Origin of the sequence: Morganella sp. TYF_1 (assembly GCF_043105645.1) — a bacterium.
Classification (GTDB): domain Bacteria; phylum Pseudomonadota; class Gammaproteobacteria; order Enterobacterales; family Enterobacteriaceae; genus Morganella; species Morganella morganii_B.
Window position 1 is genome coordinate 57,672 of record NZ_JBICLU010000026.1, and the last position, 57,671, is coordinate 115,342.

Genomic DNA, 57,671 nt, shown 5'->3' on the forward strand with positions numbered 1-57,671 from the left:
GCGCCCGGACACCGGAAGAGAAAGCGGTTATTGCCCGTGATCTGGCCCATAAAGTCTGGCCGCTGTTGCGGGCAGGAAAGGTCAAACCGCTGGTCAACTATACCTTTAATCTGGCGGATGCGGCAAAAGCCCACCAGCTGATGGAATCCGGCGATTTAACCGGAAAAATTGTTCTGATTAATCCTGACTTCTGATTTTCGTCCTTTATACCTGCACTGTCAGTGTGTTTCGCACCATTTGCTGATAGTGCAGGTCACTTCCTGCTATACTGCGATAGTGATAATCATTCCCGTTAAAAGACAAATCGTGCTATTTTAGATATATCTAATTTGATCTTTTTATTCCGGGAGGCTATAGTCGTTCCTGAGGGCAAAACAGATATATCTAAAAACTGATTTTGCGGATTTTCACTCTATATCACAAAAGGAATTTACTATGTTTCTTCATGCATTACGCCATCGTGCCTGTGACTCACAGGAAGGGCGTCAGCGCCGCGGCGGCCATGGCGGCCGTCACGGGGAACGCCACGGACAAGACGGGCACTGTTGTCACGGTGAACATCATGGTCACGGCGAACACCGCAGTCATTGCTGCCATGGGGACCACCATGGACACGGCGAACATCACGAACACGGCTGTCACGGCGATCATCATGAGCACCACGAAGGCCACGGTTGTCACGAAGGCCGCGAACACGGTCGTCACCGCGGTCGCGGGAAAGGCTTGCGCCGTCTGCTTGATCATGGTGACCTGCGTATTATGATGCTGGCAAATCTTAACCAGAAACCGAGCCACGGTTATGAGTTAATCAAATCCATCGGTCAGCTGACTTCCGGCCTCTATACACCGAGTCCGGGCGTGATTTACCCGACACTGACCCTGCTTGAAGATCAGCAGCTGATTGTCGCGGAAAACACCGGTAACGGCCGTAAAAGTTACAGCCTGACACCGGAAGGTAAAATGCATCTGGAAGAGAACACCGATGTTCTGGAACAGATTGCACAACGCCTGCAGGAAACCAAATCTTTCCGCCGCGGTTCACTGTTATCCGATGAAATCGAACAGGCGCTGGGGAATTTACGGGCACTGTTGCGCCATAAACTGGTCACCAGTGAACTGGACGAAACCAAGCTCGGGCAGATCGCGGATATTCTTAATGATGCCGTCCGGAAAATAGAAGCGGTTAACGACGCACTCAGCAAAGAAGGGGAATAATATGGCGGAAAACACCACCTCCGGGAAGATCCCGCCGGAAAAACCGGCTCAGGATGAAAAACAGGAAGCGGTGAACACCGGCAGACCCGCAGATAAGTCGTGTCCCAGCTTACCGTTTTCCTATTTACGCCGCGCCTTGCGCAATAAGGTCGGCAAACACGAATAACCGGGGCGCATAATGCGCCCGGGTCGTGCAAAACATCAGCGTGATTTCAGCGCGTGAATTAATTTATCCATGCCTGCGGCGAGTTTATCACGCGGGCATCCGGCATTGAGACGCAAAAATCCGCGACCTTCCTCTCCGTAGGTATATCCCGGCATGATCGCCACTTTTTCCCGTGTGATAAGATCATGTTGCAGGGCATTATCGTCAATATTCAGCGGATTCAGATCTATCCACGCCAGATAGGTGGATTCCGGTACCTGCCAGTTCAGCTGTGGAAATTCCGCATCCAGCCGCTGCTTTATATAATCCAGATTAGCAAAGAGATAATCACGCAGCTCATCCAGCCACGGCGCACCTTCCCGGTAGGCCGCGATATGGGCGATAACCGCCAGCACGGCGGGGGAAGAGAGCCCGTCACAGGCTTTCAGCTGATGAAAATAGGCTTCACGGGAGGCGGTATCTGAAATCAGCCCGTAAGCGCCGGTCAGTGCCGGGATATTGAAGGATTTGGATGCTGAGGTGAATAACGCCCATTCCCCGCGCCCGGTTTCAGACCACGGTGTGTGCTGATGCGGTGCACGGCACAGATCCATATGAATTTCATCACTGATCACCCGCACATTATGCCGCTCGCACAATTCTGCCATGGTGGTCAGTTCTTCGCGGGTCCAGACTTTCCCGGTCGGATTATGCGGACTGCACAGCAGCAGAATCCGCGTCTCCGGTTTCGCAAGCAGGGATCCCAGCGCATCCATATCGCACCACCAGCCGTCTGTTGTTTTTTGCAGCGGGCAGGGAACGACGGTGCGCTGATTGCCGGTGATCGTTTTATAAAATGCGTCATACGCCGGGGTATGCACCACCACACCGTCACCGGGCTGTGACCACAGGCGGATCATCTGACTGACCATGTAAATTACCGACGGCCCGTACACCAGCGCCTGAGTATCAATCTGCGCCTGAAAACGGGATGAAAACCAGTGTGCAACAGCGCTGAGAAAATCGTGGTGCTGCCAGCGGCTGTAGCCGAACACGCCGTGTGCGGTGCGCTCTGAAATCGCTTTCAGGATCACCGGCGCGGTGACGAAATCCATATCTGAGATAGTAAAAGGCAGTAAATCCGCCTGACCAAAGCGATCCTGCACATAATCCCATTGCGTACAGTAAGTGCCGTGGCGGTCAACAGGGACAGAAAAAAGAGAGGACATAGTTTCTCCGGAAAGAAAAACCGCACTGTCAGGCAGTGCGGTGTGGGTTATCAGGCGTTTTGAGGTTCCGGCTGAGTGGAATCAGGCGCGGATTTCATCAGCTTTTCCAGTTCATCTTTGACAGACTGAACCTGCGGGCCGATAACCACCTGTAAGTTATGTTCATTCAGATGGACAACCCCGATCGCCCGCAATGCTTTGAGCTGCGCGTCATCCACTTTGCTCATGTCCTGCACGGACATCCGCAGACGGGTGATACAGTTATCCAGTGAAATAATGTTTTCTTTACCGCCCAGCGCCGCCAGAATAGCCGGAACATCATAGCCGGATTTCCCTGCTGAACTGCCGGTTGCCGGTGCGCTTTCTTTGGTGTCTGTATCGCGGCCCGGCGTTTTGATATTGAAGCGGGTAATGGCGAAACGGAAAATCGCATAGTAAGAAGCGAACCAGATAAAGGCCACCACCGGTACCATATACCACTTGGTCTGGATGCCGTGGAGGATCCCGAAGACCACAAAGTCAATCAGGTTACCATCGGTGTTACCGATAGTGACACCGGTAATCGCCATCACGGTAAAGCCCAGCCCGGTCAGAATTGCGTGGATCAGATACAGGAACGGTGCGACAAACAGGAACAGGAATTCCAGCGGTTCTGTTGTGCCGCCGATAACACAGGCAACCACACCGGAAATCAGTAATCCCTTAATTTTATGACGATTTTCAGGGTGAGCACAGTGATACATCGCTAATGCCGCCCCCGGCAGGCCGCCGAGAAACGCCGGCATTTTACCCTGAGACAGGAACTGAGTCGCGCTGGCTGAAAACCCCTGCGTTTCCGGGCAGGAAAGTTGTGCCTGGAAAATGGTCAGTGCGCCGTTAACGGTATTACCGCACACTTCCATGGTACCGCCCGCTTCAGTAAAACGGATCAGCGCCACCAGGATGTGGTGCAGACCAAACGGCAGTAACAGCCGTTCACCGGAGCCGAAAATCATCGGTCCGAAAGCACCGGCGCTCTGAATCAGCTTACCTAATCCGTTGATACCCATAGCAAACCACGGCCAGATCAGCGGAACCAGCAGGCCGCACAGGCCAAGTACCAGAGTCGTGATAATCGGTACAAAACGGGTACCGCCGAAGAACGCCAGGGCATCCGGCAGGCGGATGGTATTAAAACGTTCATGCAGCATATACACAATAATACCGACGATAACCGCACCGAGGATCCCGCTGTCGATAGACTGAATTCCCAGCACATCACGGATGTTATGAGCCTTCAGAATCGCCGGGTCCGTGGTCGGTAAAATATCGGCGGCAGTGAGGTAGAAGTTAGTGGCGAGGTTAAACACCGCAAAGCCGACAAACCCGGCAAATGCAGCCACGCCTTTGTTTTCACGCGCCAGCCCCAGCGGAATGGCGATAGCAAACATGACCGGCAGGAAACTGAAGGCAAATGAGCCGATTTTGCTCATCCAGGTGAACAGTAACTGGAAAGCGGTGTGATCCAGAAACGGCAGCAGTGTCAGTACGTCGCGGCTGCTGAGGGAACTGCCGATGCCGAGGATGATCCCGCAGAACGAGAGCAGCGCGACAGGCAGCATAAAGGTTTTGCCCAGTCCCTGGAAAAACTCCCAGAGCGTGACTTTTTGTTTTGGTTGGCTACTCATACGGTATCCTGTAAATGTCAGTGTGGTGTTGTGAAGGTAAAATAAGATAAAACGTTTTACCAAATTATAATAGTTGCCCGATCACAAAAAATAAACATGACGCAGTAACCATATTTCAGAAATAGATAAAACGTTTTATCGGATTTTGTGTAAAATCCCGTGCAGTATCCTGAGCATAAGGAAGTATCCGGCGTTATGAATCTCAGAAAAGTCACGATAGTTGATGTGGCGCAGCAGGCAGGGGTATCCGTGACCACGGTATCACTGGTACTCAGCGGAAAAGGGCGGATCTCGCGGAAAACCGCGGATAAAGTCAACGCGGCAATTGAAGAACTGGGGTATGTCCGTAATCAGCAGGCTGCCACATTGCGGGATAATATCTCCAATGTGATTGGCCTGATTGTCAAGGATATTACCGAACCGTTTTATGCGGAAGTCGCCGCCGGTGTCAGTGAATATGCGGAAACACAGGGCAAGCAGGTTTTTCTGACCCAGTGCGGCAATTCCGCTGCCGGATTTGCCCGCTCGCTGGACAGCCTGATCCGCTACGGCGTGGACGGTGTGATTGTCGGCGGCGGAAAATTTCTCACCAATGACGTGGTTGAGCGGGTAAATCATTATCAGATCCCGATGGTGTGCGCGGCCCGGGCCAGTGAGTTCTCCGGTATTGATGTTGTCCGCCCGGACAATGCCTCTGCCGCCAGAATGGCAACGGAATACCTGATCAAAAACGGTCACCGCCAGATTGCCTATTTCGGCGGGGAAAGTGACTCTCTCACCCGCGCTGAACGGGTCGGTGGTTACTGCTCGACACTGGTGCAGTACGGGTTACCGTTCCGCACCGAATGGATAGTGGAAACGGATAACAAGCAGCAGAATATCATCCGCCGGGTATCTGAATTTATGTATCAGTATCCCAAAGTCAGTGCGATTGTCTGCCACAACACCGGCACGGCGCTGGGCGCGTATTTTGCCGCCCTGAGTACCGGTAACACGGTCAGACAGGGAGATAACGAAAGTTATTTCACCCAGGAAATCGCCCTCGTGGGGTTTGATGATATCGGCAGTGAAGCACTGTATGACATCCCGGTGGCCTTTATCACCCAGCCGTCTCGGGATGTCGGCCGCAGTGCTGCAACCCGCCTGCTGCGGCGCATCGGTGGTGATAGTTCTCCGCCTGCAAGCGTGACACTGTCACCCGGTTTCTCACAGCTTAACGGATAATGATATCGCTGCGGACTAACATATAACCCCGGCAAAGCGTAGCGCGTTTTATGCGCTGCGGCAGGTAAAATGTAAAAACGCGATCAGCAATACAAATCCGGCACTGGTGCTCGCGTAACCCGTTGTTCCTGTTATGATGCGGGAATCCCTTTTCCTGCCGGATTTCCGCTGATGTTCGCAATTCTGATGACATTATGGCCGCTGTTTGCACTGATTCTGCTCGGTTGCATTCTGAAGCGGCGGCCGGTTTTCGATGCCGGGTTCTGGAACGGCGCGGAAAAGCTGAATTACTATATCTTATTTCCGGCGCTGCTTATCAACAGCCTTGCCGTTGCTCCGCTGGATAACCCGCAACTGCCGAAACTGGCTGCGGCACTGGTGATTATGCTCGGGCTGTCCACCGCCGCATTTGCAGTGGTAAAGCGTCTGCGCGGAATACCAACGGCAGAATTCGGCGTACTGCTGCAGGGGGCGATCCGCTTTAATACCTATCTCGGGTTATCCATCGTCAATGATTTTTATGGCCCGTCCGGTGTGGCAGTGGCTGCGGTGATCCTCGCGGTACTGGTTCCGCTGTGTAATATCATTTCCGTGGTTGCGTTATCTGAATTTCAGCAGTTATCGCTGCGCCGCCTGTTGCTGCCTATCCTGACAAACCCGCTGATTATCTCCTGTATTATCGGGATGTTTCTGAATGTCACCGGTACGGGGCTGCCGTATAACACCGACCAGTTTGCCAGACTGCTGGCCGGTGCCAGTCTGCCGCTGGGGCTGCTGTGTGTCGGGGCGGCATTACAAGTGGCGACCATCCGCTATTCCGCACTGAAAATCAGCCTTAACAGCCTTGTCCGCCTGTGTGTTATGCCATTACTGGCGATTGCGGTAGCGACTGTGATGGGGTTAACACAACTGGAATATCAACTGTTTGTGATCTTTTTTGCCATTCCGACCGCGCCGACCGCCTATATTTTATCGCGTCAGCTTGGCGGTGACAGCCAGCTGATGGCCGGGATTATCACGTTTCAGACCATGGTGGCGATACTGACACTGCCGGTAGTTCTGACGATGATCACCTGAATAACCTGAGAAAAAATAATGACATCTGTTATCAAACATTTTACTGCCTCCGGCCTGATCAGTGACAGCCAGGGTCGTTTTCTGCTCCATCGCCATCCGAAGCTCGGCATCTGGCTGCCGCCCGGCGGGCATATTGAAGAAAATGAAGAACCGCAGGATGCCGTACTGCGTGAAATTCACGAAGAAACCGGGCTGGAATGCCGGATTATCAGCTGGGATACACAGGCGCAACAATTTATCACACCACTGCCGGAGGCTGGTGTGTTGCCATTGCCGATGGCGATCCTGAAAGAATTTATCCCGGACAAGAAAACCGGCGATCACTGGCATATTGATATGGTGTATTGGTGTCATCCAATAGATGAAACAGCCGTACCACATCCTGACTTTCAGTGGATGACGCCGGAGGCGATCCTGAAAACGGACAATGTTCCGCAGGATGTCTGTGGCCTGATTGCTATGGTGCAGGCGCGCCGCTGAACAAAGCTTTCACCCGGCTGTCTTTTTTTTCTGATTCAGGGCAAATGCCCTGGAGACCTCCGCAACCTCCGGTTACTGTGGCTCATCCCGTGATAAAAGACGTATGCAGGAGTTACCATGGTTACCAGTATTTATAAAGATCTCTCCTTAGCACCACAGGGTGAGCAAAAAATCGCCTGGGTTCGTGCCCATATGCCGCTGCTGCGCGCACTGGAACAGCGTTTCACACAAGAACATCCGTTTGCCGGAAAACGCATTGCGCTCTCTATTCACCTGGAAGCCAAAACCGCCTATCTGGCACGGGTTCTGGCCGCAGGCGGGGCGGAAGTGTCCGTCACCGGCAGCAACCCGATGTCCACCAAAGACGATATTGTAGCGGCACTGGTTGTCAGCGGCATCCATACATTTGCCATTCACGGCGCGGATGCGGAAGCCTACCGCAATTTTGTAAAACAGACTCTGGCCTGTGAACCGCACATTGTTATTGATGACGGCGGGGATCTGGTGCATGAACTGCACAGTTTGTATCCGGAATATGCAAAACACACGATCGGAGCCTGCGAAGAGACCACCACCGGTGTTCTGCGCGCAGTTGCCCGTGAAAAAAGCGGCGCACTGAATTTTCCTGTTTTATCGATTAACGGCGCGCAATCCAAACATCTGTTTGATAACCGCTACGGCACCGGACAATCCACCTTTGACGGCATTATGCGTACCACCAACCTGGTTATTGCCGGGAAAACCGTGGTCGTCGCCGGTTACGGCTGGTGCGGCAAAGGCTGTGCCATGCGGGCGAAAGGATTGGGTGCGGAAGTGATTGTCACGGAAGTGGATCCGATAAAAGCCCTGGAAGCGAAAATGGACGGCTTTGCGGTCATGACCATGTCTGCAGCAGCACCGCTGGGTGATATCTTTATCACCGCCACCGGCTGCTGTGACGTGCTGACATCCGGACATTTCAGTCTGATGAAAGAGGGTGCCATTATCAGTAATACCGGGCATTTTGAGGATGAAATCAATCTGACCGATCTTCAGCAGCTAAGTGACAACGTCACAATTGCCCGTGAGAATATCGAAGGTTATACCCTGAAAAATGGCCGCACGCTTTATCTGCTGGGCCGTGGTGCACTGGTTAATATTGCCTGTGCGGACGGGCATCCGGCAGAAATTATGGACATGAGTTTTGCCCTCCAGGCACTCAGCGCCGAGTATCTGCTTAGCCATGATCTGGAAGCGAAAGTCTATGATGTCAGTGATGAAATTGACCGTGACGTGGCGGCACTGAAATTACAGGATATGGGCGTTTCACTTGATAATCTGACCACGAAACAGCAGCAGTATCTGAACGGCTACGAGCTGAAGTAACCCGACTGACGGGCTACCGGTAATCCGCAGCCCGTCAAAACAGGCATTTGCCGGTTCAAACCTGTTGCTAACCATGCTAACGTTTACACACTGATTATCCCGTCCTGACAGATACCGCCACATGCAAAATACAACCCCGTTTCGTGAACTATGGCTGAAATTCAGCGAAGAAGAGCTGCTGCCGGAGGCAGACGACCTGCTCCGTGATGCGCCGGATGTTGTCAGAAACAGTGTAACCACACTGCATATCTATAACGGACAAAATCTGATTTGCCAGGGCGACCCGGCTCAGGCGGTCTATATCATTCTGGACGGCGAGTTTATTGTTAATAAGCAGGCGGAGAATGGTAAACAGGTCGGACTGACATTCTGTTACCGGGGTGAATTCCTCGGGGAGATGGAGGCGATTTGCCGGCAGGCATACCGTTATGATGTGATTGCGCTGTCAGACTGCCGTGTACTGAGAATGCCGGCGGCAACATTTCTGTCCTGGCTGTCACAGGATCACCGCCTGTCTCTGCTGCTTAACCGCCAGCTGGCAAAACGCTGCCTTATCAACGGTGAACAGCGGCTGATGAATGCGGTTGATTCTATCGAAAACAATCTGCTCTATATGCTGACACAAATCAGCGGCCATCAGATCCATCTTCCCCGGGATATGCTGGCCAGCATTCTCGGTACTTCCCGGCGTCATACCGATAAAGTTCTGCTGCGCCTGAAAACACAGGGGAAAATTACCCTCAGTGAAGGTGTGATCGGGCTGGTAAAACCGGACTGAACTGCGATCAGTACCATTGTGCGCCGGTAAGTATCAGCATAGTATTACTGCACACTATCGGAGGAGCATATGTACCGTTTTCAGAATGACTATAATGAAGTTGCACATCCGGCTGTTTTAAAAGCCATTACTGACACAGCAGGCCACCGCCACGACGGTTACGGCACGGATACGTTATGCGGTGATGCCGCAGCGCTGATTAAACAGCGGATTGGTCAGCCGCAGGCTGATATCCATTTCTTTAACGGCGGTACTATCACCAACCTGACGGCGATTTCCCATTTCTTACGTCCGCATCAGGCGGTGATCTCCGTCAGTACCGGCCATATTGCCACCCATGAAACCGGGGCAATTGAAGCGACCGGACACAAAGTCATCACCGTATTTTCCCCGGATGGCAAACTGACACCCGATCATCTTAAACCGGTCATTGCCGAACATAATGATGAGCACTGGGTACAACCGAAACTGGTCTATATCACCAATTCCACTGAGATCGGCACGGTTTACCGCAAGGCAGAATTACAGGCACTGCGCCGTTTCTGTGATGAGCACGGGTTATGGCTCTATCTTGACGGTGCCCGTCTGGCATCCGGATTAATGTCCGCACAAAGTGATCTGACAATTGAAGATATAGCGGCACTGACAGATGCATTCTATATCGGCGGTACCAAAATCGGTGCGATCGCGGCGGAAGCTCTGGTGATCAATAATCCGGCGCTGAAAGATGATTTCCGGTTCAGCATCAAACAGAAGGGCGCACTTCAGGCAAAAGGCTGGCTGCTGGGTGCGCAGTTCCTGGCGTTGTTTACCGGCGATCTCTATTTCTCATTAGGCAAACATCTCAACAGCATGGCCGGACAACTGGCGGCGTTCTTTACGGAGCAGGGTTTTACCTTCCTGGCACCGCCGGAATCCAACCAGGTCTTTGTTATTCTGCCTTCCGCACTGGCGGAAAAACTGAAAAAGCGGTTTGTTTTCCATGAAACCCTGTTGCAGGAACCGGAAAAATCCTGTCTGCGTCTGTGCACCTCGTGGGCAACCACACAGCATGATATCGATGATTTTAAACAAACATTTTTGTCATTGATCTGAATAGCGGGATAATTTCGGTATTGATAGAACCACGCGGTGAAGACACCGCGTGGTTTTTTATAGTCTAATATTATGGCAATTATTTATTTGATTATTATTTCTGCTTATTTTCGTGATATTGATTCAGAAAAATAACACAGGCTAAAAAAAGTGTTTTTTTATCGCTATTTTTATTTTAGGGTTTAAATGCAATCTGAGTGTACAGTACATCCATTCCTGTAACCTGTTATTAATAAGGAAATGAAATAATGAAAAAATTAGATAGAAGCAAACTACTGAAAATAAAATCACCATTATCAGGATGGTCGTTCAGTAAATAATAAACCCGTTAACTAATTGATAAACCATGTCTGTCAATCCGGACATGGTTTATCTGTCTGCCCGGAAGCTGTTATATGATAAATCTGACTTTTCCTGATTATAAACATCAGCAAGCTTATCAGTATTTCTCTGGGGAAATCTATGAATCACTTAATTATTTATTATCTTATTATTGCTTGCCAGAAATAAACACCGGGGTTCCGTTGTCGTGGCAAAATTGTGCCATTCATTATATTGCCGGAAAATATGCGGAAGATGATGAACATGCAGATGCGGTCACTTACCTCAATCAGCTGATGCGAAAGAGAACGCCGTTACCACTGACAATTTCGCCGCTGACATCCGCCGATCATTCTCCTGCAAAACAAATGATTCTTAAAATTATCCGCGACGATAAACAACTTGGTTTCGGCTATTGTGATGATCCGGTACTGGCAGCAGCGGAAACGGAGAAAATAACACAGGCGTTATCCGTTATTCGTCGCTGTGCGCCGGACACCGGCAATGAAATTGACCGGTTTATCCATCAGATATACCTGACTCAGGAAACGGCAGACGGCTCTCGCTTTATGCGTTCCGGTACTAACTTCTATATGTGGGGAATGATGTTTGCCTATGTGCATCCATCGCATTCGGTCGCGTATTATATTGATATTCTGGCGCATGAATGCGGTCATACTGCACTGAATATCCTCAATGCCGGTGATCCGCTGGTACTTAACCCGGCGGATGAGGTCTTTGCTGCGCCACTGCGTGATGATGACCGGCCGATGATCGGTATTTTTCATGCCTTATTTGTGTTATCCCGCATCTGCTATGTATTTTCTGAAATTATCCGTAACAGCAACGATATACCGGATCCGGAATATTATGACCGGCTGAGCAGTAATCTGGAAAAACTCCGTGATACTGCGGATATTGTCAGGCAGCATGCCATACTGACAGAAACCGGGAGTGATATTTTCACAACCATCTGCCGGCGCTGGAATCTCCGTTGATGCAGATTTACCGGGCTGTTTTTGAGCGGAAAAGCAGGGCGATTAATATCTGCTTTTTCTTTAATGCACTGGGCTCCGGGTTACTGATGCCGCTGGCATTACTCTATTTTGCCGGAAAAACACTCAGTGAAAAAGAAATCCTGTATCTCGGCACGATTAAATTCTGGTCATTCTCATTGGCCTATTTTTTTATTATTCCGCTGATAAGCCGGTTTAACAGCAAAAAAACCCTTGTTTTTTCACTGTTGCTTAAATTGCTGTCACTGTCATTTTTGTTTATCGGACAAACATTTTACCTGTGTACTATGGTGATGCTGGCAAACGGTCTTGCCACCTCCGTATTTTCTGTGGCAGCAAAATACTATATTAAAGCCACCTCAGAAAATATCAGCGAAAGCTTTTCAGTGCGAATGACACTGAATAATACCGGCGCGGCGGTTGCACCGGTGCTGATTACGCTGTGTGTCTTTTTTTCACTGCCTTTTCCATATGCATTATTTATTCTGACCGGGATTTTCATGGCGGGTATTCTCTTTTCAGTAAAACTGCGTTCTTGCCCCGGTAAAGCAGAAAACCGCTTTTATTACCTGCATTTTTCTGATCTTACCGGCAGAGATACCATGCTGATCTCTGTAGTCAGCATTATTTTTGCCATGCTGTATTACAGTTTTGAGGTGATTGTACCGCTGGAATTGATCCGAGCCGGGGATGACTATCTGATAGGTCCGGTTTTGTTGTTTAACACATTGATGATTATTGTCGGCCAACTTCCTGTATACCGTTACTTCACTGAAAAATGGGGCATTATTACCGCACTGATGATTGCGACAGGGCTATGTATTCTTCTTTTTGTTCCGTGGTTCTCCGGTATTGCAGAACTTCCCGGTCTGTTACTGATTGTACTGGGCGTCACACTGCTGGAAATGTTTTACGGGGCGGGCACCGACACACTGATCACATCGGCGGATTCGCCCCGTAAAATTGCCGTACTCGACGGCATTTCAGGTATTTCTCTGGCAATTGGTGCGGCAATGACAGCGGCAGTTTACAGTGATTCGATACTGTTTTTACCGCTGGTTATTGCGCTGTATCTGGTTGTCGCCGGTATAATTGTATCGCGAAAATAATCAGCCCGGAAAATACCGGGCACAACACTATTTTCTCTCACCGGGAAAACCGCTTTGAACCGGCAACACAAGCGATCACACCACAGGTTGATGCTATCATCACTGAACTGACCGTTTCATCCAGTAACCACGCAGAAAGCACCAGCCCAAAAAACGGTTGTAACAGCTGTAACTGACTGACGCCGGTAATACCGCCTTCTGCCAGTCCCCGGTACCAGAAGAAAAACCCGATCAACATACTGAACAAGGAAACGTAAATCAGCCCGCCCCAGGCTTGTACCGGTATTCCGCTGAATGTCACCGGCAGAAAAACAATGCTCAGAATCAGCATCAGCGGCAAAGAAAGAACCAGCGCCCAGCAGATCACCTGCCAACTGCCGAGAGGCCCGGAAAGGCGGGCACCTTCCGCATAACCCAATCCGCACAGCAACACGGCTGCAACCATATACAAATCACCGGTCAGTGTGCTTTCACCGCCCTGAAACAATGCAAATCCCATCACGAACAGGCTGCCGAAGACAGAAAAAAACCAGAACGCGGGACGCGGACGTTCATTGCTGCGCAGCACTCCAAACAGTGCTGTCGCCAGTGGTAATAACCCCAGATACACAATCGAGTGTGCCGAACTGACATGCTGAAGAGCCAAGGCTGTCAGTAACGGAAACCCGACGACGACTCCCGCCGCAACAATAATCAGCGACAGCAGGTACTTCGCGGCAGGCAAACGCTGGCGCAGAATAACCAGAATGAGCAGAGCGGCAATACCGGCAATCGCCGCGCGGGCGGTTGTCAGAAAATCCGGAGAAAACCCGGTAATACCTGCTTTGGTGGCGGGCAGGGAGCCACTGAAAATCAGCACGCCGATAAACCCGCTGATCCAGCCGCGTGTTGAGCGGGAAACCGTTGTCATTGCATTATCCATCCTATACCCCGTTAATGACGTCTTGTTATCACGGAGAGTAATGCGGATAATAATGACAATCAAAAAATTGTCATGGATACATTCGGTATGGCAACACCGCGTTATAAACAATACGTCGATACCCTTGCAGCCCGTATCCGCAGCGGTGAGCTGGCAGCCGGAACACAATTGCCGACTCACCGTGCTTTTGCTGCACAGGAAGGGTTATCATTAGTGACAGCGTCACGGGTGTATCAAGAGCTGATTAAACAGGGGCTTGTCAGTGGGGAAACCGGGCGGGGAACATTTGTCAGGGATATCAGCTTATTACCGGTTACTGGTATTGAATGTGATGTCACTCCGGCAATGTATGACCTTAACTTTATCTACCCGGAAGTCACGGAACAGACCACATTACTACGCGGCACCCTGCGCCGGTTATCCATGAGCGGCGATCTGGAAAGTCTGTTGCATTATCTGCCTCACGCCGGGCGGCATCAGGAGAGGGTTATTGTTGCTGATCACCTGAAGTTGCGCGGATTTTCTGCCGTTGACCCGGACACGGTCGTCATGGTCAGTGGTGCCCAGCACGGGCTGGCCTCTGTTGTTCTGAGTATGTTCAGTCCCGGTGATGTGATTGCAACGGATGCACTGACGTATCCCGGCTTTAAAGCACTGGCACAAACCTGTCATATCGAATTGATTCCGGTACCGGTTACCCCGGAAGGCCCGGATTTGGTGGCGTTGGCACAATTGTGCTGTCAGCGGAAAATCCGCGGCTATTTCACCATGCCGACACTGCATAATCCGCTCGGCTGGGTAATGGATCTGACATCCCGCAGGAAGCTGATAAGCCTTGCCCGGGAAAACCGTTTTTTTCTGATAGAAGACGGCTCCTACGCTTTTCTGCAGAAACCGGCACCGGCGCCACTGGCAGAACTGGCACCGGATATCACATTTTATGTCACCGGATTTTCCAAGAACATCGCCACCGGCCTGCGGGTCGGGTTGGTGGTTGCGCCTCCGGGATATGTTGCTGAGCTGGAAAAAATCATCCGCATCACCACCTGGAACACGCCGGCACTGATGACCGGTATTGTCCGTGAATGGCTGGAGCAGGGCGAAGTCGAAAAACTGGAGCGGAAAAAGCGCCGTGATGCCAAAGCCCGGCAAAAAATTGTCAGCAGTATTTTTGCTGATTTACCTCACATTGCACATCCGGCCGGGTATTTTTTGTGGATCCCGTTACCGGAAAATGTGCGCTGTGATGCGGTTATCAGTCGTCTGAGAGCAGCCAATATTGTCGTCAGCCCGGCGGAATCTTATGTCGTGACCCGAGATATCCCGCAAGCTATCCGTGTGGCTGTCAGCACACTGCCATACGATGATCTGGGATCCGCACTGATGACAGTCAGAGACACCATTTTATATCTGATGGATTTATAATTTTACTTTGTGATTTTACCGGAATATACTCCATGTGTTTATTTTTTGCGGAGAACACATCATTGGACAGTCATAGATTATTTATCAAAATATATTGAACCTGCCGGTAATACTGTTTTCCTTTGACTGCCGGCAGTAATACTGCGGCAGTACCTCTCTTCGTAAATGGTACTTCCTTATTTAATTTCACTTATCTTTTACAGGATAAGCCCGAAAGGACGGATTTATCATGAATCTCTATATGCTGGCGTTATTCCCTCCTAACTGATTGTTTTTTTCAGTTAATTCAATTTAAATTGCCGTGCTTGCACACCGTATCCTGTTATTCCGTTTATTCAGAACGGAAGAGGCATGGCTTTTTATTAAAAAATCCACAGTACGTATTCATTTATGAATAAGCGTACAGGCTACCTTTTGCTGATAAGGAATATATGGACATACCACCCGGGCCCGGAAATATACCACTTCCCGGACTGTCCGTTATCATGACAGTTATTTAAATTAACTGTTAAATCAGGCAGTCCGGTGAAAAATAAATGACTCAGTTTATCTGAGGAAATAAAAGGAATCGTACCATGACTGTCAACGTTAACCGTACCGTCACACCGGCTGTGCGCGATAATAATACTTTCCCTGCGGCGGTCTATGCCGCAAAAACACCAGACGAAACATTAGCAGAATTACATTCTGATATGCTGGGGCTGGATGAAATTGATGCCCTTGACCGCCTGATAGAACATCAGGAAAACGTAGTGGCACATGACAAAGCACCGTCCGCATTTATTCAGTTTATTTCCGCGTTTCATAATCCGTTTATTTATGTGCTGCTGGCGCTCGCTGTTATCAGCTTTATGACGGACTACCTGATCCCCCTGCAACAAGGCGAAGAGACGGACCTCACCGGTGTACTGATCATCGGAACGATGGTTTTTCTGAGTGTGGTACTGCGCTTCTGGCAGGAATACCGGACCAACAAAGCGGCAGAAGCCCTGAAGTCGCTGGTAAAAACCACTGCCACCGTACTCCGGCGTAAAAAAGGACGATCTGTCCGGACTGAGCTGCCGGTGAAATGCCTGGTTCCGGGAGATATTGTGGTTTTGAGTGCCGGAGATATGATACCGGCGGACTTGCGGCTGCTTCGTTCCCGCGATCTTTTTATCAGCCAGGCCATTCTGACCGGAGAATCGGTTCCGGTGGAAAAATATGATACTCAGGGCGATATCCATCAGAAAGACGCGGCAACGATAACGGAAAATGGTCAGTCACTGACGGAATCGGGCAATATCTGCCTGATGGGCACCAATGTGGCCAGCGGCACCGCACTGGGTGTTGTGGTGGCAACCGGTGACAAAACTTACTTTGGCTCACTGGCGAAATCTATCGTCGGCACACGCTCACAGACGTCATTCGATCGCGGGGTGAATAGTGTCAGTATCCTGCTGATCCGCTTTATGTTAGTGATGGTGCCGGTTGTCCTGCTGATTAACGGGTTTACCAAAGGTGACTGGTTTGATGCCACACTCTTTGCGCTTGCCGTCGCAGTCGGATTAACCCCGGAAATGCTGCCGATGATTGTCAGCTCTAACCTGGCAAAAGGCGCAATTGCAATGTCACGGCGAAAAGTTATCGTTAAACGGCTGAATGCAATACAAAACTTTGGTGCAATGGATATCCTGTGTACAGATAAAACAGGGACGCTGACACAGGATAATATTATCCTCGAGCATCATCTCGATACCGGGGGTAATACTGATGAAGCCATACTGGGACTGGCGTGGCTGAACAGTTTTCACCAGAGCGGCACACGTAACCTGATGGATCAGGCGATCATCCGTTTCGGGCGCGGCAAAGCCGAAACAGAGTCTCTGCACAATTATCAGAAAATTGACGAACTGCCGTTTGATTTTGTCCGCAGACGTCTGTCTGTGTCAGTAAGAAAACCGGATGGTACCGCCTTGCTTATCTGTAAAGGCGCGGCGGAAGAGATGCTGTCGTGCTGTTCTCTGATCCGGACCGGCAATCATATTTCTCCTGCGGATGATGTGAAAAAACAGGCCATTATGGCGCTGGTCAATCATTATAATGAGACAGGATTCAGAGTGCTGCTGCTCGCCGAACGGGTTCTGGACAGTAAAGAGCAGGGGCTGCCGCTCTCTGCCGACAGTGAACAGAATATGATTTTATGCGGAATTCTGACCTTCCTTGACCCGCCGAAAGACAGTGCGGCAAAAGCCATCAAAGCACTGAAACATAATGGGGTAACGGTAAAAGTACTGACCGGGGACAATGCGGTTGTCACAGCAAAAATCTGTCGTGAAGTCGGGCTGGATGCTTCAATGAGTATCAGTGGTGACCAACTGACGCTCCTCAGTGATGAAGAGCTGAAACAGGTGGCACAAACACACACTATTTTCTGCAAACTGACACCGCTGCAAAAATCAGCCCTGGTCAGGATTTTACAATCTGCCGGTCATACTGTTGGTTTCCTCGGGGATGGCATTAATGATGCACCGGCATTGCGGGATGCAGATGTGGGGATTTCCGTGGACAGCGGAACGGATATCGCCAAAGAATCTGCGGATATTATCCTGCTGGAAAAAGATTTGATGGTTCTGGAGGAGGGCGTCATTAAAGGGCGCGAGACATTCGGCAATATCATTAAATACCTGAATATGACCGCCAGTTCTAACTTTGGTAATGTATTTTCTGTTCTTATCGCCAGTGCCTTTATTCCGTTCCTGCCGATGCTGGCTATTCAGTTACTGATTCAGAATCTGCTTTATGATATGTCTCAGCTGGCGCTGCCGTGGGATAAAATGGATAAAGAATTTCTGCGCAAACCCCGTAAATGGGATGCAGGCAATATCCGGCGCTTTATGATTTGGATTGGCCCGACATCGTCTGTATTTGATATCACCACCTTTGCATTATTATGGTTTGTTTTCGGGGCAAACAGTCCGGACAGCCAGGTTTTATTCCATTCCGGCTGGTTTGTTGAAGGATTATTATCACAAACACTGGTCGTGCATATGCTGAGAACACAACGGATCCCGTTTATTCAGAGCACAGCAACATTGCCGGTATTATTGGTGACCGGGATTGTTATGGCCATCGGGATCTGGCTGCCGTTTTCACCCATCGGAAGTTATATCGGGCTTGAGCCGTTACCGTGGGAATATTTCCCGTGGCTTGCGGCTACGCTGGTCAGCTATTGCGGCCTGGCGCAAATCATGAAAGGCATTTATATCCGCCGCTTCGGAATGTGGCTGTAAGTTAAGATGCCTTATATCTGTTATTCAGCTGATTTTTGCTGAATAACAGGTACAATCAGAGCGTCAGAATAAAAGGAATACTATGCACTTAGAATTTAAACGGCTCACTCAGATAGAACCGGCCGATATCACGGCACTGAATAATCACCCGAATGTCTTACAGCAAATGCCGCTGGGCAGCCCGGATTTTGATGATGAAAAAAGCCGCAACTGGGCAAAAGAAAAAGACGCTCAGTGGAATATTAACGGATATGGCCCTTGGGCATTTGTGATCGACGATGTATTTGCAGGCTGGGGAGGGCTTCAGAAAGAGGGTGATGACGCTGATCTTGCGCTGGTTCTTCATCCTGATTTTTGGGGAACGGGAAAGGTCATCTGTGATAAAATTATCCGCCACGCGTTTGATGAAATGCACTTAACCAGTATCACCATTTTATTACCGTTATCCCGAAACGTCTCGCGATTTATAACACGTTACGGATTTCAGCCGGATGGTTCTGTTAACTATGATGGTGTGGATTTCCGGCGATACCGGTTATTTTCAGGCTGACATTAAGATAAAACACCTGCCGGTGGGTGTTTTATCTTGTCGTGAAGATGTGATTTTTTCTTCGAAATTAGACTTGCCAATGAATTTAACATAAAATTAGATTTATATTTTCTGACCGGGAACGTCCTTCTGATGAGACTTAATGTTTTGCTTTTTTCTCTTTTTCCTGTGATATCGTTTGCTTATCAACCGGAATATTCGTCAATAAATATCAGTGATATAACAGGAAAAAAAGCAACGACTAAAACTATAACTGTCTATGCAGGTGTTGAAAGCTGTAAAGATACCAATAAATTAAGACAAAAAATATCTGAGCTCAAACTCGGAAATTTCAAGGGGTGCGATGCTATAGGCCCTGACAAATATTTCGTTGTATTTGATGTGAATGCGACGATAGGAGGTTCCGGTTCAGTAAGTAATCTTGCGTTACAACGTTCTGAAAATCCGAAAAAAGAGTATGAATTTGGTGCTTACTTTAATAATGATTGGGTTAATAACGTAAAAACAAGCTTTAACCTGGGGTATGCACTAATTAACCTTCGTAATGACAGCGATAAAATTCATTACCGCAGCTTGGTTCACTCCACTGGTGCGTTATTTAATAATGCACCTCAGAGTAATTTTACGCATTGGCTGGAACCAGAAAAGGATGTCAATGTTGTTATACCACTGGTGTCCAAGCCATATCTGTCAATGATGGACAGGAAAATAATAAGAGAACCATCTGAGTTATTTATTGCCACATTGAAGCGGGCAGATGCCGGAGATGTACAAGCGATGTATGAGGTTGCTAATTTGCTTGACAGAACGAACGAGCATGTCCGGACAGACCGAAGCAAAGCTCACGAATGGTATGTAAAAGCAGCAGATAACGGACATGTTATATCTCAATATATCGCCGGAGAAAATTTTTATTGGTTGTATAGCTCGAGTGGCAACCCGGAAAGACTTGCATCAAGTGTAAAATATATTGAAAAAGCAGCGATGGCAAATAACCCTGTTGCACAATATCGGCTGGCGCATTTTTTACGAAGTGATTTATACGGACTGAAAGATTTGCCGCGTGCCAAAATTTTGATGGAGGCATCGGCAAAGCAGGGTTACCTTACTGCTCAAAGTGCATTGGCTATTATGTATTTCACCGAAGATAACAAAACAGAAGGCTATGCCTGGGCACTTAAGACGTTTAATGGTGAAGAATATAAGCGCAAGGAATTAGACTCATTAGCAGCCTTAATGACTCCGGAAGAAATCAGCGCTGCCGAACAACGGGCTAAAATACTGAAAAATGAATTTCCGGTAAAAAAATTTGATTACGAGTAGTTCAAAACGAATAAAAAGGCTCTGAGCCATTCCGGTAAAGTGGAGTTTACCGGAATTTTATAATCTGATATACAAAATATCCCGCCGCCAGCGGGATGACAAACATATGGCGTTGTCTTGAACGAGAGGTTTTTGGCGTGTTGAGATAAAACACCCGTCAGCGGGTGTTTTATCTTGTCAGGCAGATGTGATTTATTCTTCGAAATACCAATATCCCTGATTGATAAATTCGGTTAATTCCGCAACAAAACCCAGGTTCTTCAGTGCTTCACCGAGTTCATTCACACCGACTTCGGTTAACCGGCACAATGTATCCGCACCTTTAATTTCAGTGGTCATCCAGCCTTCGGTATTAACGAAGAAATGTTCCCCGATACGCAGAACACGCAGTCCGCTCAGCCGTATCAGTTTTTCACCAGCATTCAGAGCGTTCAGCACGTCTTCCGGCTGATACGGTGGTTCCGGAGGTGCGATATCCAGCTCATGGCGCGGGGTCGTTGCAAAACGGCCTAACCACTGCTCAAAATCACCGGGCTTGTTGATCATTTCAATCATCATGGCACGCAGGCGCTCAACCTCATAAGATTCCATTAAGCCTGAGTTTTCACGTACTGTCAGGTCCGGATCACCATAATTGACACCACCCAGATCCTGTTCCAGTGCGTAGTCTGCAAAGCTGCTCAGCAGATCACGTCCGGTCGGTCCGCGAAAGCCGACAGAATAGTTCATGGTATCTTCAAAAGTGAAACCATCGTGAGGGAATCCCGGCGGAATATACAGAATATCGCCCGGTGCCATTTCCACATCAATAATCGGCTCAAACGGGTCGACATGCAGTAATGCCGGGTGAGCGCAGAACTGACGCATGGGAAGGGCGTCACCCACACGCCAGCGGCGGCGACCCATGCCCTGGATAATGAAAACATCATAGTTATCAATATGTGGTCCGACACCACCGCCGGGCACTGAGTAAGAAATCATCAGGTCATCAAGACGCCACTCAGGCAGCACCCGGAACGGTTTCACCAGTTCTGCGGCAGGCATATGCCAATGGTTGACAGCCTGTACCAGCAGTGACCATCCTTTTTCGCCTAATTGGCTGTAGTCCTCAAACGGGCCGTGACTCGCTTCCCATTTGTTATCAATAAAGCTGACCAGGCGGCTGTCAACTTCCGGCTCCATGGCCAGACCGGCCAGTTCATCCGGCGTGATAGGGTCGGCAAAATCAGGAAATGCATTTTTCAGTACAACGGGTTTTTTCTGCCAGTATTTTTCTAAAAATTCAGGCCAGTTAAGATTCAGTTTGTTAACCATGTGACCACATCTATATGAGAGTAAATAAGCGGTAATTATAGAAGTAATGCACTGTCATATTTTTGTTTGGGGTCAAGTGCGGGTCGATAACTTTACGGGGAGATGTGTGGGCTTGATAGTGATTCAGTTGCCGGACGGCCGAAGACACGAAATCGTTATCCACGATAAATGAACCAGCATGATTAGCCTGGCGGAATGCCGGGATTCGTTATTTTATACATTGATTCGCATAATGTATATTATGTTAAATAACATGTAGAAGGTACTGGTAATGATTAGATGCAATAATATCAATGTGTTATATCGTTCATTGGCGTTCCCTGCTCTCCTATCCGGTAACGTGAACTGATGTACAATATCCGTCAGTTCACGGATACTGTACAAATTAGTTATTGGTTCATTCGGACGAACTCCTCCGGAACCATACGCCGTTTTTTATGACTTAATGTGGAAGACGATGCGCAGTAAAAAGGCTTCAAGGTCTTCATCGCTGGTATCTACTACTCCGTTTATCATCGACCAGGTGAGGATTTTGCGCCGTTTATTATCATAAAGGTAATAATACCCATCACCAATATCATAAAGAGGCACTGCTTGTGGCGGATAGTCCCTGCCTTCACGTAGAGGTTCTATCGCGCTAAGAATGTTCAGATGCGACGTCGCAGGAACACCGAGGCCGTAAACCTCGGCCGCCCCCGAGGAAATCAAACCAAACTCAGACAAATAGGCTTTATACTCCGGGGAAAATTGAATCCCTAAAGCCTGTTCAGCAGTTATGATTTCATCCTCATTCACAGGACGAGTATCGGCACCTTGTGCCACAATCTGCTGTGCTAACTTCTTCATACTGCTTCCTCCCGGCGCTGTTTAATTTCTTCAGCTCGTGCTTTCCAGTGCGCCTCACGCTCTTTGGCAAACGCACTTCGATCGATTTCAGACTCTTTTGTCGTGTCGTGTAAGATAGTATTATTTCCACCCTCCATGTGCTGAGCGTGTGTCAACTCTGCAAGCGGAGAATCTGCCCTCTGACCAACGTGATGCAGCTCAATCGGTTTACCATTTGCATCCAATGGCGACTTACCCTTCTCCATACGCCCGAGGTTAGTATCACCTAACGCATCGGTTTGATCCGGGTCGATTTCAGTATTTATTAACGCGTCATTACCGTTAACAGTCTGACATTCCAGACCCGCATCCTGATAAATCGCTGCTTCCTCTTCGCTGTTGATACTTTCGATCACTTCATCAGTGTAACCTTCCTCGCTTAAAACCTCTTTGGTTTCTTCAGAAAGCGGAGTCAACTCATTACGCGGCAGTTCCAGATTAACAGGCTTATCGAGCTCTTCGATATTAATGTCTTCAATGCGTATATCCTTCACGCTTGCCAACAGTTCCCCCAGTGATTCCGCCGCCAGCTCTTTTAAAACGGTCATCCCAATCATGCTACAGTCTCCGGGGTGACATGTTTTCGCCATGCGGCGTATACTTTCAGATATTCATCATTTCGGCCTGCTAACTCACGCATGAAGCACTGCTGTACCGCCAGTTCAAGCTCCGCAGACAATTCACCGGTTTGCTTAACAATCAGTTGGCGTAATGACTGCTTCAACTCATCAAAGCCCGACGTAGTACGAACGCATCTCTCAATGCCGGAAGTGCAATCCAGCAGGCTAACAACCAGCTTTGCCAGGAGAGCGAAATTCTGTTCGTTTTGAAGGCTGATTTCTCCGGTTGCGCGAAACTCTTCGAATAGTGTTTTCAGCACAATTTTTTGCCCGGTTGCAAGCGGGCTGCCTTCCAGCCCGGCCTCCAGCGTCTCCAGCGAGATTGCCAGCGGCTGTCGCAGGCGCGAAGCCATCAGCCAGGTAATTAGTTGCTGGTTAAAAATCAGGGGGTTGTCCGTACTCACTGCAGATTCGTAGCGGTAGGTCACTTCTTTCCCTGCAAACTTATTAACCCGGCACAGTACAGGCTCAAGCCAGTCGTTCTGGTAAACCAGTGCTACTCCTTTTGGCAGGCGCGCAAGCTCATCCAGCTGATCGTCGTTTAATCCAGCAGATTTCCCCGCGATACGCCGGTCAGCTTCATCCGGCAGACGCATTATAATTTTTGTATTTGTATTACGAATTGCTGAAATATCAATGGCATAAGGTGACTGGTCAGCAATGATAAATCCTTCTCCCCACGTACGCATTTCGGCAATTGCGTTGGAGAGCATGTCCACCGATTTTCCCGTAATATCATTCCCTTCCCCACCGCTGCCGGAGGTGCTGCGCTTGAGGATATTGTGAGCCTCTTCCAGCACGGTGACGTGTTTTAGCGGCTGATTCATGCCTGAAAAAGCAGCACGATGTTCACTCAGGCGGATGACCAGGATTCCCATAATCAGGGACTTTGTTTCCTGAGAACCAATACGACTGAGATCGACAACCACATTACTGTCGAACAGCTCTGTGTTATCAATTTCTTCGCCGCAGAAAATCAGCCCGTTCAGCCCATTGGTCAATGATTTCACGCGTGTCACCAGCGAGCCGGTATAATTACTTTTAAGCTCCTGGGAGTAGGCGGAATCATCGATCACGGCTTTCAGCTGCACCAGCAGATCGTTGAACGTCGGGAACAAGGCCGGGGTGAAACGGTTAACAGAGCTGACTATGTCCCAACCGCATTCACTGTAGCTTTGCAGAATAGCCTCTTTAAGGATGGCGGGCATTGCGGCATACATCGGCCAGCACATGGTAAAGATCTCCACCAGCCGATCTATGTGTTCAAGGACGTGAGTCTCATCCGGGAAGCGGAAGGGGTTGATACGCAACAGCTCACTGTATTTCGCATTACTGCCCAGTACCCGGACGTCGTTACGGTGACCAAACATATGTTTGTACTCACCTTTTGCCGGTTCAATAACCATAAACGCCACATTATGGCGGCCTAGTTGGGAAAGAAGCTCATAAATGGTATTGCTTTTACCTGCCCCTGTTGAGCCTGTGACAAAAATATGACTCGCCAGTTGGTCAACGTCCAGATTGATGGTTTGTGGCAGATCATTCCACAAGTGGCGTATAGAACCAAGGCTGATTTCGCGATCGGCATGTGTTCTATCTCCATTGCTGTCGAGGCGCTGAACTTTACGACCGAAAGCCCGGGTCTGAAGAACTGCCACAGTGGAGGTTGAACGGCGCGGCAGACTAAGCTGAATAGCCATTTCTTTACCCGATACCAGCGTGGCGGGTGTCAGGTAATCAATATTTATTCCTTCAGAGAAGGCTGGAGTAAGACGCGGATGCGTCAGCGTAGCCAGCCAGTCAAGTACCACCCTTTTATTTTGAGACTGCCAGGTTGTCAAAGCAAAATCTTCCGTACTGGAGCGACTACCGCGCATCAGCCCGAGGAAAATGCTCGCTAAGGATTCAGATGAGGCTGCGCTGTCACCGATAAAGTAGGCTGCTGTTTGCCAACCGCCGTAGGTACGGGCTTCGTTAACGCGCTCCAGGTGGTGGTCAACTTTTTCCAACATCTTTTCGATAGTCTTGTCGCTTACTTCCAGTGAGATTTGCTGGTTGCTTCCCTGCGTTTTATTCAGCGAGTGGCTGTCGGTGCGGCTGGTAGTATCGGTTTTACTTGTCGTTATACTACTGGCTTGCGACAGGTTGTCGGTATGGCTTTCCGAAAGACTTTCCGATCCTCCGCTATTTATGCTGCCAGAAATATTTCTTGGTAACACTGCATTTTTCAGCAGACTGCCGATACCGCGAGCTATCCCCATGCTATCGCCCTTAGTTCGAGCCTGGTGATATTCATCATAGGTGCGTGTGAAAGCATCGGACGTGCTGACGGTTTGCGATTCTCCCCAACTTTTACTGGTCGATTTACCGGTAGTGTCCGAGGTGCCTTTAGTTTCGGTCATGCCCAGGCTTTCGCCCAGTGACTGACTTAATCCTTCGCTGATGCTCAAGCCTACGCTTTCACTGTCCTGTACGCCGAACGAGTACTGCCTTTTTGCCAGACTGGAAAGCTGGGTCGCGACCTGTTCGTAACCTGTGCGAATCACGTCCAGATTTTGCGGTGAAACCGGTTCCGCGAGAATCAGAGCCTGATACACCCTGCTTTCCGCAGCGTCGATAAAATGTTCCAGTCCCTGCATAAAGTGTTCATGATTATCCGTGGACAAAGACGGCACGCCGGTAACGGCAGTGATGGTTGCAGAAGGCTCATCCTGCTGCGCCAGCGCCCCCTCAAGAAGTTCGTCGGTTTCATCTGCTGCCAGCGGCACCAGGCTACTACCGGAAAAATGTCCTTTAAAGGTTTCTTTGAGCAGCTCACCAGAATTATGGCCCAGCATCTTTCCCGGCGTACCACGTGTACCTATGTACAAGTTGGTTTCGCGTCCATCGGACTTAAGGAACAGAAAAACAGCATAACCGGCTGCGCCCAGTGCGGTATAAGCAGCGGTGGTGCTTTCAAGCACCGACTGTTTGTTTTCCTGCACGATGCGCTCAATGCGGAATATACGGATATCCCCGGCACGGTTGACGGGCAGCCCTGCCTGAGTAGATACGGCCTGCAAGGGATAGTTTTTCATCTCCGCCAGATAACTGCGGTTGATAAGCACTCTTGCCGATTGCAAGGTCACATCTGTGCGCTGCTCGAGGTCTTTAAGACGTGACGGTGTCATGATTTTTTGCGACATATATTCACCTTTAGAGTAAAGAAATCACTAGCGCAGCCAGAACCGCAAGGGCCCCGCCAGCCATCACCGCTATGCGCAAAAAGCCAGACGGAGAGGAAGATGATCCAGAGTGCGGGCGGGAAGCCGCCCTGGCTTGGTGGGGTTGAGGTTTTGGCTTGATGGTTATGCGCTCAAAGCCTTTCACCCCACGCATGCGCAGCACATTACGCACCTCAATTAAGTGCTCAAAACGTGCTTTGGCAAAATTGCTATTCAGATAAGATGTCTGCAAGTCGTAGTAATCAGCATCCCATTGGGCAGGGTCATTATTCATTTTTCCGGCCAGAGAGTTTTCTTCGTAATCTACAAATAAATTGGTAATCCGATCTTGAGCCCAGACGACGGCCTTAATGATTTCATTATCTTCCAGCCGGTTGTTTTCAAGCTCATTGATTAAGGCCGAACGCACCATACCGGGAACGCCTTGTTCAACCATTTTTGCCAGATTAGTACCGGGTAAATAGCCTTGCATATTCATTGTTTTCGTTCCCTCGGTGTGCCCGGTTACAGATGCTTTTGCAAACCCGGCAATACCATTGCGGATAAGATGCTCACGAACATCAATAAGATGATTGATACGCATTTCGGCGAAGTTGTTCTGCGCCAGCTTGCGTTGGCGGTCGAAATACCCGGCGTTCCAGTCAAGTTCATCCGGCTCTATGGCCGCGAAAATCTCGTTAACCCGGTAATCATCAAAAAAATCAGCAATATTGGAGCAGGAGGCGACAAGCTTGCGTATTTCATCGCCTTCCAGATCATTACGGGTTAATTGTTCCAATAAATTCTGGCGCAGGGTTTGCTTTTTTTTAGTTTTATCGTCCATCATAAATCCTTTTATTAAATAGCCAGTGTGTTATCAAGTTTTGCTTTAAAATCAACAATCCAACACTGCTGCTCTCTCGCCTCTGAGATAGCCTGCTCTCGAACCTCTTTATTATTTAGCTGCTCTTGCATCATTCCAATTAAAGTTTCAAACTTCTCATTAAACTCACGTTCAATAAAGGCCAGATAATTTTTCACCAGCTTATCTTTATCGGCCTCAAATTTTTTCAGTGCACTGGCCCTGAAGTCATTAAACTCACTTTCAATAATAGTGCGTTTTTCTTTCCAGGTTTCATTCATATCGACGTATTGGACGATGTGATAATCGTACACGGTACGTGTACTCCCCCATGAGAAAGGGTTATACCAGCGGGAATCGCTGACCTCGCGACCGTTAGAGCGCTCCTCTTTAGTCTTAATATCACTATCGTTGAGGCTCAGGTTGAGTGACATATCCTGCATACTTTCTTTAAGGCCTTGCAGCATAGGCAAAGCCAGCGTGCGGGCTTCATCAAATATCTCGGCGATAAATTTCTGATACTCTTTTTGCAGTTCCTCTTTAATATACTGCTGCCCATCTGTGAAGGCGATTTCAAAATTACTAATCAGATCGTTACTTGCAAAGGTCAGCTTTCGTTCAGCGTTTTCTAATTCGATTTTTGCACGGTTTATATCCACCTCTCCCTGGGCACTAATTTCATTAGACAATTCCTTTAACAGGCGTCGGAACTTCTTATCTTCATGAGTAAATTTCTCGGCAATAAATACCGGAAGCCCCTTCCCTTCACGGCGAACCTGTTCCTTATACGCTTCGGTGTCCAACCCTTTTTTATGTCTTTCCTGAAGAAGAATAATTTCATCATTAATCATCGCCAGTTCTTTCTCATCTTTTTTAAGTTGTTCTGCAAGATGAGTTTCTTTCATACCCAACTCGATTGCACGACGCAGGGCGGCATAGGCACGATTCAGACGTGTAGGGACGTTATACTTATCGATATACTCATCAATCATGACTTCCACGGCTGGCAGCCCGCTGTGCTTAAGTACATTGGTCAGGCCTCGTTCTTCAAGACTGCGGCGTACACGTGAGGTAAGCGGCATATATTCCGGGAAATTCATTGTGGGTTCTTCGAGAAACAGCTCTGTCATACTGTTTAAATCGCCGCGTTCTTTGCGGGTCAGATCGTCAGGATGTTTACGCAGCAAGTAAGTTAACTGTGCTGAGACCGGGTAAATTTGCGGATTAATAATGCCATTATTCTCAAGATATTCTTTAACCCTCTCAAGTGCGGCATCTACATACTCGCCTTTTTCCGGGTCGAAGGCGTCCATTTTGTTCACCACAAAAATAAAGCGATCCTTGCTTTGCTTACCACCTTTTTTCATGGTTTCCGAAACCAGGCTCAGTAATCTTTTATCATCGTCGGTGCCTAGCTGAGTACCATTTAATACATAGAGGATCAACGGGTTACGTCTGGAGTCTTTGATAAAACTCATCGTTTTCAGCGCGTGGTCCGCATCCTGACTATTGTTTGGCCCCGGTGTGTCGGTTAGCACCAGGCGAACATGGTCGCGTGGTTGCATCGCAACAATATTGCCACGCAGCTCGATTTCCTGAGTATCCGGCAGCTGGTTCCACTTTTTGAGCGTATCAGCATTAATCTCAGCCAGCGATTCTTCCTCGCCACTGCCGGAAAAACGGCGGGCAGCAAAATTATTTCCCGTAGTTTTATCATCTATTATTTGCGCAATAGTCGCCGTGGTTGCTTCGTTCGCTGCAGGTAGCAGCTCCTGTCCAAGCATGGCATTGATTAACGTTGATTTGCCTGAAGACATGGTCGCAACCACGTATACGTTAAAATCGTTATTAAAAGCTTCCTGGAAATCGTTGCGTACCTGTTCGTTGTTAATGATGTAGTCATTGAATTGTGGGTTGAGTTTCGCCTCTTCCATCAGCGCATTAATCTCATCCAGGCGGTCCTCCGTCGCCCGCACCTGCTGCCAACGCAAATTGATTTCCATACCATTTTCCCTGGCTACAGCGGCGGCTTCCTGCACGTCCATAAAATCAGATTCAACGCCTTTGAACTCAACATCGAGCTTTGTTTCGCCGTTTAACAACGCCTGTAACTCGGCAAATAGTGATTCCACCCAGAGCTGTAAACGCGCTTCTTTATAGCTGGAAAGTTTACATCCCGAAGCGGGTTCTACGCCGTTAACCAGGAATGTTGATTCAACGGTAAAGGGGTTATGTTCCAGATAAATACTGTTCATAGTTTTCCGAATAGTTAGTTGTGTTGTGAAAGAAAAATTTCTAGGGTACGTATACCGCTATAAGCGATAAACTGTTTCAGCTCCGTTTTATCGAAAATATCGGACCGGACATTTTCAGTCTGACTTCTTTTTAATTCAGTACGAACCAGGTGCTTAATAGCGTGAGGTACGTGAGATGCATCATTGAGGATAAATTTATTCTGCCTAAATCGTTGCAGCTCAGCCTGTAAGTGATGTTTTTGATTTCGGGTAATACTTTTGCGATTGAGAACTTTTTTAGCTATTAAGGACGTTTGCATCATCGCCGGGATAATCATCGGCCGTGAAAATCCCATTTCCTCCAAATAGTTCCGGGTTTTTTCAAGGAAAACATCGATCGTTTCACCCCGCTCTTCATCGAGCTGATCCACCTTATTGAGGATAAAAATAATTTGGTTCCCTGAAATCAGGGCCGGACTATTTTTAATCTTCTGAAGTAGCTGTAAGTCATCTTGTGTCGCCAGTTGGGTTGCATTGAGCACGTAGACCAACAGTTTTTTACCCGGTAACATCAGCGCCGTATCCAGCAGAGCTCTATGGCTGGTATCCTGGCTATTGTTGGGCCCCGGAGTATCGTAAATAACCAGAGGCGTTACTGTTTTACGCAGGTTCTCAATGCTGCAATTCAGCTCGATATACTTCACTGCCTGATGGTCGTTCCACTGCCGGAGGGTTGAAGCTTGCACATTCTTACTACGTTCATAGCATTCGCCCGGTCGGGTGTAGCTCGCACCTTCAATGCGCTGGCGTAAATTTCGGTTATGAGTAATACGCGTCAATGTTGCGGTGGCAGCTTCATTGGCTGAATAAAGAACTTCATCACCCAGCAGCGCGTTAATTAAGGAGGTTTTTCCCGCACTCATCGTTGCTGCGACAATCACATTGTAATGCTCAGCCACCTTTAATATTTGTTTGGTAAATTTATTTTTACCACTTTTTGCGCCTACCATATACATTCCTTATATACCCAGATATTTTTTCATCTTAGCTTCCAATTCCTGCTGCAAATTTTCAGGAGAAATAATTCGTAAATGAGGAAGCCAATATTGCACTACGGGTAAAATCTCATTCTTATGTGAAACTTTACTGGAGATAATTAATCCGCCGTCAATTAATTCTTTTTCGATAACTTGTCCGACTATCAGATCGCGGCGCTGAAAATATTCAGCCACAACGTTGGTCACCTTAATTACCACTTCAAATTTCTGCTCATCGCTCCACACGCTCTCTTCATTTTCTAGCTCTTTAAGTAAATCAGTTGAGTGCTCAAAGAGATCAAAGCTACAGTTGAGCGCTGAGATTTTACCGAGCGTAAATTTCTTCATTTTTTTTTGATGCTGAGCGGCGAGATACCAGATGCCGTTATGGTTAATCAGCTGATAAGGTTCTACAGTATAGCTTTGCAGCTCAGCGCTTTTATAGAAGCTAAACGATACCCTGCGGCGCTCATCAATCGCCTGCTGCAGACGCACAAAGTTCTCAGTTTGATGTTCATTCTTAATATAGTGATGGCCTCTTACCAGGATATTCTGAGCTGTTTCCGAGTAAAATATGGACTGTAACATTTTTCTGTCCATCACGGGAAACAGCCCTTTCACTCCGGCCACTTTAGCAAAAGTATCAATGCTTGAAGCATCAAACTTGCCAAGATACTCCGGCCTCAGAGAGTAGGAGTTTAGTTTTGCATCTTTTTCTATCCCCGCAACTGTGAGCCGTTCCTCTATATCACGACGGATGGTGCGCTGATGTACGCCATATTCTTCCGCCAAAGCGCTGAGCGTTAAAGTCTCACCACGGTTAAAACGTAGCAAAATATCCGCAAGTCGCGTGGCCAATAAAAGATTCTTTTTGCTCATTTGCTAATCCTTGCTGTTCAACTCGTTTGTGATCTTACATGTACAGGTTGACAGGTTATGTCACAATTTCTAAAATTTTTGAATACTATGGCTATAAAGGAAAATGAAAACGCAAAAATAAAACAGCTTCTCATTATAATATTACCTGATTTTTAGATTCATCCGTCCTGTTCTCCCTTTTATGGTAATTAAATTCGTTTAACTTTGCTGATAAATAATGAAACAATACTTTTCATCTATTACAAACAGGCACTGTTAAATAATTTGATACTGCCGGGAGGGATAATTGTCATACTCCGGCGTTTACGGTATCCTTCCCTGCTCAGACAAAATAACAGGATATTCATTCATGACAGCCCACAAATCCAATGATCCGCTGCATGGCGTTACGCTCGAAATGCAGGTTAATGCACTGGTTGCAAAATATGGCTGGGCAAAGCTGGGTAAGTTAATCAATATTAACTGCTTTAAGAATGACCCCAGCGTAAAATCAAGTCTGAAATTTCTCCGCCGTACTCCCTGGGCCCGTACCGAGGTTGAGAATTTATATCTTGATTCACTGGATGATACGGATAAAAAAACAGACAGCATCTGGCCGGAAGGCCCATGGTAAAATACCGGATATCACCGGCTTCCGTTATTTCTGCGGAAACCGGTATTTCAGTTAAATCAGCTTTTGCAGGATTGGCCCGGTTTTTTGATTATTTCACCATAATCATTCAGTGCTGCCGGTTTTTCGCTCTGAATATTATTTAATACCGGTAATGTCGGGTCCATCTGCCAGGCATTCCAGCCGCCGTCATAAATCCGGCTGTTTTCCCAGCCCGCCAGCTGCGTCATAAACCAGGAAACACTGGCCCGCCAGCCGGTGCCGCAATAAAACGCGACCTGGTCAGTCGGTTCAATACCCTGCGTTTTCCATAAAGCAAAAATCTCGTCCGGATTACGTAATGTGCCGTCCGGGTCATAGTAATCGGACATATCATTCGAATTTTTACCACCGAATCCCCATATTGCCCCGGCCGGCTCTCCTTTACGCGGAATATAATCATAACCGGAGATTTTGCCGGTATATTCATCCCATGTCCGGTTGCTGATCAGTTTAAGACCGGATTTCTGACCTTGTATGGCTTCCGCCGGCATGGCAATAGTGACCTGCGGATTAACCGGAATTTCCGCGCCGAAATCTGCTACCGGTACCGGGATATTCAGAGTGGTTTCGGTTGGTAATTCCGCATCCATCCAGACATTTAAACCACCGTTCAGGAAACGGACATCCTCAACACCCGCCCATTTCAGTGCCCATAATACCCGCAATGCTGCCATCTGATTTTCAGAATAGACGATAACCGGGGTATCTTTGCGGATCCCGTTTTTCAGCAGATTATTTTTGATAACGTCAGGTTCTGATAAATTCCAGACCGGTGCGTTTTCTATCCAGTCGGTATTAAAATGGAAAGCGCCTTTAATATGCGTTGCATAGGATTTAGATTGTTCCGCATCCCCCCACGACACTTCAAATATCACCGGTTTTTGATCACGGGTATAACTTTCCGGTTTTTCACCGTTCAGTGCAGCCTGAACCCAAGCGGGAGAAACACTCAGAAAATAATTCGGGTATTTATCCATCGGCAGATCAGAATTGCTGTATTGGATGAAAGATTTAAATGCCCTGACCTGAAAACCTTTGGCTGCAAATTCAGCGGTAATTCTTTCCAGTGAATCAGGGTCACTGTCGTAAAATACCAGGATTTTTTCTTTGGTCATCCCCTTTTCTGCCAGAAAATTATCGAATTTATCTTCGTCAATAAAATCCAGCCAGCCGGTGGTAAACTGCATAGCTCCTTTAATATGACCGCCGCGGGTCGCGCCTTTATCTTTAAAACCGAAATATAAACTGTCCGGCCGGGTATCAATAATAAGGTATTCCGGGTTGTTCAGGTTCTCCGACAATTCTTCAATGCCGATCTCTTTTACCACCGTCTGGTCACAACCGGACAGTAATAGCGGTATCAAAAGAAAGAGTGATTTTGTTTTCATATGTGATCCTATAAACGACATTGTCCTGAACGGAAGAAATAACTGGTGATCCAGACACCGGCCATAATCATGAATGTGGAAATCCATCCCTGCCAGGAGAAATAAGCGGTTGCCACAAGGGAGTTCGTGACGGTACAGCCGCCTGCCAGTGTTGCCCCTGCTCCCATCACAATCCCGCCGATCAGCCGTTTGACCACCGTAATACCATCAGGCGGAAGTGTTAATCTGAATTCTTTGCGGATAATCGCACTTATCATTGAACCGGCGAAAATACCGATAACAAATAAGGTTCCCCAGTTAAAATAACGCTGCTGTCCGGTGATCAGATACTGAATAACATTACCGGAAGGAACGGCTACACCATAGCCGAAATTACGACCTGCTTCAGCGCTGAAAACCCAGGCAATAGTCCCGAGAATACCGATCAGAAGACCGGTGATATTCAGCGGCAGATAATTAAACCGGCTCTGTGACGGCGGTGTATAGCGGGGATGATAATGCTGATAAATCAGTAATCCGGCGGTGAGAATAATTAAAAACGCGACCAGAAACCACGGGGAAATATCCAGTGTTTTATAAATTGTATCCGGTTGTGCGGGATGCTGTAGTAAGGGTTCAAACCAATGTTTCAGGCTGCCTTTCTGAGCAGCGGCTATAGTGACAACAAAGGCAAATAAGGCAATCCAGGTGCCGGTTAATCCTTCACCGGAACGGAACCATGCGCCGCTGCCGCAGCAACCGGCAAGCACCATACCGGCACCAAATACAAAACCACCGGCAAGTGTGGCGGTGATCGGCAGATTTCCTTCCGGTATGTGTAATAATCCGGCAGATTCCAGGGCAAAGAAACCAACGGACTGAATAGTGACTGCAATCAGCAGTGCGGTGAGAAACCGGGTATTTCGCTGGTAAAGAATGTTCCTGAATCCGGAAACAAAACAGAATTGACCTGACTGGAGCAACCCGCCGAACAGGATGCCGATAAATAAACCACTGACCATAAAGAAACCCCGGGGAATAAACAACTGCGTGTATCTGTGAATTTTACCCGCCCCATTATTCGCCGTTATGGCGCAAAATCAAGTTAAGGATAGTTAACCTCTTATCAGATATATCTGCTGTCACGGTGGTGAACACTCTCTTACTCTGTTCAGATATTAAGCGGTAAGGAATACGATGAAAAAGCTGACATTGTTACTGATATTATTTTCTGCGGTTGTCTCCGCCCGCAGCGGAGGGCACGGAAATTATCGCCATCAACCTGAGACTATTTATATCTGCAGGTTAACGCCCTTTTCTGATTTTCATATTGAAGCCGGTATTACGGAAGATCTGGCGCGGAAAAATACCGCACGCCGCTGTCAGCTGACACAGGGCAACGGCAGTATTTTCTGCAAAGAAGCCGATGCAAAATGTTCGGTGAGTAAATTAATTACCAGAGAGTCAGATTTGCGTAAAGCCATTGTCCTTTATGCGGAAAGCTGGCAGAAGGGAAATTATGTTGAGATCAGTGACGATATTCCGGATTTATCCCGCACCGATTTCAGTGGCACCCTTTCTTCGGTGGTTATTCCGCCCGGCTGGAAGGTGCGTTTTTATGAAGGTGAAAATTTCACCGGTGAATCTCATATTGAAGTGAGCGGAAAAAAGAATGTGACTAATTACGGTAAAAAAATCCGCTCTGTTCAGATTATTCGCTGATTAACTCCCCTGGTGGCAATATTTTGCCACCAGCGCATCAAAGAACGGGGATAATGCACCGTGCATTTCATTCATATAGGATTTGTGGTTGATGGTGAATGTGACATTCTGCTCAAAATATTCCGGTACATGCTGACTGAACCCGGTGGTGATTTCCCGGAATAATGCCTCATTGTGCGTGAACGGGCCGGAGAAAATAATGACATCCGGAAACAGAATAAAATAGATATTTGCCAGCACCCGCCCCCAGATATCCGCCGCCGCTTTCAGGCACGGAATAACGGTAATATCCGCATGCTGTAATGTTTTTGCCGCTGCCCGCTCATTACTTAAATCGCCGGGCAGCGCCTCACTCAGCACACTGCGCAATGCGGACAGGGAAAACATCTGCTCAATCGTCTGCGAATTGCCGAACGTGAGCTGCCCTAGCTCGCCGAACAGCCCCTGCTGGTTGGCATTAATCTGTTGTTTTGAATAACTTGCCGCACCAATTCCTTCCCCCCAGTGGACATACAGCACACGTCTGGCGGACAGATCATTATTTTCGAGGATAAAGGCATTCAGCTCCGCCTGTAAGTTTTTCACCAGGCAGACCGGAATGGAAAACTCCGCGGCCAGTTGCGATAAATCTATATGGCGGGCTTTCGGCCAGCGGTTGGTGTAGAGCCAGTGACAATGTTCCGCATCCATAACCCCCGGCAGCGAGATAATAATCCCTTGTACACGGGTGTCCGCCCGGCAATTTTGCAGCAGACGGCTGATCAGTGTCCGGAAGCAGTTCAGGAGTGTAGCGCTGTCAGCATTATCATCATGAACCGGCTGATGTACACCGGCGAGAACCACACCCCGGATATCCACCAGCGACGCGGTGATATTGCGGGCATCAATGCAGATAAAAATAGCCGTCAGTAACCGGAAATCCGGAATAATACCGACTTCCGGGCGCCCCGGTCCGGGCTGGTGATTAATGGTGTCCTCAGCAATAATGCCGCTCTGGATCATTTCGCCGATCAGCTGTGTCACCGTCGCCGGGCGCAGCTTGTTAGTGATCGCAAGCCCTTTACGGGTGATCACGGCCTGCATTTTGTATCCGTCCAGAATTTGCCGGAACAGATGCTGTTTACGTTCTGACGAAAGAGACGGTTTCACCATAATGATCTGCTTTCCGGTTCAGTGAGTGAGGAACAGACTGATTTTCAACTGTTTATCTGATAAGTCAATAGTGGGTGGTGTGATTACCCTATATTTATCACACATTATCTGCCGGATAAATCGCTGTTGATGCGCCCTGCGTGTGTTGTTGAATTGTGAGTCAGATCGAATTAATAACATACAGTGGAATTAAATATATTTACAGTGTGTGTAATTAATGTACAGTCAGGATCAGCTGTTCTCGCTGCCGATTATCCATTTTATGTCAGTACCCGCAATTCCCCGTTTTACTGTAGATGTTGATGACAAAATAATTATAAGGAATCAATAAGATGCAAACGCCGGACTGGATAACACTCTCACTTTTCTTCATTATCATGATAGGTATCGGTTTAAATGCTTACCGTCGTGTTAAAGGTACTAACGATTTTTATGTCGCGGGCGGTGGTCTGCCCTGGTGGCTGGCCGGGATTTCCCATCATGTGTCCGGTTATTCCGGCGTGGTGTTTACCGGTTATGCCGCCCTTGCCTATGCGACCGGGTTTAACCTGTATGTCTGGTGGGCGCTGAACGTGACTATCGCCTGTCTGCTCGGTGCGTGGCTGATTGTTCCCCGCTGGGCGCGGCTGCGTGATGCGTTGCAGGTACAGTCACCGACCGAATATCTGAAAATTCGTTACGATATTAAAACCCAGCAGGTGATCGCCTGGCTGGGCGTGCTGCTGAAACTGCTGGATACTGCCGGGAAATACGCGGCGATCGGCGTGCTGTTCTATGGCTTTACCGGTATTCCGGTGATTTACGGTGTGCTGATTTCCGGCGTGGTGGCCATGGTTTATGTCACCGTCGGCGGGTTGTGGGCCGATACCATGAATGACTTTTTCCAATTCCTGGTCGGGATTGCTGCGGGGATCATTATGTTCTTCGTGGTGCAGTCTCAGCTCGGGGATATCGGTACCAACTATCTGGATATGTGGGACAGATTACCCGCCGGTAACAGTGACTGGTTTAATGGTCAGTACAGCCCGCTGTTCTTTGCCAGCTTCGCGTTTGTCTGTTTCCTCAGTTATAACGGCGGCACCTGGAACCTCGCATCCCGCTTTATCGCCTCACCGGACGGTAAACAGGCACGCCGCGCAATGATCCTGTCCGCGTCTCTCTATCTGGTCTGGCCGCTGATTCTGTTTGCACCGATGTGGGCCGCTCCGCTGCTGATCCCGGATGTCCCGGCAGATCAGCAGACACAAATCTACTCCATGCTGACACTGAAATATCTGCCGGCCGGGTTTGTCGGGGTGATCCTCGCGTCGATGTTTGCCGCCACACTGTCGATGGTGGCCTCTGATGCCAACGCCATCAGCTCTGTACTGTCGCGGGATATCCTGCCGCTGATCTCGAAAAAAGTGAAAAGAGCCAACGGCGAAACCCCGTTGTGGATGGCACGTACCGTTACCTTCACTTTTACCCTCTGCACTATTGTTCTGGCACTGAATCAGGAGCATTTCGGCGGCATTATCGGGCTGATTGTGGTGTGGTTCGGCGGGTTAATCGGACCGGCGTCTATTCCGATGGTTCTGGGTCTGCTGCCGTTCTATAAGCATTGTGGTCCGAAGATTGCCATTACCTCTATGCTGATTGGTCTGGCGGTCTTTGCCGGCACCAAACTGTTTGTTACCGCACCGTCAATGGCGTTATCGGTCGGTGGCCCTGTCTTCTGCTCCCTGGTGTTCTTTACCCTGGCAGCCATTGTGGCGCGTAAAAATCCGGTAAAACCGGAAGTGGATGCCCTGATGCACAAACTGAGCCGTGACGGAGGTCACTGATATGGGATTAACCGCACAACAGAAAGCACAATGCCGCGCCTTATGGCAGCAGGAGCTGGAACAAAACATCCTGCCGTTCTGGCTGCGGGCGGTTGATACGGAGTCCGGCGGCGTGTTTACCTGCTTCAGTAATGACGGCGGCACCCTGCTGAGTGAAAACAAATTTACCTGGTCCCAGGGGCGTTTTTTGTGGAATGAGAGTCGTCAGGCGGCACTCATCCGCAGCGGGTTATGTCAGGGGGATGCTGCCCCCCTGCTGGCGCATGCAAAACAGACCGCGGATTTTTTGCTGGAGCATGCTTTCCTCGATAACGGCCATTGCGCTTTTTTACTGGATCGCCATGGCAATAAGCTGGAAGTGAAGCCGGGCGAGGGATATGACACCTCGTTTTACGCGGATTGCTTTGTGGTGATTGGTCTGTGTGAATATGCCTTTGTCTCCGGAGAAAGCGGGTATTTTGAGCATGCGCTGGCACTGTATGACAATGTCAGTCAGCGGCTGGCATCCGGCCGGGTGCGGAGTGAGCCGTATCCCGCTCCGCCGGGGTTTGAACCTTATGCCTATGAAATGATTATGCTGGGAACGGTAACGGAACTGCTGCGTTATGCTCTCCGTTATCAGCATCCGGCACTTTCCCGGCTGACAACCCGGACACGGCAAAGCCTCGGGCGGATTTTTACTGAGTTTCACGATCCGGAAACCCTGATCCCGCTGGAGATGAAGGTTATCCCTGAGTACCGCGATACCCTGCTCGCTCGTCATAAAACACCGGGACATACGCTGGAAAATATGTGGTTCTGCTTCCACGCCGCGCAACTGCTTGGTGAGACAGAAACGTATCTTCCCGCCATTGCGAAAATTACCTCACTGATGTGGCATATGGGCTGGGATGATCAATACGGCGGGCTGTTCCGTTATACCCTGGCAGACGGCTCTCCGCCTGCCGGACGTCTGCTTGGGGATGATCCGTATGAAACCCTGATAGCGGACACCTGGAGCAGTAAAATCTGGTGGGTGCATTCGGAAGCACTGTATACCCTGCTGCTGATGGCGGAACAGCATGACGATCCGCAATTTTTCAGCCTCTATCAGCAGACGGCAGACTATGTACTGAACACCTTCCCGAACCGGGAACAGGGGGAATGGACACAGATCCGTGATCGTGAAGGTGCGCCGCTGAACAAGGTGGTTGCGCTGCCGGTGAAAGATCCGTTCCATATCATGCGCAATCTGCAACTGATTGTCTCACTGTGCGGGTCATCATCATGATACTCGGCGTCAGTAAAACGTATATCACACCGTCACTGCCGGTGAAATTAGGCGGATTTGCGTTCCGGCATCAGCCCTGTACACAAATTGGCATGCCGCTGTATGCACGCTGCTTTATCTGGAACCGGCAGTATGCCGTTGTCAGTCTTGAACTGCTGTTTGCCGGGGATAACCTTGACCGGCAGATCCGCACGGCTCTGGCAGACATCCCGGAACTGGCCGGACTGGATCTGATCCTGACCGCCACCCACAGCCACTGTGCGCCGCAGACAGCAGATAACCACTCGCCGCAGCTGGGTGAATGTGACCCGCACTATACTGCGTTTATCACACAACAGGTTATTACCGGTTTGCAGACAGCGCTCGCCGCCGGGAAACCGGTGACAGCACAGGTTGCGGTGTCAGACTGCCCTCTGGCGGTTCACCGGCGGCTGATGGTCAACGGTGAAATCACCATGGCACCGAACCCGGATGAACCGGCGGATACTACCGCCACACTGGTACGGTTTACGGATGAGAAGCAACAGGTATGTGCGGTGCTGGTGCATAACCAGTGCCACCCGACCATTACCGGCGACAATATTCTTTCCGGTGAATATCCGGGTGTGGTTTGTGATGAAATTGAAACGGCCTTCCCGGAGGCTGTCTGTCTGCTGTTGCAGGGATTCTGCGGCGATCTGCGCCCTGATCTGAGCCGTGACGGGCAGTTTTACCGCGCGGATTATGCACAGATGGAAATCTGCGGAAAACAGCTGTCCGCTCTTTTTCTCGATGCGCTGGAACAGCCTGATTTGCCGCTTCTTCCGCTGACCACACCGCCGTATTTCCGGCAGCGTCGGATTTCACTGCCCTTACAGCCGGTGATGAACAATGAACAACTGATTCAGTTCCGTGATGAACATGCGCCGGACACGATTGAACATGAATGGGCGGTTTACAAACTGAAGCAGACAGAACGCGGAATTCCTCTGCGTGCTGAACAAACCATCACCCTGACCTGCCTGCACCTTTCACCACAGCTGAAACTGCTGACCGTCAGTGCGGAAGTTGTGAATCACTACCAGCAATTATTACGCGCCAAAGGGCAATATTTCCTGGGGATCGGCTACAGCAACGGCATGGCCGGTTACCTGCCGTCAGCCCGCCAGATTGCCGAAGGCGGCTATGAGCCGCACGGTTCAGCATACTACTTTTATCTTGATGCCCCGTTTGCACCACAGGCGGAGCACCTTTTTACAGAGGCGTTATTCCGCCTGTCAGAGGAACATAATAATGACTGATTCTCTTGTCACTGCCGGTCAGAAAGACCTGCTGCACTATGCTGTTTATGCAAACCGTGATGCGATGGGACGCGCGGCGGCTGAAAAAGCCCGCGATATTATTGTTCAGTGTCAGGCATCACAGCCGGAAGTCCGTATTATTTTTGCCTCTGCGCCGTCTCAGAATGAATTTTTGCAGCATCTGCAAACATTCCCGGAAATCGACTGGTCAAAAGTCACTGCATTTCATATGGATGAATATATCGGCCTGCCACCCGGCGCACCGCAGGCCTTCAGCCACTATATTCAGGAACATCTGTTTGATGCGGTGAAACCGGCTGCCGCACACTTTATCCGGGCGCATGCCACGGACAGTGACGCCGAATGCCGCCGTTATGCCGGGCTGCTTTCCGCTGCACCGGTGGATCTGGTGTGTCTGGGGGTGGGTGAAAACGGGCACATTGCTTTTAATGACCCGTGGGTGGCGGATTTCAGTGACAGCGCGGTTGTCAAACGGGTGCAACTGGACGAACAGTGCCGTCAGCAACAGGTTAACGACGGCTGTTTTGCGCGGACGGATGATGTTCCGATGTATGCTCTGACCCTGACAATTCCTGCGCTGGTCAGCGCCCGTCATATGGTATGTGTGGTGCCAGCCACCACCAAACGGCAGGCTGTCACCCGGATGATCCGCGATCCGATCAGTGAAGATCTGCCGGCCACCATTCTGCGCCGTCATAACAGTGCTTTCCTTTATCTGGATAAAGATTCAGGAGCAGACTTATGCTGATCCGCGCTAAAACACTGAACGGCACGCCGGTCACCATCACAACAGACAATGGTGTTATTACCGGTATTGAGCCGCTGAATACCGATACCCCGGAAAATCTGCCGTATGTCGCCGCCGGACTGGTGGATTTACAGGTCAACGGTTATGCGGGAACCGATTACAACACCCTGCCGCTGCACCGGGATGATGTCCGCCACAGTTACGAAAGACTGTATCAGAAAGGCGTAACCAGCCTGTGCCCGACCGTTATCACCAACAGTGATGAGGCGATTTCTCAACTGATGGCTGATTTTGCGGCCTTTTGTGCCGCCGATCCCCGTATCCGTGCCTCAACGGCGGGTATTCATCTGGAAGGTCCGTTTATTTCACCGTTCAGCGGGCCGCGCGGTGCGCACGATAAAGCCAGTGTGCAGCACTGCGATGCTGAAAAAGTTCGCCGCTGGCACAGCGTATCTCAGGGATTGCTGCGGATACTGACACTTTCACCTGAACAGGACGACGGACTGGCCGACACCATCCGCTTTTGTACGGATAACAATATCCGTGTCTCCATCGGGCATACCGCAGCAACACCGGCGCAGATCCGCCGTGCCGCAGAACTGGGCGCGACCATGTCCACCCACCTCGGCAACGGCTGCGAATTGCAGATGCACCGTCACCACAACCCCATCTGGGCGCAACTGGCGGAAGACAGCTTATGGAGCGGCATTATTACCGATGGTTTTCATCTGCCGCCATCATTGATCAAAGTGATTTTGCGCGCCAAACAGGACAAAATTCTGCTGACCAGCGATACCACCGCATTCGGCGGTATGGCACCGGGCCGTTATCACACCCATATCGGCGGTGATGTGGTGCTGACAGAGCAAGGCCGTCTGCATCTTGCTGCGAATGAAGAACTGCTGGCAGGCTCGGCGCAATCCGCTCTGGATTGTGTCAGTTTTCTGATCCGCAGCGGACTGAGTGACGCTGAACAGGCCTGGCATTACGCCGCTGAAAATCCGGCTGCATTCCTCGGGTTGACAGACAGAGGCACACTCGCCGCCGGAAAACGGGCGGATATCGTGGTACTGGATATACAGGGCAGCACATTGCAGGTGCTGGAAACCTATCTTCAGGGGGAGGCGGTTTACCGCGCATAACGATGATAAATACAACAACAGATCCGCTGGCGTTATCTGCGGAATATCTCAGCAAAATTACCGCACATCTGCACACCGTGCTGGACAGTAACCGCGATACGTTACCGCAGGCCGCCGCCCTGCTCGCAGAACAAATAGCCCGCGATAACCTGATCCACGTGGCGGCCTCCGGCGGGCATTCCAATCTCGGTCCTCAGGAGGTTTTTTTCCGTGCCGGGGGATTGATGCACATTAATCCGATCCTGGATGAAGGAACGCTGCTGACAAACGGCGCGCTGCGCTCAATGGCGATTGAGCGTCTGCCGGGATTCGGCAGCATTGTCATGAATAACAACCCGGTACAGGCCGGGGAAGTGATGGTACTTATCAATGCTTACGGTATTAATGCCTCGGTCATTGATATTGCCCTTGAAGCGAAAAAGCGCGGGGTGACGGTGATAGCAGTAACGTCGGTTGCCCACGCCGGGGAAACACCGGCAGATCACCCCGCGCGCCACCCTACCGGACAAAATCTGTGTGATATCGCCGACCTGGTGCTGGATTCTCATGTGCAGGTCGGTGATGCGGTTATGCAGATCCAGGGAATAACCCAGCAGGTGGCAGCCATGTCCACCTTTGCCAATGCATTTCTGCTCAATGCCCTGATAACCGAAACGGTAAATCTGCTGGCACAGCAAGGTATTGAACCGCCAATCTGGAAAAGCGGCAACGCCACCGGCGGCGATGACTGGAATCAGCAGTTTATTGATCGCTTCCGGCACCGCATCCGCTTATTGTAGCCTTATCCGGCGGCATCGTTCCGGTGCCGCCGGGTTTTTAACAATGCAGCATATTTTCAACATCTGCTCACCTTTCTTATTATCTCCCTGCGTGATTGTAACGGTTTGTTTTCAATTATCTTGACCACTTTCCCGTTTCAGACGATTAGTCATATTTTTTAGTGACTTAGCCTGCCCTGTTTTCTTAAGATGAAAACGGATCTCATTAACACTTGATGTTATTTGTGTCAGAAAAATTATTTCAGGGAATACACCGGATATAACCGGTGTCTTGGTCAGGCATTATATAAAAATGAGTTTTAAAAAATGAAAATAAACAGCAGGAAACTGGCGCTGGTTTCACTGATCCTGTCATATTCACAATTATCCTCCGGGGCGGAAAATACCGTAAAACAGGATACAGAAAACGGTAATACTTTAATTGTCACCGCGTCAGGGCGTGAAGAACAGCAGCGAAAATCCACCGTTACCACCCAGGTTATCGACAGCGACCAGATTGAACGCTCACGGGCGGAAAGTCTGACCGAATTACTGGCACAAAACAGTGTCGGTTTTTTCAGTGAATGGAGTCCCGGGCAGACATCCATTAATATCCGCGGTGCCGCAACGGATGGTCAGGGGAAAGATTTTGCCGGACAGGTGCTGGTATTAGTTAACGGCCGCCGTGCGGGAACCGCGAACTTATCCAAATTATCACCGAAAGATGTCAGCCGGATTGAAGTGATCCGGGGCCCTTCTTCGGTTATTTACGGCTCTCAGGCGATGGGCGGCGTGATTAATATTTTCCTGAAAAACGGATTAACCGACGAAGGCGGCAAAATCTCAGCAGAAACCGGATCCTGGGGGCTGGCACAGACTTACGGCGGCTATGGTTTTCAGAATGATGACGGCGATATTTACGGCTATGTCGGGTTTGAAGCCGGTCGCCGTGATGATTACCATTCCGGGAAAGGCGGCCACAAACAGGAAAATACCAACTGGGAACGTTTTGGTTTAAGCGGTAATTTAGGCTGGCAGATCAACGAAAGTAACCTGCTCGATGTCTCTTTGCGGACTGACGGTATTTATGATGGCGGTTTCCGTGGGTCAACCGGGAATATTTACGCTAAAGATACCCGTTATAACCGCTCAGCGGATGTGGTCTGGAAAAACGGCACCGATGACAGTATTTTCAGAATGAACAGCCACGCCTATTTTGTGCAGGACGTGGATAATTTCCGCTGGGCATCACCGTTAACCGCAAAAACCCGCAGTGATCATAACCGCCGTCAGCTGGATATTTACGGCGTGAAATTCCAGCCGGTGATTAAACTCCATGAGCAGAATGATCTGTTATTAGGGGTGGATTATGAATACAGCCGTCTGCGTTCAGAACGTAATCAGGTCAGTGTCAGCGGCAACCCGCTGAAACAATCCGCGCCGTATGATAATAACCAGACTGAAAACCAGTATGCCGTCTATTTTGATGACCGGCAGAGTTTATTTGACGACAGCTGGATAATCCGCGGCGGGATGCGTTATACCTACGGGAAAACCAATTTTGATAAAACACCGAACCTGGATAATCAGTTCACCGGCAGTGCCTCTTATAATCAGTTAACCTGGAGTCTCGGTACCAACTATCAGGTCAATGACTGGCTGAATCTGAAATCCTCTGTTGCCACCGGTTACCGTGCGCCGACCGCCACACAACTGGGCGCGGATTATATTACGCTGTCCGGCACGCAATATCTGGGCAACAGTTCACTGAAAGCAGAAAGTAACCGTCAGTTTGAAGTGGGTGCGACACTCGGTGACTCTTTGAACTCCGTGGATATTGCCCTCTTTCAGAATACGATTCAGAACAGAATACAGACCAACGTTCTGGCACCGAATGTCTACCAGTACGCCAACAGCGACGATGATATTGTGGTACGCGGACTGGAAATTAACAGCCGTGCCACCGTTAACCGTGTATTTGACTGGCAGACAGACTGGGATTGGGTCATGCGTTTAAACGGCAGCTGGAATTTCGATATGGAAGATAAAGGTGCCAAAATAACCGCAACCAATAACAGTAATAAAGTTCAGCGCATGTATCAGTATCAGGCGGCGTTTATTAACGAGCTTTATTTTACCAATGCCCGTTATCCGTGGAGTCTTCAGTTACAGGGCATTCTGCGCGGGCCGATGTGGTATAAAACAGAGGAAGGTATTATCCCGGAGGTCCGCCCTTATTCCTCGTATGTGATGCGCAAAGCGCCGTTTATGGTCTGGAATCTTCAGGCGGATGTGGATATCAGCCAGTCACTGACGCTGTACGGACGGATAGACAATATTCTGGATAAAAACGAACATCCGGTCTTTTTTGCCCTGGATGAAGACCCGTATATTATGCTGCCGTCGAAATCGAACGGTAGTCTCGGAACCTCTATGCCGGGCCGGTCATTTATTGCCGGTGTGACATACCGTTTTTAACCGGCAATAATGAAAGTCCTGATTATAATTATCACTCTGAGCATGGCCCTGTGCCATGCTCTGCCTGCTTTCAGTATGATGGCGCAATTATCTGTGCCGGTCACACTGAACGAAAAACCGCAGCGCATTGTGACTATCTTTTCATCAAATACCGAAATTGTGGCGATCCTCGGACTGGCTGACAATATCGCCGGTATTGATGCCTACACCTATTTCCCGGATGAAATCAAAAATAAACCGTTAATCGGCGGCCGCCTCGGGTTTTCCCTTGAGCGGATCATTGAACAGAAACCGGATCTGGTGATTATGACCCCTGCCCGCCAGGCCACGCATCAGTTATTAATACCGCTGCGCAAATTCGGCATTCCTGTACTGGTGCTGGAGGGAAACAGTATTGAGGAGATTATCCGTAATATCCGTCTGGTGGCGCAGGTCACCAAAACAACGGAAAAAGGCGAACAGGTGGCGGCGGAAATGGAACAGCGGCTGCATACTGTTCAGCAAAAACCCGCCGGTTACCGCGCACCAAGGGTTATTATGATCACCGGTCAGGTCAGTAACGGGTTATTACTGGTTGCCCGGCCGCAGGCATATAAGAAAACCCCCGGATATACCGCAGATTCTGTTTTAAAAGCGGGCGGAACGCTGGCACTGGAGGAATATAAACAGGCCGGACCGGCGCTGAAACAGGTATCACCGGAAGCCATCATCGCCGCCGATCCGGATATTATTCTGTACACCATCACCGGAGATAAAATCCGTAATTTACTGGCACTTCCCGGCTGGTCACAAATGAAAGCGGTAAAAAACAACGATATTTATCCGGTCAAAAGTGCGTATGTGCTTATTCCCGGCCCGCGGATTATTGACGGCATTGAATATATGTCTGACATATTTGAAAAATGGAGTCTGAAACAGTGAAAATTGTCAGCCTGTTATTCATCCTTTTCGCTGCATTTATTTTTTCAGCCTGTGCGGGTCACACCTGGGAAAGTCCGCTGAAAGTGCTCAGCGCCTTGTTTTACAGTGATGATCTGATATCCCGCTTATTAACTGAATGGCGTTTACCGCGTGTGATTACCGCCGGGTTTACCGGCGCATTACTGGGATTAAGCGGTGCCATTTTTCAGGGGGTATTCCGTAATCCGCTGGCAGAACCCTGGTTATTAGGATCTTCCGGCGGTGCGGCGATCGGCGGAACAGTGGCATTATTAGTCCCGCTCGGATTACCGCTGGCGGTATCACTGCCGTTATTTGCGTTCAGCGGCGCACTGGCGGCGATATTTATTGTGTTATCCGTCTCGCGGATTGCCGGGTCACTGGATACCGCCACACTGTTATTAACCGGGGTGGCGGTCAGTGCGGTATTAAATGCCGCCCGTTCGTTTATGATGATGGCATTATCCGATGAAAGTACCAGTCTTCAGGTGGTATTAAGCTGGATTCTGGGCGGAATACAAACCCCGTCCGGAGAAGGTCTGCTCATCAGCCTGATATTAACCCTGGCCGCCATTTTATTATCCGTTTATCTGTTATCTGACGGGCTGGATTTAATGGGACTGGACAGAACAATGGCAATGAGTTTCGGCTTATCGGTTGAACGGTTTACCGTGCTGGCCTTAATTGCCGGATCAGCCATTGTCGCAATTGCCGTTTCACTCGGCGGCGTTGTCGGGTTTATCGGATTGATTGCCCCGCATATTGCCCGCTGGCAGGTTGGTGCCCGTCATAAATATGTTCTGCCCGCCTCCGCTGTTATTGGTGCTGCACTGGTGATGTTCTCCGATGCATTATCGCGCAGCCTGCTGCCGCCGGGGGAAATACCGCTCGGGCTGATCACCGCCTTTATCGGCGGCCCTTTCTTTATTTATCTGCTGGCGAAACGGGTGAGAAAATCATGATCACAGTGAATAACCTGAACGTCCGTAAACAGGATAAAACAATACTGACGGTTGATTCCCTGCATTTACCCGCCAGAGGCAGCATTGCCCTTATCGGCCCGAACGGCTCCGGTAAATCCACGCTGATAAAAGCCTTATCCGGGCTTGACCGGGAGGTATTCAGTGCCGTTACTCTGGACGGAAAAAATGTCAGCCGTTATAAAGGCGCGGCGCGGATGCAGAAAATCGGTCTTATTCCACAGAGTTTTAATCCCTGCTGGGATCAGCGCACAGAGGAATTAATTTCGCTGGCCGCAGAACGGGCAGCTGACCCGAAAGCCGCAAAAGCATCTGCCTGCCGGAAATATGAATTACAGCCGTTACTGGATAAACACTGGCATATATTATCGGGCGGGGAAAAAAGCCGTGTTCTTACCGCAATGGCGCTGATGTGTGATCCGCCGGTGATATTTGCCGATGAACCGGGTGCAGCACTGGATATAAAACACCGGATGCAGCTGATTGAGGATTTAACGGCACAGGGAAAAGAAAAACTGGTGGTAGTGTGTCTGCACGAACTGGATATGGTATTCCGCTATTTTGAATCGGTTATTGTGTTATCACAGGGGAAATTACGTTATTTCGGCTCATCCGCGGCACTGCTGGGATCCTCTTTATTAAATGCGGTTTTTGATGTGGAATTCCGCAAAATAGAGATGGATGGCTACAGCACAGTGTATGCACATACGATTATCCGTCCGTAAAAATAACCCGGCGGCTGTTTTCTGCCGCCGGATTAATGTCTGTTATGCCATAAACGGATAATCGGTATACCCTTCGGCACCACCGCCGTAGAAGGATTCCGGACGCTGCGGGTTCAGCGGCGCTTTTTTCGCCAGACGTGCCGCCAGATCCGGGTTGGCGATATAATCACGGCCAAATGCCACCGCATCAATCAGCCCTTTTTCAATCAGATCTTCGGCTTTTTCCGGGGTATACGCACCGGCACCGATAATCACACCACGGAACAGAGAACGCACCTTACGACGGAAATCGTCGCTGTACGGCTGACCGCCTGCCCAATCCGGCTCAGACATATGCAGATAGGCGATATTACGTTTATTCAGTTCTTCAATCAGATACAGCGCATCCGCCTCTTCATCCGGGCCGTTGCTCATATTCTGGAATGAACCGATTGGTGATACACGGATCCCGATGCGTTCCGGTCCCCACTCCGCACAGACGGCATCCACAACTTCCAGTACCAGACGAGCACGGTTTTCGCGGCTACCGCCGTACTGATCGGTGCGGTGGTTGGCATCCGGCGATAAGAACTGATGCAGCAGATAACCGTGAGCGGAATGCAGCTCTGCCATATCAAACCCGGCCTCACGCGCATTGGCGACCGCCTGACGGAAATCATTTACAATGCCCGGGATTTCACTGGTTTCCAGCGCACGCGGCATGGAAGTATCAACGCGGATAGCGTGACCATTCTCATCACGCAGTGACGTGCGGGTTCCGGCACTGATCGCAGACGGTGCCACCGGTGCCTGTTGCCCCGGCTGAATGCTGTTATGGGAAATCCGCCCTGTATGCCACAACTGGACAGCAATGTGTCCGCCTGCGTCATGCACACCGGCTGTGATTTTTTTCCAGGCTGCAATCTGTTCCGGACTGTGCAGCCCCGGTGCACCGGCATAGCCTTTGGCCTGTGCCGAAATTTGAGTGGCTTCCGAGATGATCAGCCCGGCCCCGGCGCGCTGACGGTAATATTCCCCCATCAGCGGGGTCGGGATATCGCCGGGTTCGATACTGCGCAGCCGGGTCAACGGTGCCATAAAGACACGGTTCGGTGCGGTAAAGGCACCCACTTTCAGCGGGGTAAACAGTTTTTTCTGTGACAATGGTTGTTGTGACATAGTAACTCCGGATTAGACCAGTCGACTAGTTTTCAGGTAAATAAAAACGCCTGCGGAAAAATTACTCAGGCGCGGTAATCAGTGTTTCAACATGGGCCAGCGCACTTTCCAGCGGCGCGGTACTGCGGGAAATTTTTGCCTGCAGATTTGCCCCCAGCCATAACGAATAAAGTACCTGTGCGGTGTGCTGTGCATCCCTCTCAAACGTCAGTGATTTCTCTTTCTTTCCGTTTTCCAGGCTCTGCGCCAGCAGCGCGATCACTTTACTGACGCCTTTATCCATTGCAGCATTCATATCTTCCGATAAATCACACACTTCAGCGGATAATTTGACCGTCAGACAGCCCTGAATATGGCTGTGCTGACAGGCATTTTTCAGAATATCACCATAATACGCGAGAAACCGATCGCGGTAATTCCCTGCTCCGTGCTCAAAATGTCCGGTCAGGCGCTCCAGGTAATCTTCATAATAGCGTTCCAGCATGACAACGCCGAATAACTCCTTGGAGCGGAAATAATGATAAAACGATCCCTTTGGCACCCCGGCTGTTTTCAGCAGTTCGCTGAGCCCCATGCCGGTAAAGCCGTGCTGAAGACACAGGCGTTCGCCGGTGGCCAGAAGATGTTCGCGGGTATCGTGTTCAGTATGTTTGTTCATGACAATACTCTAATAGACCGACCGGTCTGTTGCAAGTTTATTTAAAACAAATTTCGCCCCAGCGCGCCAGACCGGCAGTTACTGAGCCGAAATCGTTTCCTCTGACCACCGGTATTCCCGGCAGCTGAGCTTCAATGGCACGGCATAATACCGGTGAACGCCCTGAGCCGCCGGTGATGAAGATAGCATCCGGTGTTGTGCCGCCCTGCTGCACTGCATCATTCACCAGGGAAATCATTTTATCTTTCGGGGAGGAAATCGATTCTTCCATCTCCGCCGCGCTGATCTCCGTTTCCAGCGTTTCGCTGAGCAGGCGGATTGCCGCACGATACGCCGGTGAGGCGGAAAGCGCGATTTTTGCCTCTTCCGCCCGGCGGACAATGCTGTAACCCAGGCTTTGGTTATATACGTCCAGCAAACGCTGTAGTTTTTCCGGTTCTGCCGCATCCCGTTTCAGCTGCTGTAACAGTGTGAGATTCTGACGCGAATAGAACTCTTTTTGTGCTTCGACATTATTAATGGCGATCGGGTTCCAGAATTGCATCAGCGGCATTTCGATACCGGAGGCCGCGCGGCTGTTCATGCCGAACAGCGGCATCAGTTGTTTAAAAGCCAGATAAATATCAAGGTCGTTTCCGCCGACCCGCTGTCCGCTGTGCCCCAGCAGACTGTCAGTGCGATCTGCCTGTCCCCGGTAACCCGGTCCCATGCGGATAAGTGAACAGTCGGTGGTACCGCCGCCGATATCGACCACCAGCACCGTCTGATCATTATTCAGCACTGATTCATATTCCAGCCCGGCAGCCACCGGTTCAAACTGAAAGGTCACGTTCTGAAAACCGGCCCGTTTTGCGGCGCGCAGAAGAATGGCTTCCGCCTGCTTATTCGCGTTTTCACCGCCCAAACCGTGGAAGTTGACCGGTCTGCCGATCACGGTTTCGGTGATCATTTCCTGTGTGGAAACTTCAGCCTGAGATTTGATATTCGCCATCATGGCGCAGACCAGATCCTCAAAGAAGCTGATTTGCACATCGTGCAGCCCGGATGCACCGAGAAAGGATTTCGGGGATTTGACGTAATAGACATCACGCGGATCACTGAGATACAGTTCCAGTGCCGACTGGCCGAACAGAATATCTTCCGGCACCAGTTCAATCCCTTCCTCACGGTTAAAGGCAACAGAACGGCGTAATAGTTGTTCGCCGGTATTATCTGACGGCGCAATATTACGGTGACGGAACAGGTGTTCAGATACGGATTCGCGTGTCGGTGCACACAAGGTGGACGGAATATAGACATTATCCCCCTCCAGCGGTAATAACACCGGAGTGCCCTCTTTCATTACTGCCACTGAGCAGTTGGATGTTCCGTAATCAAAACCAATAAACATAATGCCTCCGCTGTTTGCCATGCCGGAAAAAAGCCGGAAACTTTACCGCAGACAACGGGGAAATACCAATAAAAAACGCGGAAACAACAGGCGGGAAAGCAGATCCGGGCGTGATCTCCCGGATCCGGTCAGTTATTCAACATCATCCAGCATGGCCGGGGACGGAATAAAGAACAGAGTACCGGTCACGGCGGTACTGAATTTCAGTAATTCATCGGTGGCACCGGTTTCTTTCCCCGCGAACATATTTTCCAGCATTCTGCGGGTGGTGGAGAAATAACGGGCGTAGCCGATAAAATAGGTACCGTGCTCATTTTTGGCCGGATTGGAGAACGGCATATTGGCGCGGACAATTTTCAGGTCATTACCCTCTTCGTCCTGAATATTGGTCACCACATTGTGGGATCCCGGGATTTTCTGCTCATCGGTCAGTTCGACATCATTGAATTTATGACGGCCGATGACTTTTTCCTGATCTTCGGTGCTCAGGCTCTGCCAGGCATCCATATCGTGAATGTATTTCTGCACAAAGGCATAGCTGCCGCCGGCAAATCCCGGATCTTCGTCGCCGATAACCGCATACTCTTTGCGCTCATCCTCAAATTCCGGATTTTCTGTTCCATCGACAAAGCCAATAATCGCGCGTCCGTCCATATAGCGGAAGCCGTGAACTTCATCCTCACAGGTCACTGCACCGCTCAGAGCACGGCTGATGATGGAACCCAGCTCGTAACAGGCCGACACATTCAGGGCGCGGATATGAAAGAAGATATCACCGGGGGTGGATACGGCGGTAAAACGCGGTCCTTTAATCGCTTCAAAGGTATTCAGCTCACGGGGCTTACCCGCGTCCGGAAACAGTTTCTGCCACGCATCCGCCCCGAACCCCATCACACAACTGACTTCCAGTTTCGGAAAGCGGTTACGGATGCTGCGCAGAATACCGGACAGGTTATTACACAGCGTAACAACCGTCTCCCGCATTTGCGGGGTATCTGTCAGATTAAAAACGAGGAAATAGGAATTCTCACCGGGCGTGTCAGTCACATTTTGGTATTTCATACTTTCTCCATGCATTTCTTATTCTGAATAGTTTCTGTCGTTATGGTACACCAATTGACTGGTTGCGGACGGTGACCGGGCAAAAATATTCTGAACGGACATGTAACACCCGCATTATATGTGACAGTGTCACTAGTGCGGGTTTGCAGATCTCAGCGCTTACGGCTGAACAACTGTAACAGCCCTTTCACGGTCACATCCAGCTGGCTGCCTTCCTCGTAGTTTGCGGGTACTACATAATTTGCCCGCTCTTCCGCAATCAGCTTGCCGACCTTGTTCTGTGTTTCCGGGTTGCCCCATTTTTTCTGATCAAACACCGCCAGCGAGAAACCGCCCTGATAGCGCACCATTTTCATGGCCGGAATATCGGTATCACCATCCCCGAAATAGATCATATGGCGGAACTGCACTGCACGCTCTTCCTGCTCGATAAACTGGTTAACCGCCACATTATCCCATGAGTTATGTATCCCCTTGTTTATCCGGAATAAAAACTGTGTTTTGGTGGTGTAGTTGATAGCCTGAGCGGGCCACAGCGCGGTTTTTCCGTCAGCGGAATAGTGATATTTACAGGCAAAAATATCGCGGAATTCATGGCCGATAGCGGTGCCGCGGATCATACCGTCCAGTCCGCTGGACAGAATATAGTGTTCCGGGTCAAGTCCCTGTTCATGCGCCCAGGCATTGATACGGCTAAACCATTCGGTGACGCCGGGAAACAACGGAATCGTTGCACCGTGTTTCTTCAGATTTTCAACACTCAATTCAGATGACTGCCGGATATTGGCTTTCGCAGCCAGTAACCCCATATAGGACAGAATTTCGTCACCGTCATCGGCTTTGGCAAACCGCTTCACTTCCCGCCAGAATGCCTGAGTATCAGTGATCCCCAGTGCAGGCATCAGTCCGTGCTCCGGACAATCACCTTCTGCCAGTGTGCCGTCAAAGTCATAAATCAGCGCACATTTAAGTTTTTTTGTCATTTCACTTCTTCCCCTGAAGCGCGCACAGTTTCACGGACTTTCTCCGCAAAACGCTGTGCATCCTGAATAATTTCATTTTCATTGACGGTCAGTAACTGCCGGTCTTCCATCAGGATCACACCGTCCACAATGGTATGACGGACATTGGCACCGTTTGCACCATAAACCAGGGCGGCATACGGGCTGTACACCGGCACCATATTCGGCGCTTTGGTATCCACCACAATGATATCTGCCCGTTTTCCGGTTTCCAGCGAGCCGATTTTATCTTCCATATGCAGCGCACGGGCCGATCCCATGGTCGCCATTTTAACCACGGTCAGCGGCGGCATGGCTGCCCGGTTTTTGGTTTCCAGTTTATGGATTTTACCGACCAGATTGAGTTCATTCATGGTGGTCAGTGTATTGGAGGACATCGGGCCATCGGTACCGAGCCCGGTGCGGATCCCTTTTTCCAGCATTTGCGTGACCGGTGCCACGCCTTTGGCGGATTTGGTGTTGGCACTGATATTGTGTGCCACCCCGACATCATATTTCTTCAGCAGATTCAGGTCATTATCATCGGCCATAATCACATGTGCCGCCAACAGGCGGTTATTCAGCACGCCGATATCCGCCATATACTGCACCGGGCTTTTCCCGCCGGTGCGTTTGGCGATCTCGTCTTTTTCGCGGTCAGTTTCTGCCAGATGGATCATCACCGGCACATTCAGTTCTTCAGACAATGCCGCGATTTTCTGTAAGTTTTCAGTGGTATTGGTATACGGGCCATGCGGGGCAAATGCCGGTGTGATGCGCGGATGATCTTTGTATTCATTGATAAAGCGCACCGCATACGCGATCCCTTCTTCCGGGGTCTGTGCATCCGCAACCGGGAAATTAATAATGGTTTCCCCCAGCACGGCGCGTAAACCCGCCTTATCCACGGTCTTCGCAACTTCATCTTCGAAATAATACATATCGGCATAGGTAGTCACGCCGCCTTTAATCATTTCGATATTAGCCAGATTGGCGCCGGTACGTACCATATCGCGGGAAACCAGTTTATTTTCCAGCGGAAAAATATAGCGGTGCAGGCGATCCGGCACATCATCCCCGAGAGAGCGGAAAACCGTCATCGAGCCGTGAGTGTGGGTGTTTATCAGCCCCGGCATCACAATATCACCGTTTACATCCAGCACTTTTTTTGCCTGATATTTCGCTGTCAGCTCAGGGCCGCCGACGGCGACAATTTTGCCGTCACTGACCACCACGGTACCGTGCTCAAACACCGTATTGTCCGGGTTCATGGTCAGCACAGTGCCGTCTGTTATCATCAGATCTGCCGGGTCGGCAGCATAAGCGGAGCAGGCAGCGGCAAGCAGTGTGGTGGCAAATGCGCGGGACAATGACATAGTAACCTCATGACTGAACGGAAAAACCTACTATATCACCGCCATTAATCCACTTCCAACCAGCGGATTTCATTGAAATGCGGACGGATAATCACTAGTATTGCAGGGTTTATAACTCCCTCCATGGATAACCCCTGTTTATGCTGAATAACTATGTTCTGCGCAGTGTCCGCTACATGCTGGATCTGAGTGACGCAAAAATGGCCGAAATCACCGGACTTGCCGGATTAACTGTCACCAAAGCGCAGATGAGCGACTGGCTGAAAAAAGAAGACGAAGCGGATTATCAGCTTTGTGATGATAATGTGACCGGTCACTTTCTCAACGGACTGATTATTTTCCGCCGCGGTAAAGATGAAAGCCGTCCGGTTCCGGCGGTGGATGCCCGTCTGACCAACAACATAATTCTGAAAAAATTGCGCGTTGCGTTTGAACTGAAAGATACGGATATGGCGGATATTTTTCAGCGTGCCGACTTCCGGGTCTCAAAACCGGAAATCAGCGCCCTGTTCCGCAATCCGGATCATAAAAATTACCGCGACTGTGGTGATCAGCTGCTGCGTTATTTCCTGAAAGGTCTGACATCCCGCATCCGGGGCTGACAGATAATGATGCCGGGTGATAACACCCGGCAGAGTGTTATGCCGGTTTTTTGTTCTGTTTCCGTTTGCGGTATTGCAGCCAGCCGAATAAAACCCCTGCCACCGCGCCGCTCAGATGGGACTCAACAGAGACGAATTGCTGTCCCGGAAACAGTCCGCTGATCATGCCGCCGTAATAAATCAGCACCAGAATGCCGATAATAATATCCAGTGGTTTACGGCGAAAAATTCCCTGATAAATCAGTAATGCCCACAAGCCGAAGATCCAGCCGCTCGCCCCGACATGCACCGCCGTCCGCCCGAATAGCCAGACCAGCAACCCGCCGACAATAATAATAAACAGGGATGCCTTAATATAATGTTTCACCGACGGGATCATCAGTAGCACACTGAGAATTAACAGCGGCGGCAGATTACTGAATAAATGCCCCCAACTGCTGTGAATAAAAGGTGCAAGGAAAATACCGAACAGTCCGTTAACCGTACGCGGCTCAATGCCCAATGCGGTTAATCTCCCGCCGGTCAGTGTGGTCAGTAACTGTACTGCCATTAAAAACAGCACAAAATACAGCCCGTTTCTCAGATAGATTTTTATACCGCCCTGTGCGGGCAGTTCTGTGTTATTCAGTGTATTTTTTGTCATTTCCCGATCCGTTGGGTGATGGAGTCCGCCCCACTATAGCGAAATTCTGTGTCCCTTCCATCCTGATTTTTCAAATGCAAATGAAAATAATTACCATCATTATTGACTGTCGGTCAGTCAATGTATATGCTGCCGCTGTTCTGATCAACTGAGACAATCCTCATGCGCCGATTACTACGCTCTTACCCTGTCGTTATGACATCTGTTTTTTCTGCCTCTTTGCTGTCAGCCCCGCTTGCTTCAGCGGAACAGGAGGATGTGGTGTATGTCACCGCTGCGGATGATGTTCATTATGAGCCGCGCGGCTATGGTGCCCTGCGCCAGTCCTCGGCAACAAAAGGCACTGCCTCGCTGGCGGAAACGCCGCAATTTGTCTCAGTGATCCGCCGTGATCAGCTCGATACCCTGCCAGGTGAATCGCTCAGCAAAGCACTGCGCTACAGTGCCGGGGTAACCAGTGAAAAATACGGTGCCTTCGGCAACGGTATTGATTTTTCCAAAATGCGCGGGTTTGATGCGGATTATTATCTCGACGGCCTGCGGGTCGCGGGTAACAGCGGGATCTGGGGCGCACAGGTTGATTCCTGGCTGCTGGATAGCGTAGAGGCGGTTCACGGCCCGTCGTCTGCCCTGTATGGTCAGGGCGGTGCTGGTGGTGTAATTAACATGCAGTCGCGGCTGCCCCGGGCAGAAGAATCCCATCAGATTCAGTTTCAGAGCGGGAATTATGATAACAATGCACTGCGTTTTGACAGCACCGGCGCACTGAATGAGGATGAAACCTGGCTTTACCGGATGACCGGCTCGGCGGCATCATCCGGTTCACAGATTGAAAATACTAAACAGTCCCGTTACCTGATAGCACCGTCCGTCACCTGGCAGCCGCTGAATAACCTGAGCTGGACAGTGGCCGGTGTCCATCAGCATGATCCTTATGTCGGTTACTACAACACCCTTCCCGCCGCTGCCCTCGGCCTGTTGCCGTCGCCTTATGGCTCTCCGGACAGGCACCGCAACTACAGTAATCCGGATCATGAAAAATCGGCCCGGACACAGCAATCTGTCACTTCACTAATCAGCTGGCAGGTATCGGATTCACTGACACTGAAACAGAACCTCCGCTATGCGGATGTGAAAACCCATATCCGCCGTGATTTTACGCGCGGATTTGTGCAGGACGGACGTTTGCTGACCGCGGTATATCAGGATTCCCCGTCCCGGGCCAGAACCCTGGCGGCGGATAATCAGCTGATTTACAAAACCCTCACCGGCCCGGTATCCCATGAAATTCTGACCGGTTTCGATCTTCAGACCGGCAAGCTGGATAAGGACTGGTCAGGCTCACAAACGGTAACATTTGATCCGTACGGTTCTCACTACCGCCCGCAGTTTACGCCGCACATGACCTCATCCACCTCCACCGGACAGACTTACCGGCGCTATGGTGTTTATGTACAGGATCATCTGCGCTGGCAGC

The 57,671-nt window shown here is 49.7% G+C and carries 50 protein-coding genes (2 of these 50 cut by a window edge); 29 read left to right on the top strand and 21 right to left on the bottom strand.

The annotated features are described in order from the left end of the window. From ACF8OF_RS13545 to ACF8OF_RS13555, 3 genes are all read left to right on the top strand, one after another. Window positions 1-194, top strand: partial view of an NAD(P)H-quinone oxidoreductase gene (locus ACF8OF_RS13545; protein WP_392496945.1) — the 3' end only. 817 nt of this gene lie to the left of the window's left edge; the window shows 194 of its 1,011 coding nt (coding positions 818-1,011); the start codon falls outside the window, past its left edge; the stop codon is at window positions 192-194. A gap of 241 nt (window positions 195-435) precedes the next feature. Further along, window positions 436-1,215, top strand: coding sequence for a PadR family transcriptional regulator (locus ACF8OF_RS13550; protein ID WP_349466852.1), 780 nt, complete (start codon window positions 436-438; stop codon window positions 1,213-1,215). A 1-nt stretch (window position 1,216) separates the two neighbouring features. Next, the gene (locus tag ACF8OF_RS13555; protein ID WP_392496946.1) at window positions 1,217-1,381 is read left to right on the top strand and encodes a hypothetical protein; all 165 of its coding nucleotides are present in this window, start codon (window positions 1,217-1,219) and stop codon (window positions 1,379-1,381) included. 35 nt (window positions 1,382-1,416) lie between these two features. On the opposite strand, the gene ACF8OF_RS13560 is transcribed toward ACF8OF_RS13555, so the two are convergent. Together ACF8OF_RS13560 and malX are read right to left on the bottom strand one after the other, a co-directional pair. Then, a complete protein-coding gene (locus ACF8OF_RS13560; protein WP_262859195.1) occupies window positions 1,417-2,589 on the bottom strand; it encodes a MalY/PatB family protein in 1,173 nt (390 codons plus the stop codon). A 50-nt stretch (window positions 2,590-2,639) separates the two neighbouring features. After that, window positions 2,640-4,256: a maltose/glucose-specific PTS transporter subunit IIBC gene (gene malX, locus ACF8OF_RS13565; protein WP_392496947.1), complete on the bottom strand. Its 1,617-nt coding sequence runs from the start codon at window positions 4,254-4,256 to the stop codon at window positions 2,640-2,642. 195 nt (window positions 4,257-4,451) lie between these two features. On the opposite strand from malX, the gene malI reads away from it, so the two are divergent. The 8 genes from malI to ACF8OF_RS13605 all read left to right on the top strand — a co-directional run bounded on the left by malI (window position 4,452) and on the right by ACF8OF_RS13605 (window position 12,721). Continuing rightward, on the top strand, window positions 4,452-5,480 hold the full coding sequence (malI, locus tag ACF8OF_RS13570) for a Mal regulon transcriptional regulator MalI (RefSeq protein ID WP_262859193.1): 1,029 nt from the start codon (window positions 4,452-4,454) through the stop codon (window positions 5,478-5,480). Between the two features lie 171 nt (window positions 5,481-5,651). After that, window positions 5,652-6,557 (top strand): AEC family transporter, encoded by a 906-nt coding sequence (locus ACF8OF_RS13575; RefSeq protein ID WP_392496948.1) that lies wholly within the window; start codon window positions 5,652-5,654, stop codon window positions 6,555-6,557. An 18-nt stretch (window positions 6,558-6,575) separates the two neighbouring features. Beyond that, complete coding sequence (locus ACF8OF_RS13580) at window positions 6,576-7,037, top strand: NUDIX hydrolase (RefSeq protein WP_279800166.1); 462 nt, start codon at window positions 6,576-6,578, stop codon at window positions 7,035-7,037. Between the two features lie 117 nt (window positions 7,038-7,154). Further along, a complete protein-coding gene (locus ACF8OF_RS13585) occupies window positions 7,155-8,402 on the top strand; it encodes an adenosylhomocysteinase (RefSeq protein WP_349466849.1) in 1,248 nt (415 codons plus the stop codon). A 121-nt stretch (window positions 8,403-8,523) separates the two neighbouring features. After that, window positions 8,524-9,180: a Crp/Fnr family transcriptional regulator gene (locus tag ACF8OF_RS13590; protein WP_392496949.1), complete on the top strand. Its 657-nt coding sequence runs from the start codon at window positions 8,524-8,526 to the stop codon at window positions 9,178-9,180. Between the two features lie 69 nt (window positions 9,181-9,249). Further along, window positions 9,250-10,275 (top strand): low specificity L-threonine aldolase, encoded by a 1,026-nt coding sequence (locus tag ACF8OF_RS13595; RefSeq protein WP_279800161.1) that lies wholly within the window; start codon window positions 9,250-9,252, stop codon window positions 10,273-10,275. A gap of 524 nt (window positions 10,276-10,799) precedes the next feature. Further along, complete coding sequence (locus tag ACF8OF_RS13600) at window positions 10,800-11,594, top strand: aKG-HExxH-type peptide beta-hydroxylase (protein ID WP_392496950.1); 795 nt, start codon at window positions 10,800-10,802, stop codon at window positions 11,592-11,594. Further along, the gene (locus tag ACF8OF_RS13605; RefSeq protein WP_392496951.1) at window positions 11,594-12,721 is read left to right on the top strand and encodes an MFS transporter; all 1,128 of its coding nucleotides are present in this window, start codon (window positions 11,594-11,596) and stop codon (window positions 12,719-12,721) included. The genes ACF8OF_RS13600 and ACF8OF_RS13605 overlap by 1 nt, the downstream gene beginning before the upstream one ends. A gap of 37 nt (window positions 12,722-12,758) precedes the next feature. On the opposite strand, the gene ACF8OF_RS13610 is transcribed toward ACF8OF_RS13605, so the two are convergent. Beyond that, a complete protein-coding gene (locus ACF8OF_RS13610; protein ID WP_262882574.1) occupies window positions 12,759-13,643 on the bottom strand; it encodes a DMT family transporter in 885 nt (294 codons plus the stop codon). A gap of 87 nt (window positions 13,644-13,730) precedes the next feature. On the opposite strand from ACF8OF_RS13610, the gene ACF8OF_RS13615 reads away from it, so the two are divergent. The 4 genes from ACF8OF_RS13615 (at window position 13,731) to ACF8OF_RS13630 (ending at window position 20,213) form a co-directional block, all read left to right on the top strand. Then, entirely contained in the window at window positions 13,731-15,068 is a 1,338-nt protein-coding gene (locus tag ACF8OF_RS13615; RefSeq protein ID WP_392497348.1) for a PLP-dependent aminotransferase family protein, read from the top strand. Window positions 15,069-15,643: 575 nt separating this feature from the next. Continuing rightward, window positions 15,644-18,340, top strand: coding sequence for a magnesium-translocating P-type ATPase (mgtA, locus tag ACF8OF_RS13620; protein WP_349466845.1), 2,697 nt, complete (start codon window positions 15,644-15,646; stop codon window positions 18,338-18,340). Between the two features lie 82 nt (window positions 18,341-18,422). After that, window positions 18,423-18,890 carry a GNAT family N-acetyltransferase gene (locus tag ACF8OF_RS13625; RefSeq protein ID WP_392496952.1) on the top strand — a complete coding sequence of 156 codons (468 nt, stop codon included), beginning with the start codon at window positions 18,423-18,425 and terminating at the stop codon, window positions 18,888-18,890. 132 nt (window positions 18,891-19,022) lie between these two features. Beyond that, the gene (locus ACF8OF_RS13630) at window positions 19,023-20,213 is read left to right on the top strand and encodes a tetratricopeptide repeat protein (RefSeq protein ID WP_392496953.1); all 1,191 of its coding nucleotides are present in this window, start codon (window positions 19,023-19,025) and stop codon (window positions 20,211-20,213) included. Between the two features lie 192 nt (window positions 20,214-20,405). On the opposite strand, the gene ACF8OF_RS13635 is transcribed toward ACF8OF_RS13630, so the two are convergent. The 8 genes from ACF8OF_RS13635 to ACF8OF_RS13670 form a co-directional block, all read right to left on the bottom strand. Next, window positions 20,406-21,527 (bottom strand): JmjC domain-containing protein, encoded by a 1,122-nt coding sequence (locus ACF8OF_RS13635; protein ID WP_392496954.1) that lies wholly within the window; start codon window positions 21,525-21,527, stop codon window positions 20,406-20,408. A 435-nt stretch (window positions 21,528-21,962) separates the two neighbouring features. Next, complete coding sequence (locus tag ACF8OF_RS13640; RefSeq protein WP_262882825.1) at window positions 21,963-22,373, bottom strand: SMI1/KNR4 family protein; 411 nt, start codon at window positions 22,371-22,373, stop codon at window positions 21,963-21,965. Next, a complete protein-coding gene (locus ACF8OF_RS13645) occupies window positions 22,370-22,969 on the bottom strand; it encodes an HNH/ENDO VII family nuclease (protein ID WP_262882826.1) in 600 nt (199 codons plus the stop codon). Before ACF8OF_RS13645 ends, ACF8OF_RS13640 begins: the two co-directional genes overlap by 4 nt. Next, window positions 22,966-26,217 carry a helicase HerA domain-containing protein gene (locus ACF8OF_RS13650; protein ID WP_392496955.1) on the bottom strand — a complete coding sequence of 1,084 codons (3,252 nt, stop codon included), beginning with the start codon at window positions 26,215-26,217 and terminating at the stop codon, window positions 22,966-22,968. Before ACF8OF_RS13650 ends, ACF8OF_RS13645 begins: the two co-directional genes overlap by 4 nt. Before the next feature lie 10 nt (window positions 26,218-26,227). After that, the gene (locus ACF8OF_RS13655; RefSeq protein WP_262882828.1) at window positions 26,228-27,082 is read right to left on the bottom strand and encodes a hypothetical protein; all 855 of its coding nucleotides are present in this window, start codon (window positions 27,080-27,082) and stop codon (window positions 26,228-26,230) included. 11 nt (window positions 27,083-27,093) lie between these two features. Then, window positions 27,094-29,352, bottom strand: a complete 2,259-nt coding sequence (locus ACF8OF_RS13660; protein ID WP_392496956.1) for a dynamin family protein — start codon at window positions 29,350-29,352, stop codon at window positions 27,094-27,096. Between the two features lie 14 nt (window positions 29,353-29,366). Beyond that, window positions 29,367-30,341 carry a dynamin family protein gene (locus tag ACF8OF_RS13665; RefSeq protein ID WP_279798003.1) on the bottom strand — a complete coding sequence of 325 codons (975 nt, stop codon included), beginning with the start codon at window positions 30,339-30,341 and terminating at the stop codon, window positions 29,367-29,369. 9 nt (window positions 30,342-30,350) lie between these two features. Further along, the gene (locus ACF8OF_RS13670) at window positions 30,351-31,247 is read right to left on the bottom strand and encodes a YafY family protein (protein ID WP_262882831.1); all 897 of its coding nucleotides are present in this window, start codon (window positions 31,245-31,247) and stop codon (window positions 30,351-30,353) included. A gap of 349 nt (window positions 31,248-31,596) precedes the next feature. Between ACF8OF_RS13670 and ACF8OF_RS13675 the strand changes: the two genes are divergently transcribed. Further along, window positions 31,597-31,860, top strand: coding sequence for a VF530 family protein (locus ACF8OF_RS13675; RefSeq protein WP_262882832.1), 264 nt, complete (start codon window positions 31,597-31,599; stop codon window positions 31,858-31,860). A gap of 56 nt (window positions 31,861-31,916) precedes the next feature. Here ACF8OF_RS13675 and ACF8OF_RS13680 read toward each other — a convergent pair whose 3' ends face one another. Both ACF8OF_RS13680 and ACF8OF_RS13685 read right to left on the bottom strand, forming a co-directional pair. Beyond that, complete coding sequence (locus ACF8OF_RS13680; protein ID WP_392496957.1) at window positions 31,917-33,287, bottom strand: rhodanese-like domain-containing protein; 1,371 nt, start codon at window positions 33,285-33,287, stop codon at window positions 31,917-31,919. A gap of 8 nt (window positions 33,288-33,295) precedes the next feature. Continuing rightward, on the bottom strand, window positions 33,296-34,288 hold the full coding sequence (locus tag ACF8OF_RS13685; protein ID WP_392496958.1) for a YeeE/YedE family protein: 993 nt from the start codon (window positions 34,286-34,288) through the stop codon (window positions 33,296-33,298). Between the two features lie 175 nt (window positions 34,289-34,463). Here ACF8OF_RS13685 and ACF8OF_RS13690 point away from each other — a divergent pair, with 175 nt between their 5' ends. After that, a complete protein-coding gene (locus ACF8OF_RS13690; RefSeq protein WP_262882835.1) occupies window positions 34,464-34,988 on the top strand; it encodes a beta/gamma crystallin family protein in 525 nt (174 codons plus the stop codon). Here ACF8OF_RS13690 and ACF8OF_RS13695 read toward each other — a convergent pair whose 3' ends face one another. Then, window positions 34,989-36,140 carry an ROK family protein gene (locus ACF8OF_RS13695; protein ID WP_392496959.1) on the bottom strand — a complete coding sequence of 384 codons (1,152 nt, stop codon included), beginning with the start codon at window positions 36,138-36,140 and terminating at the stop codon, window positions 34,989-34,991. A gap of 332 nt (window positions 36,141-36,472) precedes the next feature. Here ACF8OF_RS13695 and ACF8OF_RS13700 point away from each other — a divergent pair, with 332 nt between their 5' ends. The 10 genes from ACF8OF_RS13700 (at window position 36,473) to ACF8OF_RS13745 (ending at window position 48,304) form a co-directional block, all read left to right on the top strand. Beyond that, window positions 36,473-37,963, top strand: coding sequence for a Na+:solute symporter (locus ACF8OF_RS13700; protein ID WP_279797996.1), 1,491 nt, complete (start codon window positions 36,473-36,475; stop codon window positions 37,961-37,963). Between the two features lies 1 nt (window position 37,964). Then, a complete protein-coding gene (locus tag ACF8OF_RS13705; RefSeq protein ID WP_392496960.1) occupies window positions 37,965-39,233 on the top strand; it encodes an AGE family epimerase/isomerase in 1,269 nt (422 codons plus the stop codon). Further along, window positions 39,230-40,513, top strand: coding sequence for a hypothetical protein (locus tag ACF8OF_RS13710; RefSeq protein WP_392496961.1), 1,284 nt, complete (start codon window positions 39,230-39,232; stop codon window positions 40,511-40,513). Before ACF8OF_RS13705 ends, ACF8OF_RS13710 begins: the two co-directional genes overlap by 4 nt. Continuing rightward, complete coding sequence (locus ACF8OF_RS13715; RefSeq protein ID WP_349466829.1) at window positions 40,506-41,282, top strand: glucosamine-6-phosphate deaminase; 777 nt, start codon at window positions 40,506-40,508, stop codon at window positions 41,280-41,282. Before ACF8OF_RS13710 ends, ACF8OF_RS13715 begins: the two co-directional genes overlap by 8 nt. Next, on the top strand, window positions 41,276-42,424 hold the full coding sequence (locus ACF8OF_RS13720) for an N-acetylglucosamine-6-phosphate deacetylase (protein ID WP_392496962.1): 1,149 nt from the start codon (window positions 41,276-41,278) through the stop codon (window positions 42,422-42,424). The genes ACF8OF_RS13715 and ACF8OF_RS13720 overlap by 7 nt, the downstream gene beginning before the upstream one ends. Before the next feature lie 2 nt (window positions 42,425-42,426). Then, the gene (locus ACF8OF_RS13725; protein ID WP_392496963.1) at window positions 42,427-43,203 is read left to right on the top strand and encodes a sugar isomerase domain-containing protein; all 777 of its coding nucleotides are present in this window, start codon (window positions 42,427-42,429) and stop codon (window positions 43,201-43,203) included. A gap of 306 nt (window positions 43,204-43,509) precedes the next feature. After that, window positions 43,510-45,660: a TonB-dependent receptor plug domain-containing protein gene (locus ACF8OF_RS13730; protein WP_392496964.1), complete on the top strand. Its 2,151-nt coding sequence runs from the start codon at window positions 43,510-43,512 to the stop codon at window positions 45,658-45,660. A 9-nt stretch (window positions 45,661-45,669) separates the two neighbouring features. After that, a complete protein-coding gene (locus tag ACF8OF_RS13735; protein ID WP_392496965.1) occupies window positions 45,670-46,581 on the top strand; it encodes an ABC transporter substrate-binding protein in 912 nt (303 codons plus the stop codon). Then, a complete protein-coding gene (locus tag ACF8OF_RS13740; RefSeq protein ID WP_279797983.1) occupies window positions 46,578-47,561 on the top strand; it encodes an iron ABC transporter permease in 984 nt (327 codons plus the stop codon). Before ACF8OF_RS13735 ends, ACF8OF_RS13740 begins: the two co-directional genes overlap by 4 nt. Further along, the gene (locus tag ACF8OF_RS13745; RefSeq protein WP_392496966.1) at window positions 47,558-48,304 is read left to right on the top strand and encodes an ABC transporter ATP-binding protein; all 747 of its coding nucleotides are present in this window, start codon (window positions 47,558-47,560) and stop codon (window positions 48,302-48,304) included. The genes ACF8OF_RS13740 and ACF8OF_RS13745 overlap by 4 nt, the downstream gene beginning before the upstream one ends. Before the next feature lie 42 nt (window positions 48,305-48,346). Here the strand turns inward: ACF8OF_RS13745 and ACF8OF_RS13750 are convergent, their stop codons facing one another. The 6 genes from ACF8OF_RS13750 to ACF8OF_RS13775 all read right to left on the bottom strand — a co-directional run bounded on the left by ACF8OF_RS13750 (window position 48,347) and on the right by ACF8OF_RS13775 (window position 54,949). Continuing rightward, window positions 48,347-49,447, bottom strand: coding sequence for an alkene reductase (locus ACF8OF_RS13750; RefSeq protein WP_392497349.1), 1,101 nt, complete (start codon window positions 49,445-49,447; stop codon window positions 48,347-48,349). Between the two features lie 76 nt (window positions 49,448-49,523). Continuing rightward, the gene (locus tag ACF8OF_RS13755) at window positions 49,524-50,120 is read right to left on the bottom strand and encodes a TetR/AcrR family transcriptional regulator (protein ID WP_046892117.1); all 597 of its coding nucleotides are present in this window, start codon (window positions 50,118-50,120) and stop codon (window positions 49,524-49,526) included. A 37-nt stretch (window positions 50,121-50,157) separates the two neighbouring features. Beyond that, the gene (gene yegD / locus ACF8OF_RS13760) at window positions 50,158-51,510 is read right to left on the bottom strand and encodes a molecular chaperone (protein WP_392497350.1); all 1,353 of its coding nucleotides are present in this window, start codon (window positions 51,508-51,510) and stop codon (window positions 50,158-50,160) included. 132 nt (window positions 51,511-51,642) lie between these two features. Beyond that, window positions 51,643-52,572, bottom strand: coding sequence for a Dyp-type peroxidase (locus tag ACF8OF_RS13765; RefSeq protein WP_262859162.1), 930 nt, complete (start codon window positions 52,570-52,572; stop codon window positions 51,643-51,645). Between the two features lie 152 nt (window positions 52,573-52,724). Continuing rightward, on the bottom strand, window positions 52,725-53,555 hold the full coding sequence (locus tag ACF8OF_RS13770) for an HAD family hydrolase (protein WP_274369465.1): 831 nt from the start codon (window positions 53,553-53,555) through the stop codon (window positions 52,725-52,727). Further along, window positions 53,552-54,949 carry an amidohydrolase gene (locus ACF8OF_RS13775; protein ID WP_392496967.1) on the bottom strand — a complete coding sequence of 466 codons (1,398 nt, stop codon included), beginning with the start codon at window positions 54,947-54,949 and terminating at the stop codon, window positions 53,552-53,554. Before ACF8OF_RS13775 ends, ACF8OF_RS13770 begins: the two co-directional genes overlap by 4 nt. Window positions 54,950-55,089: 140 nt before the next feature. Between ACF8OF_RS13775 and ACF8OF_RS13780 the strand changes: the two genes are divergently transcribed. After that, entirely contained in the window at window positions 55,090-55,551 is a 462-nt protein-coding gene (locus ACF8OF_RS13780; RefSeq protein WP_004237586.1) for a DUF1456 family protein, read from the top strand. 37 nt (window positions 55,552-55,588) lie between these two features. On the opposite strand, the gene ACF8OF_RS13785 is transcribed toward ACF8OF_RS13780, so the two are convergent. Beyond that, on the bottom strand, window positions 55,589-56,194 hold the full coding sequence (locus ACF8OF_RS13785; protein WP_262882850.1) for a rhomboid family intramembrane serine protease: 606 nt from the start codon (window positions 56,192-56,194) through the stop codon (window positions 55,589-55,591). Window positions 56,195-56,356: 162 nt separating this feature from the next. Between ACF8OF_RS13785 and ACF8OF_RS13790 the strand changes: the two genes are divergently transcribed. After that, on the top strand, window positions 56,357-57,671 hold the 5' portion of the coding sequence (locus ACF8OF_RS13790) for a TonB-dependent siderophore receptor (RefSeq protein WP_392496968.1). The gene runs 827 nt beyond the window's last position; only the first 1,315 of its 2,142 coding nucleotides appear in the window; its start codon is at window positions 56,357-56,359; its stop codon lies off the right edge, out of view.

Bases quoted from the DNA above. Each gene is read 5' to 3' on its own strand.
- ACF8OF_RS13550 (WP_349466852.1), top strand. From the start codon at position 436: ATGTTTCTTCATGCATTACGCCATCGTGCCTGTGACTCACAGGAAGGG.
- ACF8OF_RS13555 (WP_392496946.1), top strand. From the start codon at position 1,217: ATGGCGGAAAACACCACCTCCGGGAAGATCCCGCCGGAAAAACCGGCT.
- ACF8OF_RS13560 (WP_262859195.1), bottom strand. From the start codon at position 2,589: ATGTCCTCTCTTTTTTCTGTCCCTGTTGACCGCCACGGCACTTACTGT.
- malX (WP_392496947.1), bottom strand. From the start codon at position 4,256: ATGAGTAGCCAACCAAAACAAAAAGTCACGCTCTGGGAGTTTTTCCAG.
- malI (WP_262859193.1), top strand. From the start codon at position 4,452: ATGAATCTCAGAAAAGTCACGATAGTTGATGTGGCGCAGCAGGCAGGG.
- ACF8OF_RS13575 (WP_392496948.1), top strand. From the start codon at position 5,652: ATGTTCGCAATTCTGATGACATTATGGCCGCTGTTTGCACTGATTCTG.
- ACF8OF_RS13580 (WP_279800166.1), top strand. From the start codon at position 6,576: ATGACATCTGTTATCAAACATTTTACTGCCTCCGGCCTGATCAGTGAC.
- ACF8OF_RS13585 (WP_349466849.1), top strand. From the start codon at position 7,155: ATGGTTACCAGTATTTATAAAGATCTCTCCTTAGCACCACAGGGTGAG.
- ACF8OF_RS13590 (WP_392496949.1), top strand. From the start codon at position 8,524: ATGCAAAATACAACCCCGTTTCGTGAACTATGGCTGAAATTCAGCGAA.
- ACF8OF_RS13595 (WP_279800161.1), top strand. From the start codon at position 9,250: ATGTACCGTTTTCAGAATGACTATAATGAAGTTGCACATCCGGCTGTT.
- ACF8OF_RS13605 (WP_392496951.1), top strand. From the start codon at position 11,594: ATGCAGATTTACCGGGCTGTTTTTGAGCGGAAAAGCAGGGCGATTAAT.
- ACF8OF_RS13610 (WP_262882574.1), bottom strand. From the start codon at position 13,643: ATGGATAATGCAATGACAACGGTTTCCCGCTCAACACGCGGCTGGATC.
- ACF8OF_RS13615 (WP_392497348.1), top strand. From the start codon at position 13,731: ATGGCAACACCGCGTTATAAACAATACGTCGATACCCTTGCAGCCCGT.
- mgtA (WP_349466845.1), top strand. From the start codon at position 15,644: ATGACTGTCAACGTTAACCGTACCGTCACACCGGCTGTGCGCGATAAT.
- ACF8OF_RS13625 (WP_392496952.1), top strand. From the start codon at position 18,423: ATGCACTTAGAATTTAAACGGCTCACTCAGATAGAACCGGCCGATATC.
- ACF8OF_RS13630 (WP_392496953.1), top strand. From the start codon at position 19,023: ATGAGACTTAATGTTTTGCTTTTTTCTCTTTTTCCTGTGATATCGTTT.
- ACF8OF_RS13635 (WP_392496954.1), bottom strand. From the start codon at position 21,527: ATGGTTAACAAACTGAATCTTAACTGGCCTGAATTTTTAGAAAAATAC.
- ACF8OF_RS13640 (WP_262882825.1), bottom strand. From the start codon at position 22,373: ATGAAGAAGTTAGCACAGCAGATTGTGGCACAAGGTGCCGATACTCGT.
- ACF8OF_RS13645 (WP_262882826.1), bottom strand. From the start codon at position 22,969: ATGATTGGGATGACCGTTTTAAAAGAGCTGGCGGCGGAATCACTGGGG.
- ACF8OF_RS13650 (WP_392496955.1), bottom strand. From the start codon at position 26,217: ATGTCGCAAAAAATCATGACACCGTCACGTCTTAAAGACCTCGAGCAG.
- ACF8OF_RS13655 (WP_262882828.1), bottom strand. From the start codon at position 27,082: ATGATGGACGATAAAACTAAAAAAAAGCAAACCCTGCGCCAGAATTTA.
- ACF8OF_RS13660 (WP_392496956.1), bottom strand. From the start codon at position 29,352: ATGAACAGTATTTATCTGGAACATAACCCCTTTACCGTTGAATCAACA.
- ACF8OF_RS13665 (WP_279798003.1), bottom strand. From the start codon at position 30,341: ATGGTAGGCGCAAAAAGTGGTAAAAATAAATTTACCAAACAAATATTA.
- ACF8OF_RS13670 (WP_262882831.1), bottom strand. From the start codon at position 31,247: ATGAGCAAAAAGAATCTTTTATTGGCCACGCGACTTGCGGATATTTTG.
- ACF8OF_RS13675 (WP_262882832.1), top strand. From the start codon at position 31,597: ATGACAGCCCACAAATCCAATGATCCGCTGCATGGCGTTACGCTCGAA.
- ACF8OF_RS13680 (WP_392496957.1), bottom strand. From the start codon at position 33,287: ATGAAAACAAAATCACTCTTTCTTTTGATACCGCTATTACTGTCCGGT.
- ACF8OF_RS13685 (WP_392496958.1), bottom strand. From the start codon at position 34,288: ATGGTCAGTGGTTTATTTATCGGCATCCTGTTCGGCGGGTTGCTCCAG.
- ACF8OF_RS13690 (WP_262882835.1), top strand. From the start codon at position 34,464: ATGAAAAAGCTGACATTGTTACTGATATTATTTTCTGCGGTTGTCTCC.
- ACF8OF_RS13695 (WP_392496959.1), bottom strand. From the start codon at position 36,140: ATGGTGAAACCGTCTCTTTCGTCAGAACGTAAACAGCATCTGTTCCGG.
- ACF8OF_RS13700 (WP_279797996.1), top strand. From the start codon at position 36,473: ATGCAAACGCCGGACTGGATAACACTCTCACTTTTCTTCATTATCATG.
- ACF8OF_RS13705 (WP_392496960.1), top strand. From the start codon at position 37,965: ATGGGATTAACCGCACAACAGAAAGCACAATGCCGCGCCTTATGGCAG.
- ACF8OF_RS13710 (WP_392496961.1), top strand. From the start codon at position 39,230: ATGATACTCGGCGTCAGTAAAACGTATATCACACCGTCACTGCCGGTG.
- ACF8OF_RS13715 (WP_349466829.1), top strand. From the start codon at position 40,506: ATGACTGATTCTCTTGTCACTGCCGGTCAGAAAGACCTGCTGCACTAT.
- ACF8OF_RS13720 (WP_392496962.1), top strand. From the start codon at position 41,276: ATGCTGATCCGCGCTAAAACACTGAACGGCACGCCGGTCACCATCACA.
- ACF8OF_RS13725 (WP_392496963.1), top strand. From the start codon at position 42,427: ATGATAAATACAACAACAGATCCGCTGGCGTTATCTGCGGAATATCTC.
- ACF8OF_RS13730 (WP_392496964.1), top strand. From the start codon at position 43,510: ATGAAAATAAACAGCAGGAAACTGGCGCTGGTTTCACTGATCCTGTCA.
- ACF8OF_RS13735 (WP_392496965.1), top strand. From the start codon at position 45,670: ATGAAAGTCCTGATTATAATTATCACTCTGAGCATGGCCCTGTGCCAT.
- ACF8OF_RS13745 (WP_392496966.1), top strand. From the start codon at position 47,558: ATGATCACAGTGAATAACCTGAACGTCCGTAAACAGGATAAAACAATA.
- ACF8OF_RS13755 (WP_046892117.1), bottom strand. From the start codon at position 50,120: ATGAACAAACATACTGAACACGATACCCGCGAACATCTTCTGGCCACC.
- yegD (WP_392497350.1), bottom strand. From the start codon at position 51,510: ATGTTTATTGGTTTTGATTACGGAACATCCAACTGCTCAGTGGCAGTA.
- ACF8OF_RS13765 (WP_262859162.1), bottom strand. From the start codon at position 52,572: ATGAAATACCAAAATGTGACTGACACGCCCGGTGAGAATTCCTATTTC.
- ACF8OF_RS13770 (WP_274369465.1), bottom strand. From the start codon at position 53,555: ATGACAAAAAAACTTAAATGTGCGCTGATTTATGACTTTGACGGCACA.
- ACF8OF_RS13775 (WP_392496967.1), bottom strand. From the start codon at position 54,949: ATGTCATTGTCCCGCGCATTTGCCACCACACTGCTTGCCGCTGCCTGC.
- ACF8OF_RS13780 (WP_004237586.1), top strand. From the start codon at position 55,090: ATGCTGAATAACTATGTTCTGCGCAGTGTCCGCTACATGCTGGATCTG.
- ACF8OF_RS13785 (WP_262882850.1), bottom strand. From the start codon at position 56,194: ATGACAAAAAATACACTGAATAACACAGAACTGCCCGCACAGGGCGGT.